Below are 57,671 nucleotides of genomic sequence, written 5' to 3'. Positions count from 1 at the left end.
CGGTGCGCGCCCGCGCCGAAGCCCAGATAGGCGCCGCCGTCGGAGCGCAGCTCGTCCGGGAGGTGCGTGGGCTCGGTGTTGGCCGCCGCGTAGGAGACCAGCACCAGCTCGGCGGGCTGGATCCAGGTGCCGTGGAAGTCCACCGCCCGCGTCGTGAAGTACGGGCCGTAGTTGGCCATGGGCGGCTCGGCGCGCAACGCCTCCAGCAGCGCGTCGTACGTGCTCAGCGCGCCGTTGGACAAGGAGTTGTAGTAGCGGTCGTCGCTGACCATCCGCGAGATCGTGTTCGAGATGAGGCTGGCCATCGGGTCGAAGCCGGCGGCCAGGGTGACCACCAGCGCCTCCAGCACCTCCTGCCGGCTCAGCCCGACAGGATGGTCGATGAACCACGAGGTCAGGTCGTCGCCGCGGTCGGCGTACTTGGCCTCGATCAGCTCGGTGATGTAGCGGTAGTAGGCCTCGGTGCCGCGCGCCCCGGCCTCGCCGCTGGCCTCCATCATGTCGTACAGCGCCGAGATCAGGGCGGCGCTGTCGGCGTCCGGGCGCCCCAGGAGCAGGTTGAAGACCCGCAGCGGGATCGGCCTGGCGAACTCGGTGGCCAGGTCGGCCGATCCGGTCGCGGCGAAGCGGCGGATGAGCGAGTCGGAGACCTCGATCACCATCTCGCGCAGCTTGTGCGGCTGGATCATGTTGTAGCAGTCGGTCATCACCTTGCGGTAGCGGGCATGATCGGCGCCGTCCGAGTACAGGACGTTGGTCCGGTGGGCGAGCATGCCGAGCGCGGCGCCGGCTCCGGGCGTGTCCGGCAGTCTGACCTGCCATGGGCGCGAGTCCTTGCTCCAGACGCCGCCGGCGTTGGTGAGAACGTCCACCGCGGCCTGATATCCGATCACCAGGTGGGCCTGGACGCCTGGGGCGATCTCCACGGGCGCGACCGGGCCGTGGCGCCCGCGCAGTCTCGCGTAGACCGACTGCGGGTCACTGGTCCACTCGGGGCCGTACAGCTTGCCCGCGTCGGGCAGATAACGCAGGGTCATGACACCATCAGTTCCTTGATGTGCTCCACCAGAGCGATCAGCGAGGCGCGGGCGGAGGCGGGGTCGCGGGCGTCGCACACCAGCAGCGGGGTGCGCGGGTCCAGGTCCAGCGCCTGCCGCAGCGCCTCGTCCGGGTAGTCGGGTGAGTCGGGGAAGTGGTTGACCGCGACGGCGTACCGGATGCCGGCGTTCTCCACCAGGTCCAGCACGGCGAAGCTGTCGTCGATGCGCCGGGTGTCGGCCAGCACGAGCACGCCCAGCGCGCCGCGCGCCAGCTCCTCCCACAGGACCTGAAAGCGCGTCTGCCCCGGAGCCCCGAACAGGTACAGCACCACGCCGGGCAGCGTGAGCCGGCCGAAGTCGATGGCGGTCGTGGTCGTGGTCTTCTCGTTGACGCCGGTGAGGTCGTCGACCAGCGTGCCCGCCTGGGTCAGGACCTCCTCGGTGTTGAGGGGTTTGATCTCCGACAGGGCGCTGACCATGGTCGTCTTGCCCACGCCGAACGGTCCGGCGATGATCAGCTTGACCGGGATGTGGTCGACGCTGATCCGGCTTTCAGAGAGCGCGGAGGCCACTCAGAACCAACTCCAAGATTTCTAGATCAGGACCCTCCGCGCGGGGCGGATCCCGGGTGAGCAGCGTGCCGGAGGCCGCCAGTCCCGCTACCAGCAGCCGCACCACGCAGTACGGCAGGCCCAGGTGCGCCGCGCACTCGTAGACGGACAGCGGACCCTCCTTGAGGAGGTTCACCAGGTGAACGCCCGGAGGGTCCAGCGCGTCGGAGACCACCTCGGGAGCGACGTAGACGAGGGTCGTCCGCTCGACGTTGATCTGTTCGGGCACGGCCAGCTTGGCGGCGGCCATGAAGTCGGGGACGACACGCCGGCGCTGTCGTCCGGAGGTCATGCGGGGATTTCCGGTGTCCTGGCCGCGCTGGCGTCGTTGAGCGCCTTGATGAGCTTCTGCACCTGGAGCTGCACCTCGTACGCGAGGGACCCGACGTTGACGGCTCCGGTGGCGGCCACGACGATGGCGGCGCGGTCTCCCGCCGGGGCGATGTAGTAGTAGCCCTTGCCCGCCGAGATGACGATGTCCACCACCTCGCCGTCGGCGCCGTTGCTGAGCCCCTCGCACAGGGCGCGGGCTGCTCCCAGCACCGAGCTCGTCATCGCGGCCGTTCGCTCTCCCGCCTCGACGCTCACGTCGGCGGAACCGCCGAGGATGAGCCCGTCGCGGCTCAGCACCACGCCGCTGGCGACACCAGGCAGCGCCAGAAGCGGCGACAGAACCCAGGACACGTCGAGCGTCAGCGGCCGGCGGCTCGGGCGGGGGGTGGCGGCGGGGGTGTGGTCCATGGAGCGGTCAGTTCCCTTCGGTCGCGTCGTCCTGGTGAGACGGCATTGCTTCGCGGCGGCCCGCTTCGGCGCCCGTCTGGAAGTCACCCCACCGCTTCTGGGCCTCCTCCGGAGTGGTGAGAGGGCCGGCGGCGGCGCTGGACGGAACGCGCCGCGGCGACTGACGGCGGCGCTGCGGCAACCCGGGAAGACCTTCGATCCCGGCAGGGCCGGTGTCCGGGCCTGCCTGCGCGTCGGCCTGTGCGTCGGTGAGCGCGGTCGCCTGTGCGGGCAGCGCCGCGGCCGTCTCCCGCCCGACCCGCGAGGCGGCGACCGATGCGCTGCTCGACGCGGTGACCGCGTGCGCCGGTCGCGGCGCGCCCGCAGGCTCCGGCATGCGCTGGTACGGCGCCGCCACGACGGACCTGACCGGCTCGGGCGCGAGCACGGAGGGACGGGTGCTCTCGGGCATCTCCACCAGCAGGGCCGCGGGCACGCTCACCACGGCCTGGACCCCGCCGTAGGCGCTCTTCTTCACCGTCACCTGCATGCCGTACTGGGCGACCTGCCGCCCGATGGCCGCCCATCCGGTGTGGGGCGGGTTGCCCAGGTCGACCAGCCGTACGGCGTGCCGGCCACTCAGCAGCCGGCTCGCCCGCGCGTACTGCTCCTCGTTGAGCCCCACCCCGGCGTCGTCGATGACGATGGCCGCGCCGGTGTTGGTCTCGTGCACGGCGATGGTCACCTTGAGCGTGCCGTGGGAGTGATGGACGGCGTTGGCCAGCAGCTCGGAGGTGACGAACAGGACCGGCTCGGCGGCCCTGGCGGCCACGCCGACGCGGCGGCGCAGGTGGTTGGCCGGCCCTTCGATGCGCTGGTCGAAGTTCTCGACCCGCGCGATGGCCCCCACGACGAGGTCCACGAGGTAGGTGTCGTCGCGGGACAGGCCCGTCGTGGCGCCGCAGGCGATGCCGGTGGCCTGGGCGCGGCGCACGATGAGCTCGTTGAACATGTCGAGCCCCAGCACCTCGCGCAGCAGCTGGGTGTGCTCGTCGCCGCTGTAGCGCCGCTGCACGGCGGCCAGCAGGTCCTGGGCGCGCAGCGCCTGGGTCTGCACGCGGGCCATCGCGCCCCGGACGACGGCCTGGGCCGCCTCGTCGATGCGGACCGCCTCGTCGCGCACGGCGTTGGAGATGGAGTCGAGCACGGCGTGGTGCTGCCGGTCGACGTCGGTGCCGGCCAGCGCCGGGTTCTGCAGCCCCGGAACGATCACGTGCGAGGCACGCAGGTGGGAGACCAGCGCCGGGATGCGGGTGGACAGCAGGTGCTCGGTCTCGACGCGCGCCAGGTCCTGCTGGGCGCGCAGCTCACGGGCCTCCTCGGCGGCCTCTCCGGCCCGGCGTTCGGCCTCTCTGATCTGATGTTCGGCCTGCCGCATCCGCTGCTCCCGCTGAGCGCTCTCGCGGGACAGGTGTTCGTGCGCGTCTCGGGTTTCGGTCAGCTGCGCACGGGTCCGGGCGAGCTCACGGCGTACGAGGTGGCGGTAGATCAGCACGCCTGCGAGGGCGACGGCGACGACGCCTGCCACTATCGCGACGCTGGCAAAATCTGGCGGCATGACAGTCCTGAGCTAGGGGGAAAGAGCGGATCGGCGCCGTTCGCTCACCCAGTATTCCGAGGACGCCAAGATAGTCAAACCCTCAGGAAACCCCCGACAAGCGGCCGAAAGTATGCATTAAAGGCATAAATCGGTCATATTCCTCGGATTTCGATTACGGAAAGTAATTGTTCCACGACGAGAGGCACGTCAACGGTCCTGAGCTGCCGAAACGCCCTACGGTGCACGTGGGATCACGGAGGCCGAATCTCCTACTATGACCGTCCGAATCTGGCCCTTCCCTGCTCCTTCTTGATCACCTTCGTGCTTGATCGTCATCCGATGGTCACGCAAAGTAATTGTCGACGAGGTCTGCCGGCCTGAGCCGGATGTGGCCTCGACGGTGGAATTCCCTCGGGGAAAGAATCTTGGGCTCGATTTGCGAGGGCGATAGAGTCGGCCCTGGAGCAGAGCCGCGCCGGGGTTGAGGAGGGGGATGTCCATCACGCCCTTACCCCTGCCGCAGCCTCCCGCGAAAGCGCCGGAGTTCGGACGGGACGCGCTGATCGTGTGCGAGAGCCTGGTGCGGATCTACCAGTCCGGGTCGGTCGAGGTGCAGGCGCTGCAAGGGCTGGACCTGGTCGTGGACAGCGGGGAGATGGTGGCCGTCGTCGGAGCGTCCGGGTCGGGGAAGTCGACGTTGTTGTCCATCCTGGCCGGGGTCGACGCTCCCACCGCCGGGCGGGTGCGGGTCGATCGGTGGAATCTGCTGGACATGTCGCGGGCCGATCGTGTCCGGTATCGGCGGCACACCGTGGGACTCGTACGCCAGCAGACGGCCGCCAACCTCATCCCGTACCTGACCGCGCGGCAGATGGTCGACCTGCCGATGACCGCGGCCCGCACTCCCGGCCGGGTACGCCGCAGGCGTGCCGCCGAGCTGCTGGACCTGCTCGGCGTCGCCGAGTGCGCCGAGCGGCGGCCCGCGCAGCTGTCCGGCGGGCAGCAGATGCGGGTGGCCATCGCGGTGGCCCTCGCCAACGAGCCCAGGGTGCTCCTGGCCGACGAGCCGACCGGCGAACTGGACAGCGCCACGTCGGCCGCGGTGTTCGGGCTGATGCGGGACGTCAACCGGCGGCTGGGCGTCACCGTCGTCATCGTGACCCACGATCCCTCGGTCAGCGGGCAGGTGGAGCGGACGGTGGCGATTCGCGACGGGCGCACGAGCAGCGAGGTGTTGCGGCGTACCGCCACCGGGGACGACGGCGCCCAGCAGGTGATCGCCGAGGAGTACGCGGTGATGGACAGGGCCGGGCGCGTTCAGGTGCCGCGCGACTACCGGGAGGCGCTGGCGCTGACGCGACGGGTCCGGCTGGTGCTGGAGGCCGATCACGTCGCGATCCGTCCCGACGGCGGAGGGCCCGGATGAACGCCGGACCTCTGGTGAGCGTGCGTGGCGTTCACCGCCGGTACGGCAGCGGGGCGACCGCCGTGCACGCGTTGCGGGACGTGACGTTCGAGCTCGCGGCCGGCACCATGACCGCCCTCGTCGGGCGGTCCGGCTCAGGAAAGACCACGCTGCTCAACGTCATCGGCGGCCTGGACCGCCCGGACTCCGGCACGGTCCTCGTCGACGGAACGGACGTCACCGCCCTCGACGAGGACGGCCTGTCCCTGCTGCGCCGGGAGAAGGTCTCGTACGTCTTCCAGACCTTCGGCCTGATCCCGGTGCTGTCGGCCGCGGAGAACGTGGGCGCCCCGCTGCGGCTGGCCCGCGTACCGCCGGTGGAGCGTGAGCGGCGGGTCGCGCTGCTGCTGGAACTGGTCGGACTGGCCGCCCACGCCGAGCAGTTGCCCGCCGAGCTGTCCGGCGGGCAGCAGCAGCGGGTGGCGATCGCCCGGGCGCTGGCCGCCTCGCCCCGCCTGCTGATCGCCGACGAGCCGACCGGTCAGCTGGACGCCGAGACCGGTCTGTCGGTGATGGCACTGCTGCGCGGCGTGGTGGAGTCCGAGGGGGTGACGGCGCTGGTCTCCACGCATGATCCGACGATGCTCGCGCTGGCGGATCGGGTGATTCGCATCAACGACGGGCATCTCGACGAGCATCCCGGCCCGCGCGCTGAAGATCGGCTCGACGGGCACCCCACGAGCCGGGACGATTCGTGATCAGTAAGAGTCGTCCGTGCTGAGGCTGGTCGCCCGGCGAGCCCGTGTGCAATGGCCGTTGCTGGCGGCCCTCCTGGCCGTCGCCGTGGTCGGCCCCACGCTGCTGGGCACCTGCGCCCTCCTGCTCACCCGTACCGCCGAGCAGGCGCTGGAGACCGCCGCCTCCCGCGCCACCCCCGGCCAGATCGACGTCACCGCCTACGCCGTCACCATCCGCGGCGAGCGCGCGAGATCCGTCGCCGACGACACCCGCGCCGTGCTGACCTCGGCCCTCGCTCCGTTCGCGACGACGACGGCCGCGCGCGCGTCGTCCGCGATGCGCTCGCTCCCCGGCGCCGGTGTGTCGGCCGTGGCTTACCTGTCGGGGGTGGAGGACCTGCCGGCCCGCACTCAACTGGCCGCCGGACGCCTGCCGCGGGCGGGCGCCACGCCGGCGGAGGCGGTCGTCCTGGAGAGCACCGCGCGGCAGCTCGGCCTGAGCGCCGGCAGCCGGGTCCGCCTCGGCAGAGAGCTGGCCGACGATCCCGATGAGGGGGCCGAGGTGGTCGTGGTCGGGATCGTACGCCCGCTGCCGGGCGCCGGCTGGGAGCGTGACCCCCTCGCCGCCACCGGTTACGACCCGGCCTACCGCGACGGCCGCTCCGCACAGCCGGTTCACGCGTACGGGCCGTTCATCGTCGACCTCGCCGACCTGCTCGGCGGCGGCTCCACCCTCGACCGGCTGGAGATCGGCGCCCACCCCGACCTGTCCGCCCCCGCCGTCCGCGACCTCGACACCGTCACCCAGGCCGTGCTCGGCGCCGACCGCCGCCTGGGACGGACGCTCGGCGACCGGGTGCGCATCCAGCGCGTCGCCTCCCGGTTGCCCTCGACCCTGCTGGCCGCCCGCGATCAGCAGCGGGTCACCACGGCCGCCGTGCTCGCCGTCGCCGCCATCGGGCTCGTCCTGACCGCGACCGCCCTCGCCCTCGCCGGCCGGCTCAGCGCAGGTGTGCGCGGCGACGAGACCGCCCTGCTGTCCGCGCTGGGCGTCGGCCGCGGTCAACTCGCCGGCGCCGCGCTCGTCGAGGCCGGCGCGCTCGCCGTGCTCGCCACCGCGGTCGCGATCCCGGCCTCGTCCGCCCTGCACGCCGGGCTGACCCGGCTGCCGCCCATGGCCGGGGCCGGGCTCGCCACGCCTTTCGGCGTGAACGCCGTACAGGTGCTGGCCGTCGCCGGCGGCGCGCTGGCGCTGGCGGCGGTGCTCGTCGTGCCCTCGCTGCGGACCTCCTCCCAGGGCGTACGCGGGCGGCGGGAGCTGCTCGCCCGATCAGGCGCGGACCTGCTGCTCGTGGCGTTCGCCGCCGTCGGCTGGTGGCAGTTGCGCGACCAGCCGGCCGGTTCGGGCTCCCCCGTCGACGCCGTACGGGTGCTCGCTCCCGCGCTGCTGCTCATCGCCGGATCCGCGGTGGCGTTGCGCCTGGTGTGGCCCGCGTTGCGCCTGGTGGAACGGCTGGCCGGCCGGGCTCGCGGGCTGATGGTCGCGCTGGCCGCGTTCGAAGCCGCCCGCAGGCCCCAGGCGGTCGCGGCGGGGCTGCTGATCGGGCTGGGCTGCGCGGCGGCCACGTACGGGGTCGGGTTCGACGCCACGTGGCAGCGCTCCCAGCAGGATCAGGCCGATCTGTCCGTCGGCACCGATCTCGCGCTCACCCTCACCGCTCCGCCCGTCGCCGGGCAGGGCGGAATGGTCGGCGCGGCCAGCGGGGGAGAGGTGAGCCCGGCCACCGATCGTGGCATCGCGGTCGGGCAGTGGCTCGGCGGCGCCGGTGACCCGCCGCGGCTGATCGCCATGGACACCACGCGGGCCGAGGCGCTGCTGCGCGGGCGGCTGGACGACGGTCGCACCTGGAACGACGTGGGCGCCCTTCTCGCGCCGCCGGCGCGCGCCGCCGGGGTTCCCGTCCCGGCTGGAGCAGCGCTCTCCCTGACCGGGAAGGCGACCGGTCCTACGCCGCTCACCGTGACGCCCCGGCTGCTGCTGCAGGACGCGACAGGGCTGCGTACCCCTTGCGTCGGTGCGCCCGTTCCGCTCGACGGCAGGGCACATCCGCTGCCGGACTGCGCGACGGCCGAAGGGTCCCAACTGGTCGCGGTGTCCCTTCCGTTCGTGGTCGCGACGGGGAACGTGGGCACCGGCCACTCCGACGCCCTGGTGGAAGCCCCCGAGGGGGACAGCCGCGTCGCCGTGACGCTCACCGTCGCGGGAACAGGCTCTGGGGCATCGCCCTGGACCGCCACCTCGGCCGGGCCGGCCCCCGGGCAGCTCGGCAATCCGGCCGCCGCCCTGAGCAGCACCTCCGCGGGCACCGAGCTGAGGATGACCACGACCGTCGCGCTGAAGGGCCCGCCGGACGCCGCCAGGAACCTGGTCGCCACCGCTTTCCCGGCCCCGGGACCGGTGCCCGTGGCCGTCTCCGCCCGCTTCGCCGACGAGGTGGGCGCCCGGCGCGGCTCGCGGCTCGACCTCACCGTCGGCCTCACCCCCGTGCCGGTCGACGTGGCCGAGGTGCTGCCGGCCGTGCCGTCCGCTCCGGGCGCCGCGGCCATCCTGGCCGACTTCGACGCCCTGTCCCGTGCCCTCGCCGTCAGCGGCGACTTCGACGTGCCCGTGGACGCGTGGTGGGTCGGCCGTCCCACCAGAGGTGACGCGGTCGATCTCCGCCTCGGCAGCGTCACCACGCGCGCGTCCGAGACCGCCCGGCTCACCGGCGGTCCGCTGCGAGCCGGGCTGCCGGCCGTGCTCCGGCTGCTCGTACCGGCCGCGGTGCTGCTGATGATCGCCGGGATCGTCCTGCACGTGACGTTCGACCTGCGGGCCCGCGCGGTCGAGATGGCGCGCCTGCGGGGTCTCGGCATGACCCGGCGCGAGATCCGTGCCGTGCTGCTCGGCCAGCACGTCGGCATCCTGCTGCCGCTGCTCGCGGCAGGCGCCGTCGTCGGCGCGCTGGCCACCCGCGTCGTCGCGCCGCTGCTCGTCCGCTCCGACACCGGCGCCGCTCCCGTCCCCGAGGTTCTGCCCGTCTGGCCGTGGGCCGCCGAGGCCGCCCTGCTCACCGGGCTGCTGGCCGGGTGCGCGCTGGCGGTGGGCGCGGTGGTCGTCGTCCAGGCCCGGCTCGCCGATGCCGCGTATCTGCGGGTGGCGTCGTGAGGATCCCGGCACCGCACTGGCCCAGCGTCGCCGGCCGCGCCCGCGCCGACGCCGGGCCGTTGCTCCTGGCCGCGGTCGTGGTGGCGGTCGTCACGTTGCTCGCCGGCGCTGTGCCGCCGCTCCTGTCGGCGACCGCCGACGCGGCCGTACGGGACGCGGTACGCAGAACCGGCGGCGACCTCCAGGTCCACTCCCGCATGGAAGACGACGACGGGCCGGGCGGCAGCCGGGTCCGGCACCCCCGCCTCGCCGAGGACGTCGACGACTTCCGCGCCAGGGCGACGGACGAACTCGGCCCCGGCCTGCGCGCCGCCCTGCGTCCCCCCGTCGCCACCGTCACCAGCCCCACCCTCAAGATCACCGATGGCAGCGTGCTGCGTACGTTCCAGCTCGCCTACGTGGCCCGCGACGGCGGGCCCGACGTGACCTGGATCGCGGGCGGCCCACCCCGGCCCACCGCCTCCGAGACCGCCGCGGTTCCCTACGGCGCGCCGCCGTGGCCGGTGCAGGTGGGCCTGTCCGAGGCGGACGCCGCCGCTCTCCGGCTCCGACCCGGCGCCCATATCCCGCTGGCCGACGACCAGGGGAACGTCAAGAAGGTCCAGGTCAGCGGCGTCTTCCGGCCTCGGGACAGCGCCGATCCCGCCTGGCGGCTCCTCCCTTCGCTGCTGAGTCCCGTCGCCGGCGCGGACGGCACCGGATCCACGCGGTTCGCCGGGCTGCTGTCACGCGAATCGCTGCCCGACGCGCGGCTCGCCTTCGGGCTGGACGAGTTGCGGCGTACCGTCTCGTTCACGCCCGACCCGGCCCGGCTCACCTGGGACGTGGTCCCGTCGGTCGCCGCGAAGGTGGTCGCGCTCAAGGCGTCCTCCGGCTCCTCCGGCGCCCGGGACGGCTCGCTGAAGTGGGAGACCCGGCTCGACGGCGTGTTGCGGAACGTGAGCTCCCAGGTCGAGGCCGCGTTCGCGCAGGCGTCCGTCCTGCTCGTCACCCTGCTCGCCGTCGCGGTCCTGGTCCTGCTGCTCGCCGCCGACCTGCTGGTACGCCGCCGCGCCCCCGCCCTGGCAGCCGCCCGGCAGAGAGGGATGTCGCTCCCGGTCATCGGCGGCGAGCTGCTGCTCGAATCCGCCGTGCTGGCGCTGCTGGCCGCGGCGGCCGGGCTCGGCCTGGCCCGGGCCGTCGCGCCGGGGGTCTCCTGGGACTGGACGCCTCCCGTGGTGGTCACCGCCGTCGCCGCCGGGCCGGCGTTCGGCATGCTCACCGCCGCCCGCGCCACCCGGGATCGCCGCGTCCCGGCCAACCGGAGCGCGCGGCGGTGGGCGCGTGACACCGTACGACTGCGGCGGGCCGCTCTTGAGACAGGGGTGCTGGCGGTCGCGTCCGGCGCCCTCGTCGCTCTGTACCAGCGTGGAATCGGCGGCGGGGTGCTGCCCGCGAGCGCGCCCGCCCTCTGCGTGCTCGCGGGCGCGCTCCTGCCGGCGCGGGCGCTGCCCCTCGCGACGCGCTTCGTGCTCAAGCGGCTTCTGCGGTCGAGCCGGCCGCTGGCGGTGTTCGGGGCCGCGAGGGCGGCGGTGGCCTCGGCCCGGGTGCTGCCGCTGCTGGTGCTCGTGACCTCCGTGGCCTTGGCCTCGTACGCGCTCATCTTCGGTGCCACTGTCGGCCGCGGGACGGCGGACGGGCCGCTGGCCTCCGGACTGTTGCGGCTGGCATGGGTCTCGGCCGTGACCCTGCCGGCGCTCGGCCTGCTGGGACTCGCGCTCGGCACGGCGGCCGGCGCGCCGGAGCGATGGCAGACCCTGACCCGGCTGCGCACCCTCGGGCTGCGGCCCCGGGAGGCCCGCTGGGTCGCCGCGGGAGAACTGCTGCCGCCGGTGGTGGTCGCCGCTGTGGGCGGTCCGCTGCTCGGGGTGCTGCTCGCCCGCCTGACGTTCGGCTCGCTCGCACTGCGCCTGCTCACCGGCGCAGAGCCGGCCCCGGCGTCGCCGTGGTGGGCGCTCGGCCTGGTGGCGGTCGTGTTCCTGGCGGCGGTCGCCGTCGTGGTGCCCGTCGAATCGGCGCTACGCCGCCGGCGACGGCTGAGCGAGGTGCTCCGCGCGGGCGACAGCTGAACCGGTTCGTCTTCGGCTGCGGAACATGTCTCCAGCCCGGTACCTCAAAGGTCGGGGGAACACCGGATGTTAGCGCTCGCAGGGCGGCGGATGATGCGTTCGGTACGACATCCGCTCCTGTCCTTCTCGAAAGGAAGGCTGTGCCCATGCGTCCTCCCCTCCGGTTACGGCGATGGCTCGGGCTGGGCCTGATCGGGCTCGTGGCCGCCCTGGAGGCGACCGCCTCGGCCGGCGTCCCGACCCCACTGACACGCCCACCGACACCCCGACGCCCTCGCCGACGAAGCGGAAGTACAAGCTGGCGGTCGTCGGCGACAGCTACACCAGCGGCGAGGGTGCCAGCCACGACAGCGTGTACGTCGGCCACCCGGGCCCGGAGGACTGGCGGCACCAGTCCGGCTACGCGCCCGCCCACCTGGCGTGGGCCTACCTGCAACAGGGCCGCTTGCCCGCCCCCGGCTCGCCCTCGATCAGGACCAGGCGATGGCGCTCGGCTGTCGCGGTCTCGACCAGTGACCTCTCATCGGCCCGCCCCGCCATCGCGCGCCATGCGTTCGCCTCCGTCATGCGTCCTCCGGTCACGCGGGGAGCCGGCCACGAGCAGTCGCACGGTGCGATGATCGTACGGATCCGCGCCGGTGTCCACGCACCGCAGGAGAACGTCGGCGAGACGGTCGTAGGTGAACTGGTAGTACGGGCCCGTCCTGCGGAGCAGCCGCCGCGTGTGCAGCTCCTCCAGGAACGTCACCGTCCGCCACGGGAGTTTCCCCCGCGCCGCCAACCAGAGCTGCCCGACCGTCACGGCGGGCCAGGCCGTGTGCAGTGACGCCAGCACCACGCCCAGGGTGAGGCCGAACAGGATGCCCTGCCAGGGTTGCACGCTGAAGTTCCCGCTCTCCTCCTCGACGGTCTTGATCAGGCTGTGGCCGGGGCCGCGCAGCACCATGATCCCGGCCGCGGCCACCAGGGCGACCGCGGTCACGCAGCCCAGCGCCGCCCACCGGTCGCCGCGCCGGATCGTCCTGGCGGCGGCGGCGGGCTCGCCGGGCAGCGGCTGGGTGAGCCAGTTGACGGTGCCGACGACCAGCGCGATCGGCACGCCGAGCACGAGGCCGAAGACGATCATTATCTGCACCCCGTACGCCATGCCGTTCACGCGCCAGATGCCGGTCAGCCCCGCCATGACGCCGATCAGCACCACGGGTGGGAACGCCTTCAGCAGGTAGGGCAGCGGCGAGCCGAGAAGCCCCCGGACCCGCGGGGCGAGCCGGCACGGGACGGGCGGCGCGGACAGGTCCACGGCCATCATCCGCCCGGCCATCGTGGCGATGCCGACGCCCGTGGCCATCGAGACGAGGATGGGCCAGAAGCCGCCGCCGAGTTTGTGCTCGGCGCCGAGTCCGTCGGCCACGACGCAGGCCAGTGCCGACCCGCAGGCGACCAGCGCCACGGCGCCTGTGGCGACGACCCGTCCGGCGACGTCCCAGGCGCGGCCACCGGGGAGGGGAAGGCGCAGGACGCGCCGGCGGATCAGCAGGGGACGGCAGGCGAGCGTCAGCGTGAAGGCCGTGCCGAGCTCGACCGCGTCCCCTGCCGCCTGCGCCGGGGTCAGGCTGAACAGGCCGATTCCGAGGACTCCGGCCGTGGCCGTGAGCCCGGCGACCGCGATCGAGCGCGCGTCCGGTGCGACGCCTCTGAGCAGCCCCATGATCACTCCGGCCGTCAGCCCGATGGCCAGCCCGCGGGTCAGCCCGAGCGGCATGACGAGCGCGAGCTGATAGGCGGGCAACAGCACGAGCGCGGTGGCGAGCATCGGCACGACGGCCGGGATCGCGGTGTGCAGCTCCCACCACGCCAGGCGCCGGTCCTTGCGTTCGCGCAGCATGACGGCCAGGTTGTGCAGCCACCAGCGGCCTCTGGGCGTGTCCAGCCCTAACCGGAGGCCGGGGTAGGGGGCCGTACTGGTGGCCATGGCGACGTGCTCGTCCAGCAGGAGATCCTCGGCGGAGATGCGTCCGTGCTCGTCCACGAGGGCGACCAGCCGCCCGGGGTCGAGCCCGGACCCGGGGTCGCCGCACACCTGCCGTGCCAGGCTCAGGAACAGCGGAACGGACAGCAGCGCGGTCACGTCGTTGTCCTGCCGCCGGTTGATCCGGCTCAGCACAGGACGCCACTTACCGTCGGCGGCGGGTTTGCCCACCAGCTGTCGCAGGTGCTTGCGCAGCAGGTCCGGCTTCGGGGGCGCGAGCGTGCGGACGGCGTACCCCGCCGGCAGGACGGACGGATCGATGGTGCCGCTTCTGGCGAACAGGACGAGGGGGCGGTTGTGCAGGGCATCCTGTTCCAGCCATTTCACCGCCTGCTCCGCGTGCGCGGCCAAGGCGTCGAAGTCGTCGATGATGACCACGGTGTGCGTCTCATGGCCGAGCACGTGGTAGAGGTTGCCCTCGTACTCGTACGCCGGGCCGAGCACGGAGGAGACCTCCTTGTCGAACCAGTCGGCGAACGAGTCGCGCACCGGGTCCCACGAGGATCCGTTCAGCAGCAGTGGCAGGCGACCCTCGGACAGCAGGCCCAGGGCCATCATCAGCGCCATCGTGGACTTGCCGCCGTACGGGGGACCGTAAACGATCATCCTGCCTGGGGTGCCGCCGGTGACGAGACCGGTGGCGTGGCTCTGGAACTCGCTCGCCGTCCACACAGGGCCGTCGGCGTCGCGCCAGACGTCGTTGCCGTCGCGGTCGAGCAGGCGCATCGGCAGGAGCTCGGGACGCAGGAGGCCATGGACCTGGGCGTCGCGGTACAGCACGCTCTCCATCTCGGTATGGAGACGTTCGCGCAGCTCGGCTTTTGACGCGGATCTCTGCCGCCGGCTGACGACGAGGGCCAGCAGGGCGAGGATCACGGCGACGATGTCGGCCAGGTTGCTCCCCAGCTCGACCTGGTGCAGGGCCAGCGCGACGGCTGGGACGACGACTGCGGTCGCCACAAGGAGGATCACGGCCCGGTGGCGGGCTTGCGCGCTCAACGTGTGGACCTCGCTCTCTCTCACGGAGCATCAGGCCAGAAGGAAGGAAGGCAGCGGATATCGCTGTTGAGAGAGCCGATGGCCCGGCGGTCGCCCGGACTCGTGCCCGCGTCAGGCGCCGCGTCGGTGGGCGGCGCTGACGGCTTGCACCTTCATCATGCCTCCGGCATCGCCGCGCCGCGCGATCGCGAAGGCTACATAGGAAAGCTGCCGCGGCGGATGCGCCAATGGCGGCCGGCCTTCAGGTGGTCGACGATCGCGCGCTGGAGCGCGGTGCGGCGCGGCAGCTGGTCGAGCGGCGTGGTCAGGGTGCGGAAGACGAACCGCAGCACCTCGACGTCGGCGTCCTGCCCTTCCGGCTCCTGGTAGGGCTCCAGCTCGAACCTGCGTTGGAACCGGACGATGTTGGAGTCCTCGGGCAGGTACTCGCGTAGTTGTGGGTCGAGCAGCCACGAGCCGCAGGCGAACTCCGTGTAGCGCTCGTCGGGGAAGTGGCGCGGGAAGAAGGCGCGGGCCGCGTCGAGCGACGCCTCCACTGCCTCGGGACCCAGCGGCCCTGTCTCGGGGATGTGCAGGTCGATGGCGGTGCCGCCGCGGTGGTGTTGCAGCCGGCCCAGCTCGTAGACGACGCCACGCGCGTGCAGCGTCAGCCAGCTCTGCATGACCGGCCAGCCCTCGCCGCGCATGCGCCGGTCGATCACGAGGTTGCGGCCCAGGTCCGCGAGGGTCACCCATGACACGGAGTCGGCGATGCCGTGGTCGCGGTGGTACGTCATGACGACGTCGACCAGGGCCAGGTACGCGTACACGTAGAGGTGCCGCCAGGCGGGGCCCCGCTCGCGCGGCAGCGCCGGGCCGGGCGGCAGCCAGAGGTGGCCGCCGAGATCGGCGCGGACCAGGGCGATCGAGCGGTCGAGCAGCCAGCGCAGCTCCGGAGTCCACAGCGGAGAGCCGGGGTCGGGCCAGCCCGCCATGATCTCGGCGGCGTCGTCCGGGTGGACCGCGAGCCGGTGCAGGAGCGCGGGTGCGTCGGCCTTGGCGGGCAGCGGAGCCGATGGCCGGTCGCCGGCGAGCCGGTGCACACGATCGATGTCCTCGACGGGCACCCCGAGCCGGGCGGCGGTTTCGTCAAGATCCACGTGGTTGATCCTACGGCCCGACGGGATCACCCTTCCAGGGGCGAGCGGGGACCACCGCCGCAGGCGGTCCGTGAACGCCGGGTGCGGGTCGCTGAACGCGAGCAGGATTCACGTCACTCTCACGATAACTGCCGGTTGTCCCATCTGACTCATCACAAGAGGGGGGAGATAGGGGGGGCGTTAGGGGTCGAGAAGTGATCTACCCACATATACTGCCGTCATGTTGTCCGACAGATCCCCTCTTCAACCAGTCTGTTAGGAATCATGGCAGGAACAATCTGCAGCCTGTCAGGGTGGCGTCGGAAGGGGAGGACGATCCTCGGGGGTGACGGGGGACTCGTGACTACGTATAGTGACATCGCCAATTGCCGGTGAACCGGATGCTCCGGCAAATATCGCACTCTATGCCCTTCTTCCAGCATGACGTGCTGGAGGAAGAGGATTGCGGGGGCACGCACGTGCGGGAGAGAGACGGGCGCGCCGACGAGAGGACCGTGGCGTCGTCGGCATGCCTCGAAGCCGAGATGAAGCTCGCGGCGGCCACGCTGGGGCCGCCGCCGGAAGGGCGGGAGGCCCGCCCCGGCCGGCACGCATCGTCCGCGACGGCCAGGCCGCGCACCAGCACCAACCATCCCGACGTCAGAACCTGGGCGGCCGAATATCCATCTGTCCTCTGCGTGTCACCCTGCCCCGCAATCCCTTCTCCCGGCGGAAGTACGCCGAGGGGATCGCTGTAATCCGCTGGAAAAAGAAAGTTACACATCGGGAAACGACGTCTAGGGTGGCTGGCTGGAGGCGTGGGCCATGCAGCTCATCGAACGTGCAGAGGCACTGGAAAACTTCCGTGACCTTATGGAGAAGGCGGCGGGCGGGACCGGCGGAGTCATGGTGATGACCGGTTTCGGCGCCATGGGTAAGAGTGCGTTACTGCAGACCTGCGCAAACGAGGCAGGCGCGGCCGGGTTCCTTCTGATGAAAAGCGCCGGGTCGCGTGCGGAACGAATGTTTCCCTTGGGGACTCTCGGACAGTTGTTTCGATCTGCCGAGCTGCCTCCGGAGTTGGCCGACGAAGTGGAGCAGACGCTCGCCCCGGAGCCGGTCAACGGGATCTCCGGGGTGCCTGACCCTGTGCTGATCGGACAGAATCTCACTAATGTCGCGGCACGGCTGTGCGGTGTTCTCGTGGAGCTCACCAAACGGCAGCCGATCCTGCTGTCCGTCGATGACGTGCACAACGCGGACGGCCCGAGCCTGCAGGCCCTGCTCTACATCCAGCGGCGGATGGCGAACGCGCCGCTGCTGCTGGCCGTGACCTCGCTGGCGCAGCGGCGTTCGGTGGACTCGCTGTTCAGCGCCGAGCTCACCGGGCGGCCCAACTGCGTGATAGCGCGGGTCGCCGGGTTGTCGCCGGCGGGGGTGGAGGAACTTCTCCGGGACACGGTGGGCACCGAGCCCGCCGCCCGGCTGGCACCGGAGTACCACCGGCTGAGCGGCGGGAACCCCTTGCTCCTGCACGCCATGGTGCAGGACTACTGGGACGTGGCGCAGGGCGGCTGGTCGCCGGAGGGCTCCCACCCGGGCGCCGGCCGCCATCTCCACCAGGCGGTCCTGTCCTGCCTGCACCGCTGGGACCCGCGGATCCTGGACACGGCCCGCGGCGTCGCCCTGCTCGGGCGCTCGGCCGGCACGGGCTCGGTGGCGCAACTGCTCGGCGTGAAGCCCGCCTACGTGCTCCCCGCGCTGGAGGCACTGGACGGGGCGGGGCTGCTGCGGGGAAGCCAGTTCCGGCATCCGACGATGCGCAGGGCCGTGCTCCGGGATCTGAGCCCGGACCGGCAGTCCGTGATGTACATGCGGGCGGCGCGCATCATGTATCAGCTCGGCGCCGAGCCGGGGGACATCGCCGACCACCTGCTGGCCTCCAGCCCGGCCACTCCGGCCGAGGCGGAGCCGTGGATGGTGGCGGTGCTGCGCGAGGCCGCCCAGGTGGCGCTCGTGCACGACGACCAGGACCGCGCGATCAGTTGCCTGGAGCTGGCCCGGCTCATCTGCGACGACGAAGCGGCGCGGGCGGCGATGCTGACCGAGCTGGCCCAGGCGAACTGGTGCCATCGGCCGGCCGGCGCGCTGCGCTTCCTGGCTCCGCTGGAGGACGCGTACGGGCGCGGTCAGCTCACGACCGCGGACTCCCGCGCTCTCAGCAGATATCTGCTGTGGCACGGCTGGACCCGCCGCGCGGCCGTCGTCTACGACTGGACGGCGCCCCCGTGCGACAGCCCGTCACGGGAGCACTCCCGGCTCTGTTTCACCCGGGAGTGGGTCCGGTTGATCTTCCCGGGCATGTTCGTCGGGGGCGAGGCGGACGGGCCGGTGGGCGAGGCCGGCCCGGCCGGCCGGGAGTTCTCGCTGAGCAACCTGCTGCTGGGCAAGGCCGAGGAGGACTTCGTCGGCGCCGCCCAGGAGTTGCTGGAAAGCTGCAACCTGGCCGAGTCGGAGCCGGAGGCGGTCTTCGTCGCGCTGCTCGCCCTGAGCCACACGGGCCGCTACCAGGAGGCGGTGCGGTGGTGCGAGCAACTCGGCACCGAGGGGGCGGCACGCGGGCTGCCACGGTGGACGGCGGCCCTCGCCGCGATCCGTTCGTGGCTGGCCGTGCAGCACGGCGAGCTGGGCGACGCCCGGCGGTACGCGCGGCAGGCCATGAGCGCGATGTCGCGGACGAGCTGGGGGGTGATCCTCGGGTTGCCGCTGATGGTGCTGCTGCGGGCCGCCGTCGCCATGGGAGATCTGGACGAGGCGGCGGAGATCATCAAGCGGGGGGTTCCCGGCGACATGTCGCGAACCACGCTGTGGCCGCTCTTCCTGCAGGCCAGAGGGGACTACTATCTCGCCACCAACCGCCCGCGGGCGGCGTTGAGCGACTTTCACGAGTGCGGTGAGCTGCTGCGCGAGTGGGACCTCGACATCCCCGCGCTCGCGGACTGGCGTTGCGCGATCGCCCGGACGTACCTGCAGATCGGCGCGGCCGAGGAGGCGCGGCAGAAGATCACGGAGCAGTTGTCCATACCCGGCGGCACCCATCCGCGGGTGCACGGCCGGGCGTTGCGGCTGCTTGCGTCGGTCACCGAGCTGCGGCAACGGCCGGCGAGGCTGCAGGAGGCCATGACGCTGCTGCAACGCTCCGGTGACCTGCTGGAGCTCGGCTGGGCGTACGCGGATCTCAGCTACGCCTACCAGGAGCTCGGCGACATCACCCGGGCGCGGTTGATGGCCCGGCGGGCCAAGCAGATCGCCAAGGCGTGCGAGGCCGGCCCGCTGTCCGCGCGGCTGCAGCCGCGCGACGAGGACGGCGGCGGCGACCTGGGCGAGGCGGCGGCGCTCAGCGACGCCGAGCGCCGCGTCGCCGCGCTGGCCGCGTTCGGCTACACCAACAGGGAGATCAGTGAGCGCCTGTTCATCACGGTCAGCACGGTGGAGCAGCACCTCACCCGGGTGTACCGGAAGCTCAACGTGAAGCGCCGCGCCGACCTGCCGACCGAGCTGTCCCTGGGCACGGGGCTGGGCGAGACGGACATGTCCCGTGTGGCGGGTCGCGGCGTGGGCCAGCCGAGGCGGGTGGTCGGGGGGACGGAGCGCTGATCACACGCTCATCCAGGACTTCGAGGAGTGGCCGGCGTCGCTCAGCAGCGTGTCGAACGCCAGCGGCTGCGGCTCCGGCAGAAGGGTGACCAGCAGGCTGATCTTCCTGATCATGTCCGGTGAGTATTCGCGCACCGGCGTGATCTCCGCCTCGGCCAGGTCCCAGGGGCCGAGCAGCTCTTCCGCGCGCTGCGCGGCCAGCACGGGATCGAGCCCGTACCAGAGGATGACCGAGGTCAGCAGGTCGCGGCCGGTCCAATGGTCCGGGATGTCGGAGTTGTCGACGAGGGTGGATGGCGCGGTGACCGACGAAAGAAGCATTTGGAACACAGGAGTCCCCCAAGAATCAACTCAACTGTTGTTCGCCAGAGATGCGGTGCCGAGTGCCTCACGTACGGGGTACGGATCGGTCCCGCGCCGATGGACCGGGGGTTGTCGGAGGAGCACGCGCAGCCCGTCGGTCAGGTCGGTCACGGACACCAGTTCGGGATTGATCAGCCATTGCGCCATCAGCCCTTGGAGCAGGGTGAGGTAGAGCCGGCCCACCGCGCGCGCGGACTCCTCGTCGAGCGCCTCGTCCGTGCCGAGCAGCTTGGCCAGTCCCTCAGGGGCGGCGGCCGACGCGAGCGCGATGCCGAGCCTCTCCCGCAGGTCCGGCGCGTGCTCGGCGATGGTGAGCGCCTCGAAGTTGGCCGCCAGCAGCGGGCGGTTGTTCTTGAAGCTGTCGACGATCTGCTGCCAGGTCTTCTCGAAGCCCACCAGCGGGTCCACCGCGTCGTTGTGGACGGTGATCTGCCACAGGTCGGTCCAGTCCTGGACCATCTCGATGAGTGCCTCGCGAAGCAGTGCCTCCTTGGAGCCGAAGTGATAGCCGATGGAGGCGAGGTTGGCCCCTGAGGCGGCGCTGATGTGGCGGGCGGTGGTGTGCGCGTAACCGCGCTCCACGATGCACCGCTTCGCGCCCTCAAGGAGTTGCTCTCGGTGTCCCATGATGACGATCATAGCACGTTTCATTCATACGTCCGTTCTGTACGCTTGTATGATTCTGGGCATGACGCAGATGAATCCCCCCATCGCGGGCCGTCGCGAATGGCTCGGTCTCGTCGTACTCACTCTCCCCGTGATCTTGCTGTCCAACTCGATCACGATCTTGTTCCTCGCCGTCCCCTGGATCACCGAAGGGCTCAGGCCGGGCGCCTCGGAACTCTTGTGGATCATGGACATCTACACGTTCGTGCTGGCCGGGCTGCTGATCCCGATGGGCGCGTTGGGCGACAGGATCGGCCGGCGGCGGGTGCTGCTGGGCGGCGCCGTGCTCTTCGGAATCGGCTCGGCCGCCGCCGCGTACGCCGGCACGCCCGAGTTGCTGATCGCCGCGCGGGCGCTGCTGGGCATCGGCGCCGCCACCCTCATGCCGTCCACGCTGGCGCTCATCCGCACGCTGTTCCAGGACCCCGGGCAGCGCAAGATGGCGGTGGGCATCTGGACCGCCGGCTCGTCGGGAGGCGTGGTCCTGGGGCCGCCGCTGGGCGGTTTCCTGCTGGAGTACTTCTGGTGGGGCTCCGTCTTCCTGCTCAACGTGCCGTTCATGCTGCTGCTGCTGGTCGCCGGGCCGATGGTGCTGCCGGAGTCCCGGGACCCCCGCAAGGGCCGCTTCGACCTGCTCGGCGTGGTGCTGTCGCTGGCCGCGATGCTGCCCCTGATCTACGGGCTGAAGCAGCTGGCCCTGGAGGGGCCGTCGATCCTGGCGTTCGCCGCGCTCATCGGGGGCGTCGGCTTCGGTGTGGCGCTGATGTACCAGCAGCGCCGGCGGGCCGACCCGATGATCGACATCGACCTCTTCCGCCGGCCGGTCTTCGCGACCGCGGTGGGAGGGTACGCGCTGGTCATGTTCGCCCTCACCGGCGGGACCTTCCTCGCCTCGCCGTACCTGCAGCAGGTGCTGATGCTGAGCCCGCTGCCCGCGGCGCTGTGGCAGATGCCCGCCGGGGTCGGGGTGATCGTCGCCGCGGTGGTCGCCGGCTACCTCGCGCAGCGGGCCAGACCCGGTCTGGTCTTCGCCGCCGGCCCCCTTCTCATGGCCGTCGGCCTGCTGGTCATGTCGCAGGTCCAGGTGAACTCCGGGCTGGCCGTGCTGGTGCCGGGGATGATCCTGGTGGGCGCGGGCACCGGGATCGTGGCCACGGTGGCGGTGGACATCGTGCTCGGCAGCGTGCCGCAGGAAAGGTCCGCGCGGGCCTCCGCCCTGTCGGAGACCAGCCTGGAGCTGGGGACCGCGATGGGCATCGCGCTCATGGGGCTGATCAGCACCGTCGTCTACAGCCGGACGCTGCTGGACACGATGCCGCAGGGGGTGCCGGAGACGGAGACCGCGGCGGCGTCCCAGACTCTCTCCGAGGCGCTCAGGATCGCCGCCGACCTGCCGGGGCAGCTGGGCGCCCAGCTCGCCGACGCGGCCCGGGCCGCGTTCACCCTCGGCATGCAGGTGCCGCTCTACCTGACCGCGGCGCTCATGCTGGCGCTGGCCGCCGTCGCGCTGGTCGCGCTGCGCCGCGCCGACATCAAGCACGCCGACAGCGAGGAGCCCGGCGTGTCCGAGGCGCACTGAGGCGCAGGTGCGCGGGCTCCCCCTGCCGGTCGCCCCGGCCCCCATACGTGGTTCGCCGGGCCGGGGCGAGGTCCATTAGGGGTTGATCTAGGGGGAATGTCCGCCTCTACCGTGGCGAGCGTCGATACGATCGCCGGCTAGGTGGAGGCAGCATGCCCGAAGGCGCCAACCCGGCAGCCGACTACGAGTTGGGACTGCGCCTGCTCAACGCCCGCGCCATGCAGCGGGTACTGGGCAGCATGGGCGACCCTTACGCCCTGGTCCTGCGCGGCGCCGACGATCCCTACCCCCTCTACGCCGCGATCCGTGAGCGGGGCCCGATCTACCACAGCACGACAGGAAGCCGGGTGACCGCGGACCCCGGCGTGATCGCCGAGGTTCTGGCGGACCCGCGATGGCGGATGGCGGGCCCGGACGGCTCGCCGGCCGCCGAGCAGCCGCTGCCCTTCTACGGCTACGGCACCCCGGGCGCCGAGGCCGACGAGCACGCGCGGCTGCGCCCCCACTGGCAGCCCCTGGTCGACCCGGAGACGCTGGCCGCCCACCGCAAGACCGTCGAGCGGGAGTGCCTGGCCCGCCTCGACCGGGCCGCCGGCGACGATCTCATGGCCGGCTACGCCTGGCCGGTGGCGACCGCCGCCACCGGCGCGCTGCTCGGGGTTCCCGCCGCCGCGCTGCCGCGCTACGCGGAGCTCTGCGCGGACGCCGAGGCGCTGCAGGACTCCCTGCTCGCCGCCCAGCCGCTGGCCCTGGTCCGCCGGATCGAGGACGCGGTGGCCGGGCTCGACGAGCTGTTCGGCGGGCTCTCGGAAACCAAGGAGAGCTCCGACCGGGCCGTACGGGTGCTGCTGTCCGTCGCCGCCGTCCCGGCCACCGCGCACCTGGTGGGCAACGCGGTCCACGCGCTGCTGGCCGAGCCCGGCGGATGGGCGGCGCTGTGCCGGGACCCGGACCTGGCGCCCGCGGCCGTCGCGGAGACCTTACGGTACGACCCGCCGGTGCAGGCGGAGATCCGGGTGGCCGCGGCCCCGGTCGAACTGGCCGGAGCGGAACTGCCGGCGGGCAGCCACCTGGTGATGATCACCGCGGCCGCGGGCCGGGACGAGACCCGGCACCCGGAGCCGGACCGCTTCCGCCTCGACCGGCAGGCCGAGCCGGAGCCGCTCACCTTCGCGGGCGGGCTCCACCATCTCCCCGCCGCCCTGTTGGCGCGCGCGCAGGCCGAGGTGGCGCTGCGGATCCTCGCCGAGGCGCGGCCGAACCTGCGGCCGTCCGGCACGCCGGTGTACCGGCGGCGCGCCCCCGTGGTGCGCGGCCCCGTCGAGCTGCCCGTGCTCGGGCTTGGAGAGACCTGATGCGTGTCCTGCTGACCTCGTTCGCCCTCGCCTCGCACTACAACTGCCTGGTGCCGCTCGGCTGGGCGCTGGCCGCCGCCGGACACGAGGTCCGGGTGGCCAGCCAGCCCTCGCTGACCGACGCGATCACCGCCTCGGGGCTGACCGCGGTCCCGGTCGGCACCGATCCGGAGCTTGAGGAGGTGCGGGAGCGGCCGGCCGCGGCCATGGGCCCGCCCCAGGTGCACGAGGACCGCGACGAGCCGGTCACCTGGGAGCAGGCTCTCGACTTCGACATGGTGATCGCGCCGCTGCTGCTGGCCGCCACCAACAACACGGAGATGGTGGACGAGCTGGTCGGCTTCGCCCGGAGCTGGCGCCCCGACCTCGTGATCTGGGAGCCGTTCACGCTGGCCGGCGCGATCGCGGCCGAGGCGTGCGGGGCGGTGCACGTCCGGGCGCTGTGGGGCCTCGACGTGCTGGGCAGCGCCCGCCGTACCTTGCTGGACCTGCGTGCGCGGCAGCCGCGGGCACACTGGGAGGACCCGGTGGCCGAGTGGCTGACGCTGACCCTGGCGCGCTTCTCCCGCCCCTTCACCGAGGAGGTGACCACGGGGCGGCTCACGATCGACACCACGATGCCGGCCAGCCTGCGGCTGCCGGTCGGGGTGCCGGTGGTGGGCATGCGGACGCTGCCGTACAACGGGCGCTCGGTGATGCCGGACTGGCTGGCCGAGCCTCCCGGCCGCCCCCGCGTCTGCTTCACGCTGGGCGGGACCGGCGGCGACTTCCTGCACGACTGGGCGCTCGGCCCGGCCGAGCTGGTGAGCGCGGTGGCCGAGCTGGACGTGGAGGTGGTGGCCACGCTCGACGCCGGCCAGCGCGCCCGTCTGGGCGAGGTGCCGGACAACGTACGCATCGTCGACTTCGTGCCGATGAACCTGCTGATGCCGACCTGTTCGGCGGTGGTGCACCACGGAGGGGCCGGCACGTTCAGCGCCGCGCTGCTCAACGGGGTGCCCCAGCTGATGGTGGCCAACACCTGGGACACCCCGGTGAAGGCCAAGCGGCTGGCCGACCAGGGCGCCGGCATCTACATCCCGCCGCCGAAGCTCGACGCCGCCGGCTTCCGTGACGCGGTGGCGGCGCTGATCCACGAGCCCGGCCCGCGGGCCGCCGCCGACCGGCTGCGTAAGGAGATGCTCGCGGAGCCCACGCCGGCGGAGCTCGTACCCCGGCTGGAACGCCTGGTCGCGGAGCACCACGGTGGCTGAGACGAGCCGGCGGCCGACCGCGAAGGGCACCGTGCCGTTCGGGGAGTACCGCACCTGGTATCGGGTGAGCGGTGACCTGTCCGGCGGGCGCCCGCCCCTGGTGGTGCTGCACGGCGGGCCGGGGAGCACGCACGACTACCTGCTGCCGCTGTCCGCGCTGAGCGACGCCGGCCACCCGGTGATCCTCTACGACCAGCTGGGCAACGGCGGCTCCACCCACCTGCCGGACAAGGGCGCGGACTTCTGGACCGTGCGGCTGTTCCTCGACGAGCTGGACAACCTGCTCCGACGGCTCGGCGTGGACGGCAACTACCTGATCTTCGGCCACTCCTGGGGCGGCATGCTCGGCGCCACGCACGCCGCGGCCCGCCCGCCCGGCCTGCGCGGGCTGGTCATCGCGAACTCACCGGCCTCGATGGCCACCTGGCGCGAGGAGATGGTACGGCTGCGCGCCACCCTCCCGCCCGAGGTGCAGGAGACGCTGACCCGCCACGAGACCGCGGGCACCACCGGCACCCGCGCCTACTTCGACGCCATGCGCGTCTTCTTCGACAGGTACGTGTGCCTGGTGGACCCCTGGCCCCGGGAGTACCAGGCGTCCTTCATGGAGATGCACAACAACCCGACCGTCTACTACACGATGAACGGGCCGACCGAGTTCCACGTCGTCGGCACGCTGCGCGACTGGTCGGTCGAGAAGCTGCTGCCGTCCATCGAGGTGCCGACCCTGATCATCTCCGGGCGGCACGACGAGGCGACACCCGAGACCGTCCGCCCGTTCGACGACCTCATCCCGGACTCCCGCTGGGAGATCCTCGAGAACTCCAGCCACCTCCCGCACCTGGAGGAACCCGACCGGTTCCGGGACGTGCTGCTGGCCTACCTCGCCACTGTTGACGGGACCCAACCGGGGACCCGCGCAAGCGACGCCGCGACAGGGAGTTGACATGCCCCGCGTACTACCCGACCTGAACCCGAGCCCGCGTACGGGCCGCCCGCGCGCCTTGGTGAGCGGAGTGGCCTCCGACTCGCACACCTGGAACCTGGTCTACCTGCAGCTGGTCTGCGAGGAGGAGGGCCTGGACGTGGTGAACCTGGGACCGTGCGTCCCTGACGACCTGCTGGTCACCGAGTGCGTGGACCAGCGCCCCGACCTCGTCGTGATCAGCACCGTCAACGGGCACGGCTACCGGGAGGGCCTGCGGGTCGTTCCGAAGCTGCGGGCCCGGCCGGAGCTGGCCGGCGTCCCGATCGTGATGGGCGGCCGCCTCGGGGTGACCGGGCGGCGGGAGGACGACCTCGCCGACGAGCTCACCGCGGCCGGCTGCGACCGGGTCTTCGACCGCGGCGGCCCGGAGGACATCGAGGAGTTCAGGACACTGGCCGCCACGGTGGCCTGGAAGGCGGACGACGCTGCGGCGCGGACGCCGGTCCAGTTCGGCTGAGTCCGCGATGGCCGCGGGATTCGGCGGTTTCGTGACCGACACCGCCGCGAGCGGCGAGCTGGTGGTGCAGCCCCGGATGGGGTTCGGCGACGTGGCGACCATGCGCATCGGGCTGCTCGCCACGAAACGTGCCCGGGCGGCCACCGCCGGCACGATCACCGTGGACAGCTACACCCGGGTGGGCGACCTGGACTCGGCCGCCGCGGCGCTCGCCTCCGGCGCCGCGCTCAACGGCTACCCCCTGGTCAGCCAGGGCGTCGCGGCCAACAAGGGGCTGCTGAACGGGGTGCGGGACGCCACCTTCCCCGTGCAGGTGCGGCACGGTTCGGCCAACCCCGTGAAGATCTTCGAGGCGTTGCTGGACGCCGGCCTGGACGCCACCGAGGGCGGGCCGGTCTCCTACTGCCTGCCGTACAGCCGGATCCCGCTGAGCCAGGCGGTCGACCACTGGGCCCGCGGCTGCGAGCTGCTGGCCACCCGCGGGCAGGAGGCGGGGAGGGAACCGCACCTGGAGACCTTCGGCGGGTGCGTGCTGGGCCAGCTCTGCCCGCCCGGCCAGCTCGTCGCGCTCAGCATCCTCGAAGGGCTCTTCTTCCAGGCGCACGGCCTGCGTGACATCTCGCTGAGCTACGCCCAGCAGACCAGCCCGGAGCAGGACGCCGAGGCGGTGCTCGCGCTGCGGGCGCTGGCCGAGGAGTTCCTCGCGGGCGTCCGGTGGCACGTGGTCGTGTACGCGTACATGGGGGTCTACCCCGAGACCCCGCACGGCGCGGCGTCGCTGCTGACCGCCGCCGCCGAGCTGGCCGTGCGCACCGGGGCGGAGCGGCTCATCGTCAAGACCGAGGCGGAGTCCCGTCGCATCCCCACGATCGAGGAGAACGTGGCCGCGCTGGAGCTCGCCGGCACGGCAGCGCGGGCGGCCCGGCCGGTGGCGCCGCCGCCGAGCCGTACCGACTCGCAGGTGTACGCCGAGGCGCGGCGGCTCGTCGAGGCCACCCTGGAGCTGCACCAGGACGTGGGCAGGGCGCTGCTGCGCGCGTTCAAGCGGGGTTACCTGGACATCCCCTACTGCGTCCACCCGGACAACAGGGGGGCGGCGCGCAGCCACATCGACGGCGACGGCGCGCTGCGCTGGGCGGACGTCGGGGCGCTGCCGCTGGACGGGCTGGTGGCCCGGCGCCGCTCCCACCCGGTCGGCTCGGCCGAGCTGCTGGACGCGCTCCACTACGTCCAGCGCAGGCACGACGGCCAGGAGCACGCGGATGGTGGGGGCAGGTCGGATCACGATGAGGGGTACTAGGGGTGGGGCCGGCCGGTCGGCCGCGGTTAGCGTGCCCTGGTGGACAACGCATCGAGTCACGAGATCGCGATGGTTTTTCCAGGGATGGGGCCTACCGGCTTCGCCGACATCGAGCGGTTCGCCACCGAGGTGCCGCTGGCGTGGCAGCTGTTCGCCGAGGCCGACGAGGCGCTCGGCTACCAGGTGCTCGACCGGTTCCGCCAGGCGGACGGCGACTACTCCGAGTACGCCCAGGTGGCCTTCCTGGTCACCTGCCTCGCTCTGGCCCAGTGGGCCGAGCGTGAGGCGCTGCCCGCCCGCCCGGGGCTGTGCACAGGACCGAGCTTCGGGGGCAAGGCGGTCGCCGCCTATGTGGGCTCGTTGAGCTTCGCCGACGCGGTGTGGATGACCGCCCGGCTGGCCCGGTGCGTGGCGGACTACTTCAGCAAGGAACACCGGAGCCTCGTCACCCACTCGTTCGTCCGGGTGGATCCAGGGGTGGTGGAGGAGCTGCTCGGCGAGCTGACCGCGCGGAACCGCGTGGCGGACGTGGCCTGCCGCGTGGACAGGGACTTCTTCATGGTCACGCTGTCGGCGGACGATCTGCCGGGGCTGGAGAAGGGGATCCGGGCCGCCGGCGGGCTGTCGCTCTACACGATGCGCCCGCCGATGCACTCCCCGGCCTTCGCCGGGCTGCGGCAACGCGCGGAGAAGGAGGTCCTGGACGAGCTGGAGTTCGCCGAGCCGCGGCTGCCGGTGATCTCCGACCACGACGGGTCGTTGCTGACCACCGCGGAGCAGGTGCGGAGCCTGCTCCTGGACGGCTTCGTCCGCCAGATGCACTGGCCGGGGACGGTCGAGGCGCTGCGCGCCAGGGGAGTGCGCACGGTCTGCGTGGCCGGGCCCGACGCCCTGTTCGGCCGGGTGCCGGCCACCGCACGGAACTTCGAGGTGGTGCCGGTCGGTCCGAAGCGGCCGCTGCTCGTCGCCGCGGCTCGCGATGCCGAGCCCCGCTCGTCGCGCGGCGTGGAGTCCGGTGCGGAGCGTGGCTCGGCGGCGGGGTGACCCGGCGGCCTCAGGAGGTTGGACGGGCCGCGCTGAGCGCCGCCCACAAAGCTCCCGGGGTGTTGAAGGTGTCCAGGACGAGTGCCTCCTCGTCGAACTGTACGGAGTAGTCGGATTCCAGCGCGCTCAACAGTTCGACCGCGCCCATGGAATCCAAGCCGAATTCCCGGAGGTTGGTGTCCGCGCTGAGCTCGTCGCCTGAAGACAGCAAGGGGAGGCGGTGCCGCAGCAGCGCCTCAAACTGTTTGTCCCACATGGCCTGCATTATGCCTCAATAACTCGCGCTGAGGAAAAGAAAATGGGCGAAGAAATTCACCGGAACCTCCACGGCCGATTTCTGGGCGGACTGGCCGCCGCGCCGCGCGGTGCGGCGCTGCGACTCGGCGACCGTACGGTCACCTTCGAGGAGCTGCACGAGCTCGCCCTCGTCTGGGCAGGGTCGCTGCTCCACGGCGGCGTCACCGGCCCCATAGGGGTGCTCGCGGAGAAGGGGACCACGGCCTACGCAGGGGTGCTCGCGGCGCTGTACGCCGGGGCGACCGTGGTGCCGCTGCACGTCGACTTCCCGCCCGACCGGACGGCGCGGATGATGGTGGCGGCCGGTGTCACCGCGCTGATCGCCGACGGGCGCGGCGCCGGCCTGCTGCCTGAACTGCGGGAACGCGGCTACCACGGGGCCGCGCTGCTGCCCGATGGCGGCGGCGAAGGGGGGATCCCGGTGTCGGCCGCGCACGCGCCGGCCGAACCGCTCGCGGTGCCGCCCGACGCCCCCGCCTACATCCTGTTCACCTCAGGCTCGACCGGCCGCCCCAAGGGCGTGGTGCTCACCCACGGCAACCTGCACCACTACTTCGGCGTGCTGGACGGACGCTACGACTTCAGCCCCGACGACGCCTTCTCGCAGACCTTCGACCTGACCTTCGACTGCGCGATCTTCGACCTGTTCTGCGCCTGGGGCGCGGGCGCCCCGGCGGTGCCGGTGCCCCCGCGCGGCCACGCCGACCTGCCCGCCTTCCTGGAGCGCCACCGGGTGACCGTGTGGTTCTCCACGCCCAGCGGCATCAGCCTGGCCCGCCGGCTCGGCTCCCTGCGCCCGGACACCCTGCCTGGCCTGCGGTGGAGCTTCTTCGCCGGCGAGGCGCTGCGCTGCCAGGACGTCGAGGACTGGACCCGCGCGGCGCCGTTCTCCACCGTCGAGAACCTGTACGGGCCGACCGAGCTGACCGTGACCATCACGGGTCACCGCTGGTCGCCGGAGGGCTCCCAGAAGCTCGCGGTCAACGGCGTCGTACCGATCGGCGCCGTGCACCCCGGACACCAGGTCCTGCTCGTCACCGAGGACGGCCGGCCGACCGAGGACGAGGAAGGGGAGCTGTGCGTCACCGGACCGCAGCTCACCCCCGGCTACCTGGACCCGGAGGACGGCGCGGGCCGCTTCCTGGAACACGCGGGGCACACCTGGTACCGCACCGGCGACCGGGTGCGGCGGCTCCCCGGGGACGAGCTGTGCTACCTGGGCCGACGGGACGCCCAGGTGCAGGTGCAGGGCTGGCGGGTGGAGCTGGCCGAGATCGAGCACGCCCTGCTGGCCGCCGGCGACGGGGTCGCCGAGGCGGCCGCGGTCGGGGTGGACGGCGCGGCCGGCACGGAGCTCGTGGTGTTCTACACCGGCGAGGCGCGCCCGCCGGTCGAGCTGGCCAACCGGCTGCGCCGTACGCTGCCGCACGGCATGGTGCCCAAGCGCTATCACCACCTCGACGAACTTCCGCTGAACGCCAACCGCAAGGTGGACAGAAAGGCGCTCACCGAGCGCGCAGGCGAACTGCTCCGCGCCGACAACAATTGGTCTTAGGGGGCTCGTAGGGGTTAGTCGGACTCCGAACATTTCGTAGTTTGGTGGCGCAACCGAAAGGGTGAGAACCATCGAGCCCGGTGAGCTCAACGCTCCTTCTATTCCTAGGTTGGTAATGGACAACGAAGAGAAACTTGTCAATTACCTGAAAAGGGCGACGGCGGATCTGCGGGAGTCCAAGCGGCGGTTGCAGGCCGCCGAGGACCGCCTGCGCGAGCTGGGCGCCGGACCGGACGGCGGGGTGCCGATCGCGATCGTCGGCATGGCCTGCCGCTACCCCGGCGGGGTGACCGCACCCGAGGACCTGTGGCGGTTGCTCACCGACGAGGTGGACGCGGTCACGCCCATGCCGGCCGCCGACCGCGGCTGGGACGTCGACGCGATCTACGACCCGGAGCGCGGCAAACCGGGCAAGACCTACACCCGCGAGGGCGGCTTCCTCCGCGACGTGGCCGACTTCGAGCCGGAGTTCTTCGGCATCGGCCCCAACGAGGCCACCGCCATGGATCCGCAGCAGCGGCTCCTGCTGGAGACCACCTGGGAGGCGGTGGAGCGCGCCGGGATCGACCCGACGGCGCTGCGCGGCAGTCGTACCGGGGTGTTCGTCGGCGTGATGTACGGCGACTACGGCTCGCGCAGCGACCGGATACCCCGCGGCGTGCAGGGCTTCATCGCCCACGGCAGCCACCACAGCGTGGCGTCCGGACGCATCTCCTACCTGTACGGCTTCGAGGGGCCCGCGGTCACCGTGGACACCGCCTGCTCGTCGTCGCTGGTGGCGCTGCACCTGGCGGCGCAGGCCCTGCGCGGCGGCGAGTGCGAGCTGGCCCTGGCCGGCGGCGCCACCGTGCTGTCCACCACCGAGCTGTTCGTCGACTCCGCCCGGCAGGGCGTGCTCTCCCCGGACGGCCGCTGCAAGTCGTTCGCCGACGCTGCCGACGGGGTCGGCTGGGGCGAAGGTGTCGGCCTGCTGCTGCTCGAACGGCTCTCCGACGCGCAACGGCTCGGGCACCCCGTGCTCGCCGTGATCCGCGGCTCCGCCGTGAACCAGGACGGCGCCAGCAGCGGCCTGACCGCGCCGAACGGCCCGTCCCAGGAGCGGGTGATCGGCGCCGCGCTGTCCGCGGCGAACCTGTCCCCGTCGGACGTCGACGTCGTGGAAGGCCACGGATCAGGGACCGGGCTGGGCGACCCCATCGAGGCGCAGGCGTTGCTCGCGACCTACGGGCAGGGCCGCGACCGGCCGGTGTGGCTGGGCTCGGTGAAGTCGAACATCGGCCACGCCCAGGCGGCGTCCGGCGCCGCCGGGGTCATCAAGATGGTCCTGGCGATGCGGCACGGCACGCTCCCCAAGACGCTGCACGTGGACGCGCCGAGCCAGGAAGTAGACTGGTCCGCCGGCGCCGTGGAGCTGCTGACCGAACCCCGGCCGTGGACCCGGAACGGCCACCCGCGCCGCGCCGGCGTCTCCGCGTTCGGGGTCAGCGGCACCAACGCCCACGTCATCCTCGAAGAGCCGCCGGGCGAAGCCGTCCCTGCGGAGTCCGCACCCCCTGACCGTACGGCCGGTGTGCTGCCGGTGGTCGTGTCGGCCAAGTCCGAGGCCGCGCTGCGCGCGCAGGCCGACCGGCTGGCCGGCTTCCTCGCCGAGCGCGGCGCCGGCGCCGACCCGGCGGACGTGGCGTGGGCGCTGACCCGGCGGGCGGCGCTGACGCATCGCGCCGCCCTGGTGGCCGACGACCGGGACGGCCTGCTCGCCGCGCTGCGCGGCCTGGCCGCGGGCGAGCCGTCGTCCGGCGTGACCGTCGAGACGGCCAGGACCGGACGGCTCGGCCTGGTGTTCTCCGGACAGGGCGCGCAACGGCTCGGCATGGGCCGCGGCCTGTACGCGCGCTTCGACGTGTTCGCGCGCGCCTTCGACGAGGCGGCCGAGCTCCTGACGGCCGAGCTGGGCACCTTCTCCGGCGGGTCGTCCGGGCTCGGACTGCGTGAGGTGCTGGCGCCCACGTCCCAGGACGAGGAGACGGCCGCTGCGCTGAACCAGACGGTGTTCGCGCAGGCCGGGCTGTTCGCGTTCGAGACGGCGCTGTTCCGGTTGCTGGAGTCGTTCGGGGTTCGGCCTGACTTCGTGGCCGGGCATTCGCTGGGTGAGATCACTGCTGCCCATGTGGCTGGGGTGCTGGATCTGGCGGACGCGTGCCGGTTGGTGGCCGCTCGTGGCCGGTTGATGCAGGCGTTGCCGGCCGGCGGTGCGATGGCCGCGATCGGTTGCGGCGAGGAAGAGATCGTCCCCGTGCTGCGTGGCGATGTCTCGGTGGCTGCGGTGAACGCGCCCGGTGCCGTGGTGGTGTCGGGTGCGGCCGATCAGGTCGCCGAGGTAGTGGAGTGGGCGCGGGAGCGTGGATACCGGACGCGGCCGTTGCGGGTGTCGCATGCGTTCCACTCGCCGTTGATGGAGCCGATGCTGGCCGAGTTCGGGCAGGTCGTGGCGGGGCTGACGTTGCGGCGGCCGGAGCTGGCGCTGGTGTCCAACGTCTCGGGCGAGCTGGCCGGTGACGAGGTCACCGAGCCCGGCTACTGGGTGGAGCACGTACGGCGGCCGGTGCGGTTCGCCGACGGCGTCCACGTCATGCGGCAGCGTGGGGTCACCCACTTCCTGGAGGTCGGCCCGGACGCGCAGCTCGCCCCCATGGTCGAGGAGATCCTCGCCGACGGCGGCCACGCGGGCCCCGTGGTGCCGCTGCTGCGCCGCGACCGCGACGAAGTGACGCACTTCGGCGCGGCGCTCGGCGCGGCCTGGGCCGGTGGCGTGGGCGTGGACTGGGCCCCCTGGTTCGCCGGTCGTGAGACCCCGCCCCGTCACGTCGGCCTGCCCACCTACGCGTTCCAGCGGCGCCGGTTCTGGCTGGAGGCCCACCGGTCGGGGGACGTGTCCGCGGTCGGCCAGGCGCCCGTCGAGCACCCGCTGCTCGCCGCCGCGGTGACCCACCCGGACGGCGCCGTCACCCTCACCGGGCAGCTGTCCCCGCGTACCCAGCCTTGGCTGGCCGACCACACGATGAACGGCACCGTGATCTTCCCGGGGACCGGCTTCGTGGAGCTGGCGATCCGCGCTGGCGACGAGGTGGACTGCGGCCGGCTGGACGAGCTCGTCCTGGAGACCCCGCTGGTCATCCCCACTGACACCGGGGAGACGGGCGGCTTGGCCGTACAGGTCGCCGTAGGGGCTCCCGACGATCGGGGCCGCCGTACCGTCGAGATCCACTCGACGGCCGGGGACGGCTGGATCCGGCACGCCCAGGGCACTTTGGCGCCCGCCACGGCCGACGGCACCGGCCTCACCGCGTGGCCACCCCCCGACGCGCAGTCTGTGGACGTCGACGGTTTCGACGACCGGCTGGCCGAGCGCGGCTACGAGTACGGCCCGGCGTTCCGCGCGGTGCGCGCCGCCTGGCGACGCGGCGACGAGTTCTACGCCGAGCTGGCGCTGCCGGAGGGCGTGGAGTCCGCCGGATACGGCGCGCACCCCGCGCTGCTGGACGCCGCGCTGCGGGTCGGCCTGTTGCCCGAGATGGACGCGGAGACGACCGAGGGGCGGCCGGTGGTCCCGTTCGCCTGGCGCGGCGTCGAGCTGCACGCCACCGGCGCCGCCGCGGCACGGGTACGGCTGCGCCCGGACGACACCGCCGGGGCGGGAGCCGTACGGCTGGACCTGGCCGACGCGACGGGAAGCCCCCTGGCCACCGTGACCTCGCTCGAATCCCGCCCGCTCGCCGCCGACCTCCCGACTGGCGCCGGGGCGGCGACCCGCCCGCTCTACGAGGTGGAGTGGCGGCCACTGGCCGCGCCGGAGGGGACATCCGCGCGGGACGCCGTCGCGGCGGCCGAAGTGTACGTGGCCGCCGCGGACGACACCGTGGCGGCGACGCCGGAGCGGGTACGCCACGGCGTGGCGGCCACGCTGGAGCGCGTACGGACCTGGCTGGCCGCCGAGCCCTCCGCCGAGGACACCCTGGTCGTCGCGACCAGAGGCGCCGTCGCGATCGGCGACACCGCGCCGGACGTGGCGCAGGCGGCGGTCTGGGGTCTGGTCCGGGCCGCCAGGGAAGAGAGCCAGGGACGGATCATCCTGGTCGATCTGGACCCCGAGCTGGACCCGGACCGCGCCGCGATCGACGAGGCCGCCACGGCCGCGTTGAGCGCGGGAGAGCCGGAGGCGGCCGTTCGCGCCGGCCGGTTCTGGGTGCCCCGTCTGGCCCGCCTCGACGGCAGCGGTGCGGCGCAGGACGCCCGCCGCCTCGTACGACGAGACGCCGACGACGCCGCCTGGCCTGCCGAGGGCACCACGCTGATCACCGGCGGAACCGGCGGCCTGGGCGCCCTGCTGGCCCGGCACCTGGTCACCGAGCACGGGGTGCGGCACCTGGTGCTGACCAGCCGCCGCGGCCTCGACGCGCCCGGCGCGGCCGAGCTGCGCGAGGAGCTGACCGGGCTGGGCGCCGAGGTGACGGTGGCCGCCTGCGACGTGGCCGACCGCGCCGCGCTCGCCGCGCTCCTGGACGAGGTCCCGCCCCAGCGGCCGCTCGTGGCCGTGGTGCACGCGGCCGGCGTGCTGGCCGACGGCACCATTCCTGCGCTCGACGAGGAGCGGGTGGCGCGGGTGCTGCGGCCCAAGGTGGACGCCGCGTGGCACCTGCACGAGTTGACCTGTGCTCACGAGCTGCGGGCGTTCGTGCTGTTCTCCTCGACGACCGGGCTGATGGACGCCGCGGGACAGGGCAACTACGCGGCGGCCAACGCCGCGCTGGACGCGCTCGCCGTACGGCGGGCCGCCGCCGGGCTCCCGGCGATCTCGGTGGCCTGGGGGGCGTGGGAGACGGAACACGGCATGGCCGGCCGCTTGGACGGCCGCCAGACCGCCCGGCTGGCCGCGTCCGGGATGCGACCGCTCACCGCCGAGGAGGGGCTGGCCCTGTTCGACGCGGCGCTGGCCGCGGGGCACCCCGCGCCGGTGGCCTGCCGGTTGGACCTCGCCGCGCTGCGCGGCCGGGACACGGAGCCGCCCTCGGTGCTGCGCGCGCTGGCCGGCCGCCGGCCGGCCCGTGCCGCCGCGGCCGGGCCCGGCTCGCTCGCCGACCGGCTGGACCGGCTGTCCCCGGCGGAGCGGCGTGAGCTGCTGCTGGGCGTGGTCCGCGCGGAGGCCGCCGGCGTCCTCGGGTACGACACGGCCGAGTCGGTGCCGGTGGACCGGGCCTTCCAGGAGCTGGGCTTCGACTCGCTGTCCGGCGTGGAACTGCGGAACAGGCTGGGCCGGCGGGTCGGCATGTCGCTGTCGGCGACGCTGGTCTTCGACCACCCGACCGTGACCGCGCTGGCGACCTTCCTGGCGGAACGGTCAGGAGAGAAGCCGGAGCCGGCGCCGGTGGCCCCGGCGGCGGCGCCCGCCGACACGACCGACCCCATCGCGATCGTGGGGCTCGCCTGCCGGTACCCGGGCGGCGTGGAGTCGCCGGAGGACCTCTGGCGGCTGCTCACCGAGGGCGGGGACGCGGTGGGCGAGTTCCCCGCCGACCGCGGCTGGGACCTCGGGTCGCTGTTCCACCCCGACCCCGCGCACGAGGGGACCTCGTACGCGAGGGAGGCCGCCTTCCTGTACGGCGCCGGCGACTTCGACCCGGACTTCTTCGGGATCAGCCCGCGCGAGGCGGCGGAGATGGACCCGCAGGAGCGGCAGTTCCTGGAGGTGTCCTGGACCGCGCTGGAGCGGGCCGGGATCGACCCGACGTCGCTGCGGGAGACCAGCGCCGGGGTGTTCGCCGGCGTGATGTACCACGACTACGTGCCCGCCGGCGCCGGCGGCGCCACGGTCTCCGGGCGCGTCTCCTACACCCTCGGCCTGCGCGGTCCCGCGCTCTCCGTGGACACCGCCTGCTCGTCCTCGCTGGTGGCGCTGCATCTGGCCGCCGACGCGCTGCGGCGCGGCGAATGCGACCTGGCGCTGGCGGGCGGGGTGACGGTGATGGCGACGCCGGGTGCGTTCGTCGAGTTCTCGCGGCAGCGGGGCCTGTCCGCCGACGGCCGATGCAAGGCGTTCGCCGAGGCGGCTGACGGGGTCGGCTGGGGCGAGGGCGTCGGCGTGCTGGTGGTGGAGCGGCTGTCGGACGCCCGGCGCCGTGGCCATCAGGTGCTGGCGGTGCTGCGCGGCAGCGCGGTCAACCAGGACGGGGCGTCCAACGGGCTGACCGCGCCTAATGGCCCCTCTCAGGAGCGGGTGATCGCTCAGGCGCTGGCGTCGGCGGGGATCCGTCCTGCGCAGGTGGACGTGGTCGAAGGACACGGCACCGGCACTTCGCTGGGCGATCCGATCGAGGCGCAGGCGTTGCTGGCGGCCTACGGTCAGGACCGGGAGTCGCCGTTGTGGCTGGGGTCGGTGAAGTCGAACTTGGGTCACACTCAGGCGGCGGCCGGGGTGGCCGGCATCATCAAGATGATCCTGGCGATGCGGCACGGCCTGTTGCCCAAGACGCTGCACGTGGACGCGCCCTCGTCGAAGGTGGACTGGACTGGCGGCGCGGTTCAACTGCTCACCGAGCCCCAGCCCTGGCCCCAGGTCGAGGGCCGGCCGCGCCGGGCGGGGGTGTCGTCGTTCGGCATCTCCGGCACCAACGCTCATGTGATCGTGGAAGAGCCGCCGGCTGAGGAGCCGTCGGCCGCGAGCGTGCCGGCCACGCTTCCGGTGCTGCTGTCGGCCAAGAGCGAGGCCGCGCTGCGGGCGCAAGCCGACCGGCTGGCCGGGTTCATGACCGAGCACGACGAGGCCGATCCGCTGGATGTGGCCGCCGAGCTCACCCGAAGGGCCGGTCTGCCGCGGCGCGCGGCCGTACTGGGCGAATCCCGGGATGCCACGGTGGCGGGGCTGCGTGCCCTGGCCGCCGGCGAGCAGGCCGCGGAGCTCGTCCGAGGTCTCGTGCACGACGGCGCCGACCAGCCGGTGTTCGTCTTCCCCGGGCAGGGTGGTCAGTGGCCCGGCATGGCGGTCGAACTGCTGGACTCCTCGCCCGAGTTCGCCGCCGCCCTGGAGCGCTGCGCCGCGGAGATCGAGGCGCTAGTGGACTGGCGGGTACGCGAGGCGCTGCGCGACGCCCGTATGCTCGAGCGGGTCGACGTGGTCCAGCCCGTGCTCTGGGCGGTTATGGTGGCGCTGGCGGAGACCTGGCGCGCGGCCGGGGTCGAACCGGCCGCCGTGGTCGGCCACTCCCAAGGAGAGATCGCCGCCGCCTGTGTGGCCGGGGCGCTGTCGCTGGGCGACGGGGCGCGGGTGGTGGTGACGCGCGCCCGCGCGGTCGCCGAGCGCCTGTCCGGCCAGAACGGCGGCATGATGTCGGTGGCGCTGCCCGCCGAACGGATGACCGAGCTGCTCGCCGAGTACGGCGACGCCGTGTCCGTGGCCGTGGTGAACGGGCCCGGTTCGGTGGCGCTGGCCGGCGACGGCGCGGCGCTGGACGCGCTGGAGGCCCGGCTGCGGGCGGAGGGCGTCCGCGTGAAGCGGCTGGCCGTGGACTACGCCTCGCACGGCGCGCAGGTGGAAGTGCTGCGCGAGCCGCTGCTGCGCGATCTCGCGGGGCTGCGCCCCCGGACCGCTCGGGTGCCCTTCTACTCGACGGTGGTCGCGGCCGAGCTGGACACCGCCGGGCTCGACGCCGAGTACTGGTACACGAACCTGCGAAGGACCGTACGGTTCGCGGAGACCACCCGGGCGCTGCTGGCCCGCGGTCGCCGGCTGTTCCTGGAGATGAGCCCCCATCCGATGCTCACTCCGGCGATCGAGGAGACCGCCGCCGCGGACGGCGTGGACGTGGCCGCGCTCGGCACGCTACGCCGCGACGAGGGCGGCCGGTTCACCACGGCGCTGGCCGAGGCGTGGCTGCGCGGAGTGCCGGTGGACTGGTCGAAGGTCCTGCCGGTCGCGCGGCGGCGCGCGGAGCTGCCCACCTACCCCTTCCAGCACGACAGGTACTGGAAGCCGGCCACCCCGGCCGGACCGGCGGGGCTGAGCGCCGCCGGTCTGGACTCCGCCGACCATCCGCTGCTCGCCGCGGTGCTGGACGAGCCGGACGGCGACGGGCTGGTCTTCTCCGGCCGGCTGTCCGTCGCGGGTCAGCCGTGGCTCGCCGACCACAAGGTGGCCGACCGGATCGTGGTGCCCGGCGCCGCGCTGGTGGAGATGGCGTTGCACGCCGCCGACCGGGCCGGCTGCGACCTGCTGGAGGAGCTGATCCTGGAACGCCCCCTGGTGCTGCCCGACGACGGCGCGACCAGGGTGCGGGTGGTGGTCGGCGCCGCCGGGGACGGCCACCGGCAGATCTCCGTGTACGCCGCACCGGCGTCGGCCGACCCGGCCGGCGGCGCGGCGACCACCGCGTGGACCCGGCACGCCACCGGCACCCTCGCGAAGACCTCCGACGCGGAGCCGCCCCCCATGCAGCCGCCCGGCTCGGCCTGGCCGCCGGCGGACGCGCGTCCGCTGGACGTCGGCGATCTGTACGAGACCATGGCCGCCGGCGGGTACGGCTACGGACCGGCGTTCCGCGGGCTGCGCCGTGCCTGGCGCCGCGGCGACGACATCTTCGCCGAGGTCGCCCTGCCCGAGCCGGTCGCCGGTGAGGCGGACGGGTTCGGGATCCATCCGGCGCTGCTGGACGCCGCGCTGCACACCGCCGGGCTCCTCGACGACGACTCCTCCGGCGCGCCCCGGCTGCCGTTCACCTGGCGCGGCGTACGGCTGCGCACCACGGGCGCCACGGCGGCCCGGGTACGGCTGCGCGGCGTCGCCAACCGGGACGGCGCCGACGACCCCGACCGTTTCGCCATCGAGCTGGCCGACTCCGCAGGGGCCCCGATGGCCTCCGTGGACGCCATGGTGGTGCGCGCGGTGACCGACGGGGAGCTGGCGCACGCGGCGGCGGCGACCGTCGCGCTGCCGCGGCTCACCTGGACACCGCTGCCCTCGGCGGCTGCGGTGTCCTCGCTTGCCGAGCCGCTCGTCAACGGCGCGGGATCGGCCAACGGAGCAGCCACGACCCCGGACCTCGAGATGTTCCACGTGCCCCGCGACGCCGGCGAGGACCCGGCCGCCGCCGCTCACGCGGCCACCGGGGCCACCCTGGCCGCGCTGCGCGGATGGCTGTCAGGCGACCGGCCGGACGGCGCCCGACTGGCCGTGGTGGTACGGCGCGCGGCGGCGGTCCTCCCAGGAGAGGACGCCGATCCCGCGCACGCGGCGGCCGCCGGCCTGGTACGTGCCGCGCAGGCGGAACACCCGGACCGGTTCGTCCTGCTCGACACCGACGAGCAGGACCCGGAGTGGGCGACGGTGCGGGCCGCGATCGAGGCGGGCGAACCGGAGCTGGCCCTGCGCGCCGGCACGGTTCACGCGCCGCGGCTGGTGCGGGACGCCGACACGCTCGTGCCCCCGGCCGGGCCGTGGCGGCTGGCCACCACCGGCAAGGGCACGCTGTCCAACCTCGCGCTGTTGCCGGCGCCGGAGGCGACCCGCCCGCTCGCGCCCACCGAGGTACGGCTGGCGCCCCGCGTCGCCGGGATCAACTTCCACGACCTGGTGGTCGCCCTCGACATGATCACGGAGGAGGACGACGGACTGATCGGCGAGGCCGCCGGGGTGGTTCTCGAGGTCGGCTCCGCCGTCACCGATCTGCGGCCGGGCGACCGGGTGACCGGCCTGGTCGACGGCGGCGCCGGCACCGTGGCGATCAGCGACCGGCGGCTGCTCGTCCCCATCCGGGACGACTGGTCGTTCACCGCGGCCGCCGTGCTGCCGATCGTCAACCTCACCGCCTACTACGGCCTGGTCGACCTGGCCGGCGTGAGTCCGGGTGACCGGGTGCTGGTCCACGCGGGAGCGGGCGGAGTCGGCCTGGCCGCGATCCAGCTCGCCCAGCACCTGGGCGCGGAGGTCTACGCGACCGCGTCGCCCGCCAAGTGGCCCGTGCTGCGCGCACTCGGCCTGGACGATGCCCACCTGGCCTCCTCCAGGGACCTCGGCTTCCGCGAGAAGTTCCTGGCCGCCACCGGCGGCGAGGGGATGGACGTGGTGCTCAACTCGCTGGCCAGGGAGTTCGTCGACGCCTCGCTGGAGCTGCTGCCGCGCGGCGGCCACTTCCTGGAGATGGGCAAGACGGACATCAGGCAGGCGGACGAGGTGGCCGACACCCATCCGGGGGTCGTCTACCGGGCGTACGACATGGTGGCCCAGTCACGCACCCAGCACCCGGAGGGCACCCCGGAGCGCGTACAGGAGATCCTCGCCGAGGTGGTGCGGCTGTACGAGAACGAGGTGCTACGGTCGTCCCCCGTCACCGTCTGGGACGCCCGGCGCGCCAAGGACGCCTTCCGTCACCTCCAGCAGGCACGCCACGTCGGCAAGCTCGCGCTGACCGTGCCTCGGGAGCTCGACCCGGACGGCACCGTACTGATCACCGGCGGCACCGGTGTCCTCGCCGGGCACGTCGCCCGCCACCTGGTGACCCGGTACGGCGCACGGCACCTGCTGCTGGTCACCAGGCGCGGCATCGACGCGCCCGGGGCCGCCGAGCTCCGCGACGAGCTGGACGGGTTGGGCGCCTCGACGCGGGTCGAGTCCTGCGACGTGTCCGACCGGGACGCCCTCGCCGCGCTGCTCGGCGGCATCCCGGCCGAGCATCCGCTGACCGGGGTGGTGCACGCGGCCGGCGTGCTCGACGACGCCACGATCGCCTCGCTCACCCCTGAACGGCTCGCGGCGGTGCTGCGTCCCAAGGCCGACAGCGCCTGGCACCTCCACGACCTGACCCGAGGGGACGACCTCGCCCTGTTCGTCATGTTCTCCTCGGCCGCCGGGCTGCTCGGCTCGCCCGGTCAGGGCAACTACGCCGCGGGGAACGCCTTCCTGGACGCGCTCGCCCAGCATCGGCGCCACCTCGGCCTGCCCGGGCACTCGCTGGCCTGGGGGCTGTGGGCGGAACGCAGCTCGATGACCGCCCACGTCGGCACGGGCGACTCGGCCCGGCTGGCCGGGAGCGGGCTGCGCGAGCTCGACACCGAGACCGGACTGAACCGCTTCGACGCCGCCGTCTCCGGGGACGCCCCGGTGGTGCTCGCCGCCGACGTGGACGCGGACGCGCTGTCCGGCCGGCCGGTGCCGCCGGTGCTGCGTGGCCTGGTGACCACGCCGGCCCGGCGACGGGCCGCGGCCGACACGCCCGCGGCGGAGGAGTCGCTGGCGGACAGGCTGACGGGGCTGCTGCCCGCCGAACAGCGCCGCATCCTCCTCGACCTGGTCCGCTCGCACGTCGCTGCGGTGCTCGGGCACGCCGGCGTCGACGCGATCGCGGCGGGGCGGGCCTTCGCCGAGCTGGGCTTCGACTCGCTGACCGCGGTGGAGCTGCGGAACCGGCTGGCCGACGCCGCCGGGCTGCGCCTCCCGGCGACGCTGGTCTTCGACCATCCCAACCCGGAGGCACTGGTGACGTTCCTCCTGGAGGAACTGGACCCGGAGCACGCCGACCCGGCGCGCGCCGTACTCGACGAACTCGAACGGCTGGAGGCCGCCATGGCCGAGCCGCTCGCCGACGCTCCGCCCGGACAGGCCGACGTGGAGGCGGTGGCGGCCCGGCTGGAGGCGCTGGCCCGCCGGTGGCGGGAGGCGCACCGCCGTACCGACGGCAACGGAGCCTCGCGCGACAGCGTGCGGGACCTCGCCGCGGCGACCGACGAGGAACTGTTCGCGATGCTGGACAGCGAGCTGGGCGGCCCGGACGGGACGTCCTGATCAACGGGGGAGATGGACTGATGTCGGGCGATGACCGGCTGCGTGACTACCTGCGCAGGGCCACCGCGGATCTCCAGGAGACCCGGCGGCAGCTGCGCGACGTGACGGAGCGGGCCCGGGAGCCGATCGCGATCGTCGGCATGGCCTGCCGGTACCCGGGCGGGGTGGCCAACCCGGAGGAGCTGTGGAGCCTGGTGGCGGCGGGGCGGGAGGGCATCACCGGCTTCCCCACCGACCGGGGCTGGGACGTGGACGCCCTCTACGACCCGGACCTGACCCGCCCCGGGACCAGCTACGTGGACCGTGGCGGGTTCCTGGCGGGCTCCGGCGAGTTCGACGCCGACTTCTTCGGGATGAGCCCGCGCGAGGCCACCGCCACCGACCCGCAGCAGCGGCTCATCCTGGAGACCTCCTGGGAGGCCCTGGAGCACGCCGGCGTCGACCCGTCCGGGCTGCGGCGCAGCCGTACCGGCGTCTACGTCGGGGTGATGGCCCCGGACTACGCGATCGGCTACGGCCGGGACGTGCCCGAGGCCGAGGGCCTGCTCAGCACCGGATCGCACGGCAGTGTGGTGTCGGGGCGGGTGGCGTACGCGTTCGGCCTGGAAGGGCCGGCGGTGTCGGTGGACACGGCGTGTTCGTCCTCGCTGGTGGCGCTGCACCTGGCGGCGCAGGCGCTGCGTTCGGGTGAGTGTGACCTGGCGCTGGTCGGCGGCGTGACGGTGATGTCCACGCCGGAGACCTTCACCGAGTTCGCCCGGCAGCGAGGGCTGGCCCCGGACGGCCGGGTGAAGGCGTTCGCCGACGGCGCGGACGGCACCGCCTGGGGCGAGGGCGTCGGGGTGCTGGTGGTGGAGCGGCTGTCGGACGCCCGCCGCCACGGGCACCGGGTGCTCGCGGTGGTGCGCGGCGGCGCGGTCAACCAGGACGGCGCGTCGAACGGGCTGACCGCGCCCAACGGTCCTTCCCAGGAGCGGGTGATCTCGCAGGCGCTGACCGCTGCCGGACTGGTGGCCGCGGACGTGGACGTGGTCGAAGCGCACGGCACGGGGACGGCGCTCGGCGACCCGATCGAGGCGCAGGCGCTGCTGGGCACGTATGGCCGGGGGCGGCGGACGCCGTTGTGGCTGGGGTCGGTGAAGTCGAACCTGGGGCACACCCAGGCGGCGGCCGGCGTGGCCGGCGTGATCAAGATGGTCATGGCGATGCGGCACGGGCTGCTGCCCAAGACGCTGCACGTCGATGCGCCGTCGTCGAAGGTGAACTGGTCCGGCGGCGCGGTGGAGCTGCTGACCGAGGCCCGGCAGTGGCCGCGGGTCGAGGGCCGGCCGCGGCGGGCCGGGGTGTCGTCGTTCGGCTTCAGCGGCACCAACGCTCACGTGATCTTGGAAGAGCCGCCCGTCGAGGATGAGGCTTCCGTTTCGTCCGGAACGGAAGGCCCGGCCGTTCCGGTGCCGGTGCCTGTGGTGGTGTCGGCCAAGAGCGAGGTCGCGCTGCGGGCGCAGGCCGACCGGCTGGCCGGGTTCATGGCCGAGCACGACGAGGCCGATGTGCTGGATGTGGCCGTCCAGCTGACCCGAAGGGCCGGCCTGGAGCACCGAGTGGTGCTGCCGGTCGCGGCGGCGGACCGGGAGGGTCTGCTGGCCGGGCTGCGGGCGCTGGCGGCTGGGGAGTTGGAGCCTGCCTCGGTGGTGCGAGGTCGGGTGCGGCCGGGCCGGGTGGCGGTGTTGTTCTCCGGTCAGGGGGCTCAGCGGGCGGGGATGGGGCGCGAGCTGTGTGCGGCTTTCCCGGTGTTCGCTCGTGCCTTCGATGAGGCGTGCTCACTCCTGGAAGCCGAACTCGCGGGGACCGACCTGGCGGGTGGTGTGCGCCTGCGGGAGATCATCCTCGGCGAGGGTGACGTGCTGAACCAGACAGTGTTCGCGCAGGCTGGGCTGTTCGCGTTCGAGACGGCGTTGTACCGGCTGTTGGAGTCGTTCGGGGTCCGGCCTGATTTTGTGGCTGGGCATTCGCTGGGTGAGATCACTGCGGCGCATGTGGCCGGGGTGCTGGAGTTGGCGGATGCGTGCCGGTTGGTGGCTGCTCGTGGCCGGTTGATGCAGGCGTTGCCGGCCGGCGGCGCGATGGCGGCGATCGGTTGCGGTGAAGAAGAGATCGCCCCGGTGCTGGCCGGGCACGACCAGGTGGCCGTGGCGGCGGTGAACGCGCCGGGCGCGGTGGTGGTGTCGGGTGCGGCCGATCAGGTGGCCGAGGTCGTGGAGTGGGCGCGGGAGCGCGGATACCGGACGCGGCCGTTGCGGGTGTCGCACGCGTTCCACTCGCCGTTGATGGAGCCGATGCTGGAGGAGTTCGCCGCGGTGGCGGCGTCGCTTGTCTTCCACCCGCCGACCGTGGCGCTGGTGTCGGGGGTGAGCGGGCAGCCGGCCGGGTCGCAGATCACCGAGCCCGGCTACTGGGTGGAGCATGTGCAGCAGCCGGTACGGTTCGCCGACGTCGTCACCACCCTGCGCGGGCACGGGGTCGGCTGTTTCATCGAGGCCGGTCCGGACGCCCAGCTGACCCCGATGATCGAGCAGACCCTCGCCCACCACGACGACGAGGACCGCCGCGACGGCGAAGAGCCGTCGGTGGTGGCGTTGCTGCGCCGCGACCGGGACGAGACCGCCCAGCTGGTCGCCGGACTGGGTCTGGCCTGGACGCGTGGCACCGGCGTGGACTGGACCGCCTGGCCGGCCTGGACCACCGGGGCCGGACCCCGCATCGGTCACCTGGACCTGCCCACCTATGCCTTCCAGCGGCGGTATTACTGGCTGCTCCCTCCTGGCCGCCCGCAATCGGGTGGAGCCGCCGTCACCGACCGTCCTTCCGTGTTCAAGGTCGCGTGGCGGCAGTTGGAACCGGCGTCGGCGGTGGCCACCGGCGACACATTCGTCATCGATTCCACAGGCGTCGCTGACGCCGATGATGTGATCGAGCGAGTGCGGAGCGCTCTGCGTACGGTCCTGGCCGACTTGCAAGGCTGGTTCGGCGAGGGTGACACGCGGCCGGTGGTGGTGGTGACCCGGGGCGCGGTGACCGTGGCCGACGGTGAGGTGCCGGATCCGGCGCAGGCGGCGGTGTGGGGGCTGGTGCGCGCCGCTCAGTCGGAGGAACCGGGCCGGATCACCCTGGTCGACCTTGACCCAGAGGTGGAAGACGCTGCCGTACCGGCCGCCGTCGACGGTGGTGAGGACGGCCTTGCCGATGATGTGCGTGCCGCGCTGGCTTGTGGCGAGCCTGAGGTGGCGTTGCGCGGCGGCGGGTTGTGGGTGCCGCGGTTGTCGCATGTGGAATCCGTCGACCTGAACGGTCGAGCCTCCTCATCGCCTGTGGGTGAGGAGGCGGCCGGCGAGGAGTCCGTGGCGGCTTGGCCGACCGATGGGACCACGCTGATCACCGGCGGTACGGGTGGGCTGGGTGCTCTGGTGGCCAGGCATCTGGTGGTCGAGCATGGTGTGCGGCATCTGCTGCTGGTCTCTCGCCGGGGCTTGGACGCGCCCGGAGCTGCCGAACTCCGCGACGAGCTGGCCGGGCTGAACGCCGAGGTCACCGTCGCCGCGTGCGACGTGGGTGATCGGGACGCTCTCGCCACGCTGCTGGAAGGGATCTCCGACGCCAACCCTTTGCGTGCGGTGGTGCATGCGGCGGGGGTGGTGGATGACGGGGTGATCTCTTCGTTGTCGGCTGAGCGGGTGGAGGCGGTGCTGCGGCCGAAGGTGGATGCGGCCTGGCATCTGCACGAGCTGACCCGTGATGGTGATCTGGCGCGGTTCGTGGTGTTCTCGTCGCTGGCCGGGGTGGTGGACGGGGCCGGGCAAGGGAACTACGCGGCGGCCAACGCCTTCGTCGATGCGCTGGCGGTGGCCCGGGCTGGTGAGGGTCTGCCGGCGGTGTCGCTGGCATGGGGGCCGTGGTCCGAGGAACGGGGCATGGCCGGCCGGATCGGCGCGCGGGATGAGGCGCGGATGCGCGCCTCGGGACATGTCTCGCTGACCGCGGATCAGGGCCTGGCCCTGCTGGACGCCGGCTTGGAAGCCGGTCAGGCGCACCTGGTGGCGGCCCGGTTCGATCCGGCCGCGCTGGGACGACGAGATGATCTGCCGGCTCTGTTGCGTGAGCTGGCCGGTCCCGCCGCGCGTCCCGCCGCCGACACCTCTGCAGCTGGCGGGGATGGTGAGGTGCCGCCGGTGGTGGCAGAGCTGGCGCATCTGTCGGCTCAGCAGCGCCAGCGGCGGTTGCTGGATGTGGTCTGTGGTCAGGCCGCGGCCACCTTGGGCCACGACAGCGCTGAGGCCATCGATGCCGATCGGCCTTTCCAGGAGTTCGGGTTCGATTCGCTGACCGCGGTGGAGCTGCGTAACCGGCTGCACACGGTGACCGGGCTGCGGCTCACTCCCACCCTGGTGTTCGATCACCCGACTCCGCGCGCGCTGGCGGCGCATCTGGATGCCGCTCTGTCGGGGACCGTTGCCCGCCGTCCGGTTCCGGCCGCCACGCCTAGCGGCTCTGCTGGTGATCCGATCGTGGTGGTCGGGATGGCGTGTCGTTTCCCCGGCCAGGTGACCAGTCCGGAAGACCTTTGGCAGTTGCTGGTCGATGACCGTGATGGCATCACCGGTTTCCCCACCGACCGAGGCTGGAACTTGGGATCGCTGTTCCATCCGGATCCCGATCACTCGGGAACGTCGTACGTACGCACCGGCGGATTCCTGTCCGGTGCCGCCGACTTCGACCCGGAGTTCTTCGCGCTCAGCCCGCGCGAAGCGGCGGCGATGGATCCCCAGCAGCGACTCATCCTGGAAACCTCCTGGGAGGCCCTGGAGCAGGCCGGCATCGACCCGTCCGGACTGCGCGGCACCCCGACCGGGGTGTTCACCGGGGTGATGGCCAACGACTACGGGTCCGGCGCGCTCACCACACCGGAGGCCGAGGGCCTGGTGGCCACCGGAACACAGGGCAGTGTGGTGTCCGGGCGGGTGTCGTACGCGTTCGGCCTGGAGGGGCCGGCGGTGTCGGTGGACACGGCGTGTTCGTCGTCGTTGGTGGCGTTGCATCTGGCGGCGCAGGCGTTGCGTTCGGGTGAGTGTGATCTGGCGCTGGCCGGTGGTGTGACGGTGATGGCCACGCCGGATGCGTTTGTGGAGTTCTCGCGGCAGCGGGGGCTTGCCGCTGATGGGCGGTGCAAGTCGTTCGCCGAGGCGGCTGACGGTGTCGGCTGGGGCGAGGGCGTCGGCGTCCTGGTGGTGGAGCGGCTGTCCGACGCTCGCCGCCACGGCCATCGGGTGCTGGCGGTGCTGCGTGGCAGCGCGGTCAACCAGGATGGGGCGTCCAACGGGCTGACCGCGCCGAACGGCCCCTCTCAGGAGCGGGTGATCGCTCAGGCGTTGGCTGCCGCTGAGCTCACGCCGGGCGATGTGGACGTGGTCGAAGCGCATGGCACGGGCACCGCGCTGGGTGACCCGATCGAGGCGCAGGCGCTGTTGGCCGCCTACGGCCAGGACCGGCAGGCGCCGCTGTGGCTGGGGTCGGTGAAGTCCAACCTGGGCCACACCCAGGCGGCTGCCGGCGTCGCCGGTGTGATCAAGATGATCCTGGCGATGCGGCACGGGTTGTTGCCCAAGACGCTGCATGTGGATGCGCCGTCGTCGAAGGTGGACTGGTCCGGCGGGGCGGTGGAGTTGCTGACCGAGCCCCAGCCCTGGCCCCAGGACACGGACCGGCCGCGCCGGGCGGGGGTGTCGTCGTTCGGCATCTCCGGCACCAACGCCCACGTCATCCTCGAAGAACCCCCTGCCGTTGGCGCCGACACAGTTGCGCCGACGGCGGAGATCGTGGCCGACGCGGTGCGGGACGATGGCGAGCCCACCCAAGAGCGGGCTGCCATCTCCGCCACAGCCTCCGACGAGACGGAAGACACCGCCGCGACCCCGCTGCTTCCGGTGCTGCTGTCGGCCAAGAGCGAGGCGGCGTTGCGGGCGCAGGCCGGTCGGCTGGCTGGGTTCGTGGCCGAGCACGATGCGGCCGGTCCGGTGGAGGTGGCGGCCGGGCTGGCGCGCCGGGCTGCGCTGGAGCATCGGGCGGTGCTGCCGGCGGCGGACCGGGAGGCTCTGCTGGCCGGGCTGCGAGCGCTGGCCACCGACGAGCCGGCGGCTTTGGCGATACGGGGCAGGGTGAGGCCGGGCCGGGTGGCGGTGCTGTTCTCCGGTCAGGGTGCCCAGCGACCCGGGATGGGGCGTGAGCTGTATGCGGCTTTCCCGGTATTCGCCCGCGCCTTCGATGAGGCGTGTGCGTTGCTGGAGGCCGAGCTCACGGCCGAGGTGGTGACCGACCTGGCCGGTGGCGTGGGCCTGCGGGAGATCATCCTCGGCGAGAGCGACGTGCTGGACCAGACGGTGTTCGCGCAAGCCGGCCTGTTCGCCTTCGAGACAGCGCTCTACCGACTCCTCGAATCCCTGGGCATCCAGCCTGACTTCGTGGCCGGACATTCGCTCGGTGAGATCACCGCCGCGCATGTGGCCGGGGTGCTGGATCTGGCGGACGCGTGCCGGTTGGTGGCCGCTCGTGGCCGGTTGATGCAGGCGTTGCCGGCCGGCGGCGCGATGGCCGCGATCGGTTGCGGTGAAGAAGAGATCGCCCCGGTGCTGGCCGGGCACGACCAGGTGGCTGTGGCTGCGGTGAACGCGCCCGGTGCCGTGGTGGTCTCAGGCGCGGCCGGTCAGGTGGAGCAGGTCATCGAGTGGGCGCGACAGCAGGGGTATCGGACCCGGCCGTTGCGGGTGTCGCACGCGTTCCACTCGCCGCTCATGGAGCCGATGCTGGCCGAGTTCAGGCAGGTCGTGGCGGGGTTGACGTTGCGACGGCCGGAGCTGGCGCTGGTGTCCAACGTCTCAGGTGACCTGGCCGGCGAAGAGATCACCGATCCCGGTTACTGGGTGGAGCATGTGCGGCGGCCGGTCCGGTTCGCCGACACCGTCACCACCTTGCAGGGGCACGGAGTCAGCTGTTTCATCGAGGCCGGCCCGGACGCGCAGCTGACCCCGATGATCGAGCAAACGCTCACCCACCAGGACGGCGAAGAGTCCTCGGTGGTGGCCCTGCTGCGCCGCGACCGGGACGAGACCAGCCAGCTGATCGCCGGACTGGGCCAAGCATGGATGTGCGGCATCGGCGTGGACTGGACCGCCTGGCCGACCGACCCGGCCGGTGCCCGCATCGACGACCTGGATCTGCCCACCTATCCCTTCCAGCATCGCCGCTACTGGCTGCAGTCGGCTCCAACTGGCGACCCGGCCGCGCTCGGCCAGACCGCCGCCGACCACCCGATCCTGGGTGCAGTGGTGGAGCAGCCCGACGGAGGAGCGATCTTGACCGGCCGGTTGTCGGTCACCGCTCAGCCGTGGCTGGTCGATCATGCCATCAACGGCACTCCGATCCTGCCCGGTACCGCCTTCGTCGAGCTCGCCCTGCACGCCGGTGACCAGGTCGGCTGCCCGGCCATCGACGAACTCACCCTGCACACCCCCCTGCCCATCGCCGACACCAGCGGTGGCATCGTCGTACAGGTCACCGTGACCGCGCCGGACGAGGACGGCCGACGGCAGATCGGCATCCACTCCAAGGACGACGACGGGCAGTGGACCCGGCACGCCACCGGCACTCTCACCCCCACCCCCGCCATCCCGGCCGACCTGAGCCACGCCTGGCCGCCGCCGGGTGCGGAGCCGCTGGACGCCACCGGTCTGTACGACCGCCTGGTCGACCACGGTTACGGCTACGGCCCCGCGTTCCACGGCCTCGCCCGTGCCTGGCAACACGGCGACGACCTCTACGCCGACATCACCCTCCCCGAAGAAGCCGGACAGACCACCCGATACGGCCTACACCCCGCCCTCTTCGACGCGACGACGCACGTGGCGCTGCTGGCCGGAGAGGACGCCGGGGAGGGCGGCCCGCTGATCCCGTTCAACTGGAACGGCGTCACCCTGCACGCCATCGGCGCCACCGCGCTGCGAGTACGGCTGCACCCGGAGCCGGATGGTGGGTTCCGCCTGGACCTGGCCGACCCCACCGGCCGGCCGGTGGCCACCCTGGAGACGGTGGCGTCCCGGCCGGCGGCCGAGGCGGATCCGTCGGCACCGACCGCGGCGTCGGTGGCGCGCTGGGTCACCGAGGTGGTGTGGCGACCGCTGACCGGAGCCTCCGCCGCCGACAACGGGGGAGAACCGGCGCTGCGTGACGGCACCGCCGTGGTGGACGCCACCGGCGACGCCGGCGACACCGCTGGTGACCTGCCGGACAAGGTACGGCTCCGCGTCGGAGCGGTACTGGCGGAGCTCCAGGCCCGGCTCGCGGAGGAGGACCAGCAACCTGTGCTGGTGGCCACCCGGGGCGCGGTCGCCGTGACCGACGGAGAGACGCCGGACCCGGCGGGCGCGGCAGTCTGGGGACTGGTGCGCGCGGCCCAGCAGGAACACCCCGGCCGGATCACGCTGGTCGACCTGGAGCCGGCGCGGACGAGAGGGCGCGCCGCACCCGCCGACGGGACGGGCGCACAGTCGGAGCTGAGCACCCTGGAGAGCTCGGCGCTATCCGACGACGAGCCAGAAGTGGCCATCCGCAGTGACCGGTCATGGGTACCCCGGCTGGAGCGGGCCCGCCTCGGCGAGGAGCCTGCGGCGGCGGCCTGGCCGGTCGATGGGACCACGCTGATCACCGGCGGCACCGGTGGGCTCGGTGCTCTGGTGGCGCGGCATCTGGTGGACGAGCATGGTGTGCGGCATCTGCTGCTGGTCTCCCGCCGGGGCTTGGACGCGCCCGGAGCTGCCGAGCTCCGCGACGAGCTGGCAGAGCAGGGTGCCGAGGTCACCGTCGCCGCTGTTGACGTGGGTGATCGGGACGCCCTGGCCGTGCTGCTGGAGGGGATCTCCGACGCCAACCCTTTGCGTGCGGTGGTGCATGCGGCGGGGGTGGTGGATGACGGGGTGATCTCGTCGTTGTCGGCGGAGCGGGTGGGGGCGGTGCTGCGGCCGAAGGTGGATGCGGCCTGGCATCTGGATGAGTTGACGCGTAAGCGGGATGTGGCGCGGTTTGTGGTGTTCTCTTCGCTGGCGGGCACGTTGGGTGCGGCGGGGCAGGGGAACTATGCGGCGGCCAATGCCGCGTTGGATGCGTTGGCGGTGTCCCGGGTCGGGGCTGGCCTGCCGGCGGTTTCGCTGGCGTGGGGTGTGTGGGACGCCGAGGAGGGCATGGCCGGTCGGTTGTCCGATCGGGAGCGGGAGCGGATGGTGCGGGAGGGGTTGATCCCGCTGTCTGCTGGTGTGGGTCTGTCGGTGCTGGACCGGGTGGTGGTCGAGGACCGGCGCGGCGTCGTGGTGGCCGCCGGTTGGTCGCTGGGTGCATTGCGTGCGGGGTCGGCCGAGCGGTTGCCGGCGTTGTTGCGTGACCTGGTGGGTGTGCGGCGCAGGGCCGCGGCGGATGTTCCGGCGGGCGGTGGCTCGTTCGCCGACCGGCTGGCCGACCTGTCCGCCGCAGAGCGTCAGACCGCGGTGACGGAACTGGTACGCGCACAGGCGGCCGCGGTTCTGGGGTACGGCGCGGCCGAGTCGGTCCCGGTGGATCGGGCCTTCCAAGAACTGGGCGTCGACTCGCTGATGGCAGTGGACCTGCGGAACCGGCTGGGCCGGGCGGTCGGCCTCACCCTCCCGGCGACGCTGATCTTCGACCATCCGTCGGTGAAGGCGCTGACGGAGTTCGTGCTGCGTCGGCTGGTGGGCGGGCAGGCCGACCAGCGGAGGACCAGGCGTCCGGCGGCGGTTACCGACGATCCCGTCGTGATCGTGGGGATGGCCTGTCGTTATCCGGGTGGGGTGGATGACCCGGAGCGGTTGTGGCGGTTGCTGGTCGATGGTGTGGACGCGGTGGGCGGGTTCCCGGGCGATCGTGGCTGGGATGTGGCTGGTCTTTATGATCCGGAGCCGGGGAAGCCGGGTCGGAGTTATGCGCGGGAGGGTGGGTTCCTGTACGGAGCGGCGGAGTTTGATCCGGCGTTCTTCGGGATCAGTCCGCGTGAGGCGGCGGAGATGGATCCGCAGGAGCGGCAGTTTCTGGAGGTGTGCTGGGCGGGGTTGGAGCGGGCCGGGATCGATCCGACGTCGCTGCGGGAGAGCAGTGCCGGTGTGTTCGCCGGGGTGATGTATCACGACTATGCGCCGTCGGGTACGGGTGGGGCCACGATTTCCGGCCGGGTCGCCTACACGCTGGGCTTGGAAGGGCCGGCGGTGTCGGTGGACACGGCGTGTTCGTCGTCGCTGGTGGCGCTGCACCTGGCAGCGCAGGCGTTGCGTTCGGGTGAGTGTGATCTGGCGCTGGCCGGTGGTGTGACGGTGATGGCCACGCCGGATGCGTTTGTGGAGTTCTCGCGGCAGCGGGGGCTTGCCGCTGATGGGCGGTGCAAGTCGTTCGCCGAGGCGGCTGACGGTGTCGGCTGGGGCGAGGGCGTCGGCGTGCTGGTGGTGGAGCGGCTGTCCGACGCTCGCCGCCACGGCCATCGGGTGCTGGCGGTGCTGCGCGGCAGTGCGGTCAATCAGGATGGGGCGTCGAATGGGTTGACGGCGCCTAATGGTCCTTCTCAGGAGCGGGTGATCGCTCAGGCGCTGGCGTCGGCGGGTATCGGTCCTGCGCAGGTGGACGTGGTCGAAGGACACGGCACCGGCACCGCGCTCGGTGACCCGATCGAGGCGCAGGCGCTGCTGGCGGCCTACGGTCAGGACCGGCAGTCGCCGTTGTGGCTGGGGTCGGTGAAGTCGAATCTGGGTCACACTCAGGCGGCGGCCGGGGTGGCCGGCATCATCAAGATGATCCTGGCGATGCGGCACGGGCTGCTGCCCAAGACGCTGCATGTGGACGCGCCGTCGTCGAAGGTGGAATGGTCCGGCGGCGCGGTGGAGTTGCTGACCGAAGCTCAGCCCTGGCCGCGCGCTGCGGATCGGACGCGTCGGGCGGGGGTGTCGTCGTTCGGCATCTCCGGCACCAACGCCCACATCATCCTCGAAGAACCCCCGGCCGAGGAAGAGCCGCTGCGCGAGCCGCGCACCGGGGAGCCGTCGGGCGAGCGGGACAGTCGCGCGACCGTAACGGCCGAGGGCGGCCCCGTGCCGGTGGTGGTGTCGGCCAAGAACGAGGCCGCGCTGCGGGCACAGGCCGGTCAGCTGGCCGGGTTCATGACCGAGCACGACGAGGCCGATGTGCTGAGTGTGGCCGTCGAGCTGACTCGAAGGGCTGCCTTGGAGCACCGGGCGGTGCTGCCAGCGGCGGACCGGGAGGCTCTGCTGGCCGGGCTGCGAGCGCTGGCCACCGACGAGCCGGCGGCTGCGGTGGTGGGCCGGGTGCGGCCGGGCCGGGTGGCGGTGCTGTTCTCCGGTCAGGGTGCCCAGCGGCCCGGGATGGGCCGTGAGCTGTATGCGGCTTTCCCGGTGTTCGCCCGCGCCTTCGACGAGGCGTGCTCACTCCTGGAAGCCGAACTCACTGCCGAGGTGGTGACCGACCTGGCGGGTGGTGTACGCCTGCGGGAGATCATCCTCGGCGAGGGCGATGGTTCTGCTGCCGATGGGGTGCTGGATCAGACGGTGTTCGCGCAAGCCGGCCTGTTCGCCTTCGAGACGGCGCTGTTCCGGTTGCTGGAGTCGTTCGGGGTCCGGCCTGATTTTGTGGCTGGGCATTCGCTGGGCGAGATCACCGCCGCGCATGTAGCTGGGGTGCTGGATCTGGCGGATGCGTGCCGGTTGGTGGCCGCTCGTGGCCGGTTGATGCAGGCGCTGCCGGCCGGCGGCGCGATGGCCGCGATCGGTTGCGGCGAAGAAGAGATCGCCCCGGTACTGCATGGCGAGATCTCGGTGGCGGCGGTGAACGCGCCCGGCGCGGTCGTGGTCTCGGGCGCCTCCGACCAGGTGCAGCAGGTCATCGAGTGGGCGCGGCAGCAGGGGTATCGGACCCGGCCGCTGCGGGTTTCGCACGCGTTCCACTCACCGCTCATGGAGCCGATGCTGGCCGAGTTCGAGCAGGTCGTCGCGGGGCTGACGCTGCGGCGGCCAGAGCTGGCGCTGGTGTCCAACGTCTCAGGTGACCTGGCCGACGAAGAGATCACCGATCCCGGTTACTGGGTGGAGCATGTGCGGCGGCCGGTCCGGTTCGCCGACACCGTCACCACTCTGCACGGGCACGGGGTCGGCTGTTTCATCGAGGCCGGTCCGGACGCGCAGTTGACCCCGATGATCGAGCAGGCCCTCGCCCACGACGACAACGAGGACCGTCGCGACGGCGAAGAGCCGTCGGTGGTGGCGTTGCTGCGCCGCGATCGGGACGAGACCGCTCAACTGGTCTCCGGGCTGGGTCTGGCCTGGACGCGTGGCATCGATGTGCACTGGACCGCCTGGCCGACCGGTGCCCGAACTGGCCATCTGGATCTGCCTACTTATCCCTTCCAGCATCGCCGCTACTGGGTGCATTCGGCTCCGGCTGGTGACCCGGCCGCGCTCGGTCTGGGTGCCGCCGATCACCCGATCTTGGGCGCGGTGGTGGAGCAGCCGGACGGCGGAGCGATCCTGACCGGCCGGTTGTCGGTCAGCGCCCAGCCCTGGCTGGCCGATCATGCCATCAACGGCACTCCGATCCTGCCTGGCACCGCCTTCGTCGAGCTCGCCTTGCGCGCGGGTGACCAGGTCGGCTGCCCGGTCATCGACGAGCTCACTCTGCACGCCCCCCTGCCCATCCCCGACACTACCGAGAGCATCACTCTCCAGATCATCCTGAGCTCGCCCGACGAAGACGGCCGGCACCAGATCGGCATCCACTCGAAGGACGACCACGGACACTGGACCCAGCACGCCACCGGCACCCTCACTCCCGTCATCCCCGCCGACACCCCAGCGGATTTGAGCGATGCCTGGCCGCCTCCAGGCGCCCAGTCTTTGGACACCACCGGTCTGTACGACCGCCTGGTCGACCACGGTTACGGCTACGGTCCCGCGTTCCACGGCCTCACCCGGGCCTGGGCAGACGGCGACGACCTGTATGCCGAGGTGTCGCTGCCGACCGATCTCGCTGATCCGGCGGGTTACGGCGTGCACCCCGCGCTGCTCGACGCGGCATTGCACGTGGGCATGCTGGCCGGGCAGGACGGCGGGCAGGGGGAGGAAGGTCCGCTGATTCCGTTCAACTGGAACGGGATCACCCTGCACGCCGCCGGTGCCACCACACTTCGAGTACGCTCGCGCCGGCTGGACGGTGACGCGGTCACCCGGCTGGATGTGGCCGATCCGGCCGGTCGGCCGGTGGTGTCGGTGGAGGCGCTGACCGCGCGACCGCTGGCTCCCGGGCAGTTGAGCGGCGCGGTCCCGTCCCGGTGGTTGTACGAGGTGGCCTGGCGGCCACTGGCCACCGAGATCTCGGCCGGTGCCGGGGTGCTGGATGTCGCGATGCTGAACGTCGCTTCTTCGGCGGGAGCGGGATCTGCTGCCCCAGGTGCGGGGGCTGGTGGCGGGGAGCCGGTGGACGGTGACGTCCCGGTCCGGGTACGGCGGGCCGTCGGGGACGTGCTGGGCGAGTTGCAGACGTGGTTGGCCGAGGGCGACACGCGGCCGGTGGTGGTGGTGACCCGGGGCGCGGTGGCCGTGGCCGACGGCGAGACGCCGGATCCCGCGCAGGCAGCGGTCTGGGGCCTGGTGCGAGCCGCTCAGGCGGAGGAACCCGGCCGGATCACCCTGGTCGACCTCGACCCAGAGGCGCAAGACGCGCAGGCCGCTCTCGGTGAGGAGGGGGCATCGGCGAGTGCTGTGCCGGTCACCATCGACGGGAGTGAGGACGGCCTTTCGGGTGGTGTGCGCGCCGCGCTGGCTACTGGTGAGCCGGAGGTGGCGCTGCGCGACGGCCGGCTGTGGGCGTCCCGGATGACGCACATCGCATCCCCCGACCCGGACGGCGGAGCCTTCTCGCCCGGCAAGGTGGGCGGTAAGGATGCCGACATGACGTGGCCGGTCGATGGGACCACGCTGATCACCGGTGGTACCGGTGGGTTGGGTGCTCTGGTGGCGCGGCATCTGGTGGTCGAGCATGGTGTGCGGCATCTGCTGCTGGTCTCCCGGCGGGGCTTGGATGCTCCGGGCGCTGCCGAGCTCCGCGACGAGCTGGCAGAGCAGGGTGCCGAGGTCACTGTCGCTGCGTGCGACGTGGGTGATCGGGACGCTCTCGCTGTTGTGCTGGAGGGGATCTCTGACGCCAGTCCTTTGCGTGCGGTGGTGCATGCGGCGGGGGTGGTGGATGACGGGGTGATCTCTTCGTTGTCCGCCGAGCGGGTGGGGGCGGTGCTGCGGCCGAAGGTGGATGCGGCCTGGCATCTGGATGAGTTGACCCGTAAGCGGGATGTGGCGCGGTTTGTGGTGTTCTCTTCGCTGGCGGGCACGTTGGGTGCGGCGGGGCAGGGGAACTATGCGGCGGCCAATGCCGCGTTGGATGCGTTGGCGGTGTCCCGGGTCGGGGCTGGTCTGCCGGCGGTTTCGCTGGCGTGGGGTGTGTGGGACGCCGAGGAGGGCATGGCCGGTCGGTTGTCCGATCGGGAGCGGGAGCGGATGGTGCGGGAGGGGTTGATCCCGCTGTCTGCTGGTGTGGGTCTGTCGGTGCTGGACCGGGTGGTGGCCGAGGACCGGCGCGGTGTCGTGGTGGCCGCCGGTTGGTCGCTGGGTGCGTTGCGTGCGGGGTCGGCCGAGCGGTTGCCGGCGTTGTTGCGTGACCTGGTGGGTGTGCGGCGCAGGGCTGCGGCGGATGTTCCGGCGGGCGGTGGCTCGTTCGCCGACCGGCTGGCGGAGCTGTCCGCCGCAGAGCGCGAGGCGGCGGTGCTGGAGCTGGTACGCGCACGGGCAGCGGCGGTGCTCGGCCACGATTCGCCCGCGTCCGTACCAGTGGATCAGGCATTCCAGGAGCTGGGCGTCGACTCGCTGGCGGCGGTGGAGCTGCGGAACGGCCTCGGTGCCGCGCTGGGGCTCCGGCTACCGACCACCTTGGTGTTCGACCATCCATCGGTCCGAGCGGTCGTCGACTACCTGATCAAGCGGATAGCACCGAAGACCGACGGCGGGGATCACGGCGCCGCCGACGGCCGGGACGAGACGGCGATCCGCGCAGCGCTGCAGACCGTGCCGCTGGCGACACTACGCGCCGCCGGGCTGCTGGACGCGCTGCTGGAGCTCGCCGGAGTGCGCCCCGACGGTGCGAACGGAGCCGCAGCCCCAGACGAGACGGCGGACCTCGACGCGATCGACGAACTGGATGCCGAAAGCCTGATCAGGATGGCGCTGAACAACGGGCAGCCGGATGACGAGACTGAGGAGGGCTGAGGAGATGGCGGAGGGTGACGGGAAGCTCGTCGAGGCACTGCGTGCTTCTCTCCGGGAGACGGCCAAACTGCGCCAGCAGAACCGCGCGCTGACGGCCCGCGCTCGGGAGCCGATCGCGATCGTGGGAATGGCCTGTCGTTATCCGGGTGGGGTGGATGACCCGGAGCGGTTGTGGCGGTTGCTGGTCGATGGTGTGGACGCGGTGGGTGGGTTTCCTGGCGATCGTGGCTGGGACGTGGCTGGTCTTTATGATCCGGAGCCGGGGAAGCCGGGTCGGAGTTATGCGCGGGAGGGTGGGTTCCTGTACGGAGCGGCGGAGTTTGATCCGGC

Annotated in this window: 26 protein-coding genes (1 of these 26 only partly in view); 16 read left to right on the top strand and 10 right to left on the bottom strand. The window is 72.7% G+C overall.

The window, feature by feature from the left end:
• The 5 genes in view from BMW85_RS50825 to BMW85_RS05400 are tightly spaced (at most 7 nt apart) and all read right to left on the bottom strand, a layout consistent with a single transcriptional unit that may run on beyond the window.
• On the bottom strand, positions 1–1,037 hold the 5' portion of the coding sequence (locus tag BMW85_RS50825; RefSeq protein ID WP_245774639.1) for a cytochrome P450 family protein. Its footprint begins 289 nt before the window's first position; only the first 1,037 of its 1,326 coding nucleotides appear in the window; the start codon lies at positions 1,035–1,037; the stop codon falls past the left edge of the window.
• A complete protein-coding gene (locus BMW85_RS05415; RefSeq protein WP_218155672.1) occupies positions 1,034–1,612 on the bottom strand; it encodes a GTP-binding protein in 579 nt (192 codons plus the stop codon). The genes BMW85_RS50825 and BMW85_RS05415 overlap by 4 nt, the downstream gene beginning before the upstream one ends.
• On the bottom strand, positions 1,593–1,943 hold the full coding sequence (locus BMW85_RS05410) for a DUF742 domain-containing protein (RefSeq protein WP_091077669.1): 351 nt from the start codon (positions 1,941–1,943) through the stop codon (positions 1,593–1,595). The genes BMW85_RS05415 and BMW85_RS05410 overlap by 20 nt, the downstream gene beginning before the upstream one ends.
• The gene (locus BMW85_RS05405; protein ID WP_091077666.1) at positions 1,940–2,392 is read right to left on the bottom strand and encodes a roadblock/LC7 domain-containing protein; all 453 of its coding nucleotides are present in this window, start codon (positions 2,390–2,392) and stop codon (positions 1,940–1,942) included. Before BMW85_RS05405 ends, BMW85_RS05410 begins: the two co-directional genes overlap by 4 nt.
• Positions 2,393–2,399: 7 nt before the next feature.
• Positions 2,400–3,959: an ATP-binding protein gene (locus BMW85_RS05400; protein ID WP_091077665.1), complete on the bottom strand. Its 1,560-nt coding sequence runs from the start codon at positions 3,957–3,959 to the stop codon at positions 2,400–2,402.
• Positions 3,960–4,464: 505 nt separating this feature from the next.
• On the opposite strand from BMW85_RS05400, the gene BMW85_RS05395 reads away from it, so the two are divergent.
• Genes BMW85_RS05395 through BMW85_RS05380 form a run of 4 tightly spaced genes read left to right on the top strand, consistent with a single transcriptional unit; the run spans position 4,465 to position 11,429 of the window.
• On the top strand, positions 4,465–5,397 hold the full coding sequence (locus BMW85_RS05395) for an ABC transporter ATP-binding protein (RefSeq protein WP_091077662.1): 933 nt from the start codon (positions 4,465–4,467) through the stop codon (positions 5,395–5,397).
• The gene (locus BMW85_RS05390; protein ID WP_091077660.1) at positions 5,394–6,134 is read left to right on the top strand and encodes an ABC transporter ATP-binding protein; all 741 of its coding nucleotides are present in this window, start codon (positions 5,394–5,396) and stop codon (positions 6,132–6,134) included. The genes BMW85_RS05395 and BMW85_RS05390 overlap by 4 nt, the downstream gene beginning before the upstream one ends.
• Positions 6,135–6,180: 46 nt before the next feature.
• A complete protein-coding gene (locus BMW85_RS05385) occupies positions 6,181–9,321 on the top strand; it encodes an FtsX-like permease family protein (RefSeq protein ID WP_245774638.1) in 3,141 nt (1,046 codons plus the stop codon).
• The gene (locus BMW85_RS05380) at positions 9,318–11,429 is read left to right on the top strand and encodes an FtsX-like permease family protein (RefSeq protein ID WP_091077653.1); all 2,112 of its coding nucleotides are present in this window, start codon (positions 9,318–9,320) and stop codon (positions 11,427–11,429) included. Before BMW85_RS05385 ends, BMW85_RS05380 begins: the two co-directional genes overlap by 4 nt.
• Before the next feature lie 520 nt (positions 11,430–11,949).
• On the opposite strand, the gene BMW85_RS05375 is transcribed toward BMW85_RS05380, so the two are convergent.
• Entirely contained in the window at positions 11,950–14,418 is a 2,469-nt protein-coding gene (locus BMW85_RS05375) for an NACHT domain-containing protein (protein WP_091077650.1), read from the bottom strand.
• Between the two features lie 233 nt (positions 14,419–14,651).
• Positions 14,652–15,596: an acyltransferase domain-containing protein gene (locus BMW85_RS05370; protein ID WP_091077649.1), complete on the bottom strand. Its 945-nt coding sequence runs from the start codon at positions 15,594–15,596 to the stop codon at positions 14,652–14,654.
• 804 nt (positions 15,597–16,400) lie between these two features.
• On the opposite strand from BMW85_RS05370, the gene BMW85_RS05365 reads away from it, so the two are divergent.
• A complete protein-coding gene (locus tag BMW85_RS05365; RefSeq protein ID WP_091077646.1) occupies positions 16,401–19,232 on the top strand; it encodes an ATP-binding protein in 2,832 nt (943 codons plus the stop codon).
• Here BMW85_RS05365 and BMW85_RS05360 read toward each other — a convergent pair whose 3' ends face one another.
• Both BMW85_RS05360 and BMW85_RS05355 read right to left on the bottom strand, forming a co-directional pair.
• A complete protein-coding gene (locus tag BMW85_RS05360; RefSeq protein ID WP_091077643.1) occupies positions 19,233–19,553 on the bottom strand; it encodes a P-loop NTPase family protein in 321 nt (106 codons plus the stop codon).
• Positions 19,554–19,583: 30 nt separating this feature from the next.
• Positions 19,584–20,222 (bottom strand): TetR/AcrR family transcriptional regulator, encoded by a 639-nt coding sequence (locus tag BMW85_RS05355; protein ID WP_177240501.1) that lies wholly within the window; start codon positions 20,220–20,222, stop codon positions 19,584–19,586.
• A gap of 61 nt (positions 20,223–20,283) precedes the next feature.
• On the opposite strand from BMW85_RS05355, the gene BMW85_RS05350 reads away from it, so the two are divergent.
• From BMW85_RS05350 to BMW85_RS05320, 7 genes are all read left to right on the top strand, one after another.
• Complete coding sequence (locus BMW85_RS05350; protein WP_177240500.1) at positions 20,284–21,840, top strand: MFS transporter; 1,557 nt, start codon at positions 20,284–20,286, stop codon at positions 21,838–21,840.
• 152 nt (positions 21,841–21,992) lie between these two features.
• Positions 21,993–23,195: a cytochrome P450 family protein gene (locus tag BMW85_RS05345; protein ID WP_091077638.1), complete on the top strand. Its 1,203-nt coding sequence runs from the start codon at positions 21,993–21,995 to the stop codon at positions 23,193–23,195.
• Complete coding sequence (locus tag BMW85_RS05340) at positions 23,195–24,448, top strand: activator-dependent family glycosyltransferase (protein WP_091077636.1); 1,254 nt, start codon at positions 23,195–23,197, stop codon at positions 24,446–24,448. Before BMW85_RS05345 ends, BMW85_RS05340 begins: the two co-directional genes overlap by 1 nt.
• The gene (locus BMW85_RS05335) at positions 24,441–25,394 is read left to right on the top strand and encodes a proline iminopeptidase-family hydrolase (protein WP_091077634.1); all 954 of its coding nucleotides are present in this window, start codon (positions 24,441–24,443) and stop codon (positions 25,392–25,394) included. Before BMW85_RS05340 ends, BMW85_RS05335 begins: the two co-directional genes overlap by 8 nt.
• 1 nt (position 25,395) lies before the next feature.
• Positions 25,396–25,893, top strand: coding sequence for a cobalamin B12-binding domain-containing protein (locus BMW85_RS05330; RefSeq protein WP_091077631.1), 498 nt, complete (start codon positions 25,396–25,398; stop codon positions 25,891–25,893).
• Between the two features lie 31 nt (positions 25,894–25,924).
• Positions 25,925–27,193: a methylaspartate mutase gene (locus BMW85_RS05325; protein ID WP_245774637.1), complete on the top strand. Its 1,269-nt coding sequence runs from the start codon at positions 25,925–25,927 to the stop codon at positions 27,191–27,193.
• 39 nt (positions 27,194–27,232) lie between these two features.
• Positions 27,233–28,237, top strand: a complete 1,005-nt coding sequence (locus tag BMW85_RS05320; RefSeq protein ID WP_218155671.1) for an ACP S-malonyltransferase — start codon at positions 27,233–27,235, stop codon at positions 28,235–28,237.
• Between the two features lie 10 nt (positions 28,238–28,247).
• Here BMW85_RS05320 and BMW85_RS05315 read toward each other — a convergent pair whose 3' ends face one another.
• Complete coding sequence (locus tag BMW85_RS05315) at positions 28,248–28,493, bottom strand: acyl carrier protein (RefSeq protein ID WP_091078882.1); 246 nt, start codon at positions 28,491–28,493, stop codon at positions 28,248–28,250.
• A 42-nt stretch (positions 28,494–28,535) separates the two neighbouring features.
• Here BMW85_RS05315 and BMW85_RS05310 point away from each other — a divergent pair, with 42 nt between their 5' ends.
• The 4 genes from BMW85_RS05310 to BMW85_RS05295 all read left to right on the top strand — a co-directional run.
• Positions 28,536–30,089, top strand: coding sequence for an AMP-binding protein (locus BMW85_RS05310; protein ID WP_091077627.1), 1,554 nt, complete (start codon positions 28,536–28,538; stop codon positions 30,087–30,089).
• 115 nt (positions 30,090–30,204) lie between these two features.
• Complete coding sequence (locus BMW85_RS05305) at positions 30,205–41,916, top strand: type I polyketide synthase (protein ID WP_091077624.1); 11,712 nt, start codon at positions 30,205–30,207, stop codon at positions 41,914–41,916.
• 20 nt (positions 41,917–41,936) lie between these two features.
• A complete protein-coding gene (locus BMW85_RS05300; protein WP_091077621.1) occupies positions 41,937–57,341 on the top strand; it encodes a type I polyketide synthase in 15,405 nt (5,134 codons plus the stop codon).
• 4 nt (positions 57,342–57,345) lie between these two features.
• Positions 57,346–57,671: beta-ketoacyl synthase N-terminal-like domain-containing protein (locus BMW85_RS05295; protein WP_143082131.1), on the top strand; the 326-nt coding region annotated here is incomplete at its 3' end.

The sequence above is a fragment of the Nonomuraea wenchangensis genome, from assembly GCF_900111685.1.
Lineage (GTDB): Bacteria > Actinomycetota > Actinomycetes > Streptosporangiales > Streptosporangiaceae > Nonomuraea > Nonomuraea wenchangensis.
This window is presented reverse-complemented; position numbering and strand designations above follow the sequence as displayed.

What these genes read in the sequence shown, in the direction of transcription:
- BMW85_RS05410 (WP_091077669.1), bottom strand. Translation starts at nt 1,943, where the DNA reads ATGACCTCCGGACGACAGCGCCGGCGTGTCGTCCCCGACTTCATGGCC.
- BMW85_RS05405 (WP_091077666.1), bottom strand. Translation starts at nt 2,392, where the DNA reads ATGGACCACACCCCCGCCGCCACCCCCCGCCCGAGCCGCCGGCCGCTG.
- BMW85_RS05395 (WP_091077662.1), top strand. Translation starts at nt 4,465, where the DNA reads ATGTCCATCACGCCCTTACCCCTGCCGCAGCCTCCCGCGAAAGCGCCG.
- BMW85_RS05390 (WP_091077660.1), top strand. Translation starts at nt 5,394, where the DNA reads ATGAACGCCGGACCTCTGGTGAGCGTGCGTGGCGTTCACCGCCGGTAC.
- BMW85_RS05365 (WP_091077646.1), top strand. Translation starts at nt 16,401, where the DNA reads ATGCAGCTCATCGAACGTGCAGAGGCACTGGAAAACTTCCGTGACCTT.
- BMW85_RS05360 (WP_091077643.1), bottom strand. Translation starts at nt 19,553, where the DNA reads ATGCTTCTTTCGTCGGTCACCGCGCCATCCACCCTCGTCGACAACTCC.
- BMW85_RS05355 (WP_177240501.1), bottom strand. Translation starts at nt 20,222, where the DNA reads ATGGGACACCGAGAGCAACTCCTTGAGGGCGCGAAGCGGTGCATCGTG.
- BMW85_RS05350 (WP_177240500.1), top strand. Translation starts at nt 20,284, where the DNA reads ATGACGCAGATGAATCCCCCCATCGCGGGCCGTCGCGAATGGCTCGGT.
- BMW85_RS05345 (WP_091077638.1), top strand. Translation starts at nt 21,993, where the DNA reads ATGCCCGAAGGCGCCAACCCGGCAGCCGACTACGAGTTGGGACTGCGC.
- BMW85_RS05340 (WP_091077636.1), top strand. Translation starts at nt 23,195, where the DNA reads ATGCGTGTCCTGCTGACCTCGTTCGCCCTCGCCTCGCACTACAACTGC.
- BMW85_RS05330 (WP_091077631.1), top strand. Translation starts at nt 25,396, where the DNA reads ATGCCCCGCGTACTACCCGACCTGAACCCGAGCCCGCGTACGGGCCGC.
- BMW85_RS05315 (WP_091078882.1), bottom strand. Translation starts at nt 28,493, where the DNA reads ATGTGGGACAAACAGTTTGAGGCGCTGCTGCGGCACCGCCTCCCCTTG.
- BMW85_RS05310 (WP_091077627.1), top strand. Translation starts at nt 28,536, where the DNA reads ATGGGCGAAGAAATTCACCGGAACCTCCACGGCCGATTTCTGGGCGGA.
- BMW85_RS05305 (WP_091077624.1), top strand. Translation starts at nt 30,205, where the DNA reads ATGGACAACGAAGAGAAACTTGTCAATTACCTGAAAAGGGCGACGGCG.
- BMW85_RS05300 (WP_091077621.1), top strand. Translation starts at nt 41,937, where the DNA reads ATGTCGGGCGATGACCGGCTGCGTGACTACCTGCGCAGGGCCACCGCG.